General features: G+C 74.8%; 49 protein-coding genes and 1 pseudogene. 21 read left to right on the top strand and 29 right to left on the bottom strand.

Annotation, left to right across the window (positions count from 1 at the left end; genetic code table 11):
* Positions 1 to 42 precede the first annotated feature (42 nt).
* The 6 genes from ACLBXO_RS23775 to urtA all read right to left on the bottom strand — a co-directional run bounded on the left by ACLBXO_RS23775 (position 43) and on the right by urtA (position 6,203).
* The gene (locus ACLBXO_RS23775) at positions 43 to 180 is read right to left on the bottom strand and encodes a hypothetical protein (RefSeq protein WP_447686910.1); all 138 of its coding nucleotides are present in this window, start codon (positions 178 to 180) and stop codon (positions 43 to 45) included.
* 363 nt (positions 181 to 543) lie between these two features.
* On the bottom strand, positions 544 to 1,239 hold the full coding sequence (gene urtE / locus ACLBXO_RS23770) for an urea ABC transporter ATP-binding subunit UrtE (protein WP_447686924.1): 696 nt from the start codon (positions 1,237 to 1,239) through the stop codon (positions 544 to 546).
* A gap of 2 nt (positions 1,240 to 1,241) precedes the next feature.
* The gene (gene urtD, locus ACLBXO_RS23765) at positions 1,242 to 2,039 is read right to left on the bottom strand and encodes an urea ABC transporter ATP-binding protein UrtD (RefSeq protein WP_447686909.1); all 798 of its coding nucleotides are present in this window, start codon (positions 2,037 to 2,039) and stop codon (positions 1,242 to 1,244) included.
* The gene (gene urtC / locus ACLBXO_RS23760) at positions 2,036 to 3,190 is read right to left on the bottom strand and encodes an urea ABC transporter permease subunit UrtC (RefSeq protein WP_447686923.1); all 1,155 of its coding nucleotides are present in this window, start codon (positions 3,188 to 3,190) and stop codon (positions 2,036 to 2,038) included. The genes urtD and urtC overlap by 4 nt, the downstream gene beginning before the upstream one ends.
* A gap of 5 nt (positions 3,191 to 3,195) precedes the next feature.
* Positions 3,196 to 4,767: an urea ABC transporter permease subunit UrtB gene (urtB, locus tag ACLBXO_RS23755; protein WP_447686908.1), complete on the bottom strand. Its 1,572-nt coding sequence runs from the start codon at positions 4,765 to 4,767 to the stop codon at positions 3,196 to 3,198.
* 140 nt (positions 4,768 to 4,907) lie between these two features.
* Entirely contained in the window at positions 4,908 to 6,203 is a 1,296-nt protein-coding gene (gene urtA, locus ACLBXO_RS23750) for an urea ABC transporter substrate-binding protein (protein WP_447686907.1), read from the bottom strand.
* Between the two features lie 345 nt (positions 6,204 to 6,548).
* Here urtA and ACLBXO_RS23745 point away from each other — a divergent pair, with 345 nt between their 5' ends.
* Together ACLBXO_RS23745 and ACLBXO_RS23740 are read left to right on the top strand one after the other, a co-directional pair.
* Positions 6,549 to 6,767 (top strand): DUF6894 family protein, encoded by a 219-nt coding sequence (locus tag ACLBXO_RS23745; RefSeq protein WP_331313600.1) that lies wholly within the window; start codon positions 6,549 to 6,551, stop codon positions 6,765 to 6,767.
* 284 nt (positions 6,768 to 7,051) lie between these two features.
* Positions 7,052 to 7,831 (top strand): Crp/Fnr family transcriptional regulator, encoded by a 780-nt coding sequence (locus tag ACLBXO_RS23740; protein ID WP_331313601.1) that lies wholly within the window; start codon positions 7,052 to 7,054, stop codon positions 7,829 to 7,831.
* Positions 7,832 to 7,834: 3 nt separating this feature from the next.
* Here ACLBXO_RS23740 and ACLBXO_RS23735 read toward each other — a convergent pair whose 3' ends face one another.
* Positions 7,835 to 8,554: an HWE histidine kinase domain-containing protein gene (locus ACLBXO_RS23735; protein WP_331313602.1), complete on the bottom strand. Its 720-nt coding sequence runs from the start codon at positions 8,552 to 8,554 to the stop codon at positions 7,835 to 7,837.
* A gap of 57 nt (positions 8,555 to 8,611) precedes the next feature.
* Positions 8,612 to 9,343: a Crp/Fnr family transcriptional regulator gene (locus tag ACLBXO_RS23730; RefSeq protein WP_331313603.1), complete on the bottom strand. Its 732-nt coding sequence runs from the start codon at positions 9,341 to 9,343 to the stop codon at positions 8,612 to 8,614.
* Between the two features lie 422 nt (positions 9,344 to 9,765).
* Between ACLBXO_RS23730 and ACLBXO_RS23725 the strand changes: the two are divergent.
* Positions 9,766 to 10,041 (top strand): annotated as a pseudogene (locus ACLBXO_RS23725) (ABC transporter ATP-binding protein); the annotation flags it as partial.
* A 17-nt stretch (positions 10,042 to 10,058) separates the two neighbouring features.
* On the opposite strand, the gene ACLBXO_RS23720 reads toward ACLBXO_RS23725, so the two are convergent.
* From ACLBXO_RS23720 to serA, 4 genes are all read right to left on the bottom strand, one after another.
* Positions 10,059 to 10,280, bottom strand: a complete 222-nt coding sequence (locus ACLBXO_RS23720) for a hypothetical protein (protein ID WP_331313604.1) — start codon at positions 10,278 to 10,280, stop codon at positions 10,059 to 10,061.
* 98 nt (positions 10,281 to 10,378) lie between these two features.
* Positions 10,379 to 11,536, bottom strand: a complete 1,158-nt coding sequence (locus ACLBXO_RS23715) for a hypothetical protein (RefSeq protein ID WP_447686906.1) — start codon at positions 11,534 to 11,536, stop codon at positions 10,379 to 10,381.
* 56 nt (positions 11,537 to 11,592) lie between these two features.
* The gene (locus tag ACLBXO_RS23710) at positions 11,593 to 11,871 is read right to left on the bottom strand and encodes a hypothetical protein (RefSeq protein WP_331313605.1); all 279 of its coding nucleotides are present in this window, start codon (positions 11,869 to 11,871) and stop codon (positions 11,593 to 11,595) included.
* A gap of 686 nt (positions 11,872 to 12,557) precedes the next feature.
* Positions 12,558 to 13,799: a phosphoglycerate dehydrogenase gene (serA, locus tag ACLBXO_RS23705; protein ID WP_447686905.1), complete on the bottom strand. Its 1,242-nt coding sequence runs from the start codon at positions 13,797 to 13,799 to the stop codon at positions 12,558 to 12,560.
* Positions 13,800 to 14,010: 211 nt separating this feature from the next.
* Between serA and ACLBXO_RS23700 the strand changes: the two genes are divergently transcribed.
* Positions 14,011 to 15,030, top strand: a complete 1,020-nt coding sequence (locus ACLBXO_RS23700) for a zinc-dependent alcohol dehydrogenase family protein (protein ID WP_331313609.1) — start codon at positions 14,011 to 14,013, stop codon at positions 15,028 to 15,030.
* Between the two features lie 54 nt (positions 15,031 to 15,084).
* Here ACLBXO_RS23700 and ACLBXO_RS23695 read toward each other — a convergent pair whose 3' ends face one another.
* The 8 genes from ACLBXO_RS23695 to ACLBXO_RS23660 all read right to left on the bottom strand — a co-directional run bounded on the left by ACLBXO_RS23695 (position 15,085) and on the right by ACLBXO_RS23660 (position 19,961).
* Complete coding sequence (locus ACLBXO_RS23695) at positions 15,085 to 15,309, bottom strand: DUF1127 domain-containing protein (RefSeq protein WP_331313610.1); 225 nt, start codon at positions 15,307 to 15,309, stop codon at positions 15,085 to 15,087.
* A gap of 137 nt (positions 15,310 to 15,446) precedes the next feature.
* On the bottom strand, positions 15,447 to 16,073 hold the full coding sequence (locus ACLBXO_RS23690; protein WP_447686904.1) for a helix-turn-helix transcriptional regulator: 627 nt from the start codon (positions 16,071 to 16,073) through the stop codon (positions 15,447 to 15,449).
* 136 nt (positions 16,074 to 16,209) lie between these two features.
* A complete protein-coding gene (locus tag ACLBXO_RS23685) occupies positions 16,210 to 17,052 on the bottom strand; it encodes an anti-sigma factor family protein (RefSeq protein WP_447686903.1) in 843 nt (280 codons plus the stop codon).
* On the bottom strand, positions 17,049 to 17,591 hold the full coding sequence (locus tag ACLBXO_RS23680) for a sigma-70 family RNA polymerase sigma factor (RefSeq protein WP_447686902.1): 543 nt from the start codon (positions 17,589 to 17,591) through the stop codon (positions 17,049 to 17,051). The genes ACLBXO_RS23685 and ACLBXO_RS23680 overlap by 4 nt, the downstream gene beginning before the upstream one ends.
* Before the next feature lie 197 nt (positions 17,592 to 17,788).
* A complete protein-coding gene (locus tag ACLBXO_RS23675; RefSeq protein ID WP_447686901.1) occupies positions 17,789 to 17,989 on the bottom strand; it encodes a hypothetical protein in 201 nt (66 codons plus the stop codon).
* 250 nt (positions 17,990 to 18,239) lie between these two features.
* Entirely contained in the window at positions 18,240 to 18,506 is a 267-nt protein-coding gene (locus ACLBXO_RS23670; RefSeq protein WP_447686922.1) for a GCG_CRPN prefix-to-repeats domain-containing protein, read from the bottom strand.
* Between the two features lie 196 nt (positions 18,507 to 18,702).
* On the bottom strand, positions 18,703 to 19,707 hold the full coding sequence (locus ACLBXO_RS23665; protein WP_447686900.1) for an SDR family oxidoreductase: 1,005 nt from the start codon (positions 19,705 to 19,707) through the stop codon (positions 18,703 to 18,705).
* 41 nt (positions 19,708 to 19,748) lie between these two features.
* Complete coding sequence (locus ACLBXO_RS23660; protein ID WP_447686899.1) at positions 19,749 to 19,961, bottom strand: hypothetical protein; 213 nt, start codon at positions 19,959 to 19,961, stop codon at positions 19,749 to 19,751.
* A 285-nt stretch (positions 19,962 to 20,246) separates the two neighbouring features.
* On the opposite strand from ACLBXO_RS23660, the gene ACLBXO_RS23655 reads away from it, so the two are divergent.
* Complete coding sequence (locus ACLBXO_RS23655; protein ID WP_447686898.1) at positions 20,247 to 20,840, top strand: hypothetical protein; 594 nt, start codon at positions 20,247 to 20,249, stop codon at positions 20,838 to 20,840.
* A 168-nt stretch (positions 20,841 to 21,008) separates the two neighbouring features.
* Here ACLBXO_RS23655 and ACLBXO_RS23650 read toward each other — a convergent pair whose 3' ends face one another.
* Positions 21,009 to 21,839: an outer membrane protein gene (locus ACLBXO_RS23650; RefSeq protein WP_447686897.1), complete on the bottom strand. Its 831-nt coding sequence runs from the start codon at positions 21,837 to 21,839 to the stop codon at positions 21,009 to 21,011.
* Between the two features lie 1,031 nt (positions 21,840 to 22,870).
* Between ACLBXO_RS23650 and ACLBXO_RS23645 the strand changes: the two genes are divergently transcribed.
* Together ACLBXO_RS23645 and ACLBXO_RS23640 are read left to right on the top strand one after the other, a co-directional pair.
* Positions 22,871 to 23,353: a DUF2721 domain-containing protein gene (locus tag ACLBXO_RS23645; protein WP_020095112.1), complete on the top strand. Its 483-nt coding sequence runs from the start codon at positions 22,871 to 22,873 to the stop codon at positions 23,351 to 23,353.
* Positions 23,354 to 23,582: 229 nt separating this feature from the next.
* Positions 23,583 to 23,762, top strand: a complete 180-nt coding sequence (locus ACLBXO_RS23640; protein ID WP_447686896.1) for a hypothetical protein — start codon at positions 23,583 to 23,585, stop codon at positions 23,760 to 23,762.
* Between the two features lie 18 nt (positions 23,763 to 23,780).
* On the opposite strand, the gene ACLBXO_RS23635 is transcribed toward ACLBXO_RS23640, so the two are convergent.
* The 5 genes from ACLBXO_RS23635 to ACLBXO_RS23615 form a co-directional block, all read right to left on the bottom strand.
* The gene (locus ACLBXO_RS23635) at positions 23,781 to 24,041 is read right to left on the bottom strand and encodes a hypothetical protein (protein WP_447686895.1); all 261 of its coding nucleotides are present in this window, start codon (positions 24,039 to 24,041) and stop codon (positions 23,781 to 23,783) included.
* Between the two features lie 256 nt (positions 24,042 to 24,297).
* A complete protein-coding gene (locus ACLBXO_RS23630) occupies positions 24,298 to 24,510 on the bottom strand; it encodes a hypothetical protein (protein WP_331313619.1) in 213 nt (70 codons plus the stop codon).
* Positions 24,511 to 24,636: 126 nt separating this feature from the next.
* A complete protein-coding gene (locus ACLBXO_RS23625) occupies positions 24,637 to 25,002 on the bottom strand; it encodes an energy transducer TonB (RefSeq protein WP_331313620.1) in 366 nt (121 codons plus the stop codon).
* 153 nt (positions 25,003 to 25,155) lie between these two features.
* Positions 25,156 to 25,398 (bottom strand): hypothetical protein, encoded by a 243-nt coding sequence (locus ACLBXO_RS23620; protein ID WP_331313621.1) that lies wholly within the window; start codon positions 25,396 to 25,398, stop codon positions 25,156 to 25,158.
* Between the two features lie 36 nt (positions 25,399 to 25,434).
* Entirely contained in the window at positions 25,435 to 25,611 is a 177-nt protein-coding gene (locus ACLBXO_RS23615) for a hypothetical protein (RefSeq protein WP_331313622.1), read from the bottom strand.
* A gap of 207 nt (positions 25,612 to 25,818) precedes the next feature.
* Here ACLBXO_RS23615 and ACLBXO_RS23610 point away from each other — a divergent pair, with 207 nt between their 5' ends.
* The 5 genes from ACLBXO_RS23610 to ACLBXO_RS23590 all read left to right on the top strand — a co-directional run bounded on the left by ACLBXO_RS23610 (position 25,819) and on the right by ACLBXO_RS23590 (position 32,477).
* Positions 25,819 to 25,998: a hypothetical protein gene (locus ACLBXO_RS23610; protein WP_331313623.1), complete on the top strand. Its 180-nt coding sequence runs from the start codon at positions 25,819 to 25,821 to the stop codon at positions 25,996 to 25,998.
* Positions 25,999 to 26,262: 264 nt separating this feature from the next.
* Positions 26,263 to 27,303, top strand: coding sequence for an AraC family transcriptional regulator (locus ACLBXO_RS23605; protein ID WP_447686894.1), 1,041 nt, complete (start codon positions 26,263 to 26,265; stop codon positions 27,301 to 27,303).
* Positions 27,304 to 27,366: 63 nt separating this feature from the next.
* Positions 27,367 to 27,738 carry a hypothetical protein gene (locus tag ACLBXO_RS23600; protein ID WP_447686893.1) on the top strand — a complete coding sequence of 124 codons (372 nt, stop codon included), beginning with the start codon at positions 27,367 to 27,369 and terminating at the stop codon, positions 27,736 to 27,738.
* A 135-nt stretch (positions 27,739 to 27,873) separates the two neighbouring features.
* Complete coding sequence (locus ACLBXO_RS23595) at positions 27,874 to 29,226, top strand: efflux RND transporter periplasmic adaptor subunit (protein ID WP_447686892.1); 1,353 nt, start codon at positions 27,874 to 27,876, stop codon at positions 29,224 to 29,226.
* A gap of 11 nt (positions 29,227 to 29,237) precedes the next feature.
* A complete protein-coding gene (locus ACLBXO_RS23590; protein WP_447686891.1) occupies positions 29,238 to 32,477 on the top strand; it encodes an efflux RND transporter permease subunit in 3,240 nt (1,079 codons plus the stop codon).
* A gap of 45 nt (positions 32,478 to 32,522) precedes the next feature.
* On the opposite strand, the gene ACLBXO_RS23585 is transcribed toward ACLBXO_RS23590, so the two are convergent.
* From ACLBXO_RS23585 to ACLBXO_RS23575, 3 genes are all read right to left on the bottom strand, one after another.
* Positions 32,523 to 32,666 (bottom strand): hypothetical protein, encoded by a 144-nt coding sequence (locus ACLBXO_RS23585; protein ID WP_331314392.1) that lies wholly within the window; start codon positions 32,664 to 32,666, stop codon positions 32,523 to 32,525.
* 105 nt (positions 32,667 to 32,771) lie between these two features.
* Positions 32,772 to 32,984, bottom strand: coding sequence for a TOBE domain-containing protein (locus ACLBXO_RS23580; protein ID WP_354456007.1), 213 nt, complete (start codon positions 32,982 to 32,984; stop codon positions 32,772 to 32,774).
* 95 nt (positions 32,985 to 33,079) lie between these two features.
* Positions 33,080 to 33,376, bottom strand: a complete 297-nt coding sequence (locus ACLBXO_RS23575) for a hypothetical protein (protein WP_447686890.1) — start codon at positions 33,374 to 33,376, stop codon at positions 33,080 to 33,082.
* Positions 33,377 to 34,017: 641 nt separating this feature from the next.
* Here ACLBXO_RS23575 and ACLBXO_RS23570 point away from each other — a divergent pair.
* The 9 genes from ACLBXO_RS23570 to ACLBXO_RS23530 all read left to right on the top strand — a co-directional run.
* The gene (locus ACLBXO_RS23570) at positions 34,018 to 35,127 is read left to right on the top strand and encodes an ATP-binding protein (protein ID WP_447686889.1); all 1,110 of its coding nucleotides are present in this window, start codon (positions 34,018 to 34,020) and stop codon (positions 35,125 to 35,127) included.
* Positions 35,124 to 37,424, top strand: coding sequence for a DUF5682 family protein (locus ACLBXO_RS23565; protein WP_447686888.1), 2,301 nt, complete (start codon positions 35,124 to 35,126; stop codon positions 37,422 to 37,424). The genes ACLBXO_RS23570 and ACLBXO_RS23565 overlap by 4 nt, the downstream gene beginning before the upstream one ends.
* A gap of 48 nt (positions 37,425 to 37,472) precedes the next feature.
* Entirely contained in the window at positions 37,473 to 41,387 is a 3,915-nt protein-coding gene (locus ACLBXO_RS23560; RefSeq protein ID WP_447686887.1) for a DUF4132 domain-containing protein, read from the top strand.
* Between the two features lie 14 nt (positions 41,388 to 41,401).
* Positions 41,402 to 45,325 carry a DUF4132 domain-containing protein gene (locus ACLBXO_RS23555; protein ID WP_447686886.1) on the top strand — a complete coding sequence of 1,308 codons (3,924 nt, stop codon included), beginning with the start codon at positions 41,402 to 41,404 and terminating at the stop codon, positions 45,323 to 45,325.
* The gene (locus ACLBXO_RS23550) at positions 45,322 to 46,452 is read left to right on the top strand and encodes a VWA domain-containing protein (protein WP_447686885.1); all 1,131 of its coding nucleotides are present in this window, start codon (positions 45,322 to 45,324) and stop codon (positions 46,450 to 46,452) included. Before ACLBXO_RS23555 ends, ACLBXO_RS23550 begins: the two co-directional genes overlap by 4 nt.
* Before the next feature lie 9 nt (positions 46,453 to 46,461).
* On the top strand, positions 46,462 to 48,420 hold the full coding sequence (locus ACLBXO_RS23545) for a hypothetical protein (protein ID WP_447686884.1): 1,959 nt from the start codon (positions 46,462 to 46,464) through the stop codon (positions 48,418 to 48,420).
* A 186-nt stretch (positions 48,421 to 48,606) separates the two neighbouring features.
* The gene (locus ACLBXO_RS23540) at positions 48,607 to 51,729 is read left to right on the top strand and encodes a hypothetical protein (protein WP_447686883.1); all 3,123 of its coding nucleotides are present in this window, start codon (positions 48,607 to 48,609) and stop codon (positions 51,727 to 51,729) included.
* On the top strand, positions 51,726 to 53,390 hold the full coding sequence (locus ACLBXO_RS23535) for an SWIM zinc finger family protein (RefSeq protein ID WP_447686882.1): 1,665 nt from the start codon (positions 51,726 to 51,728) through the stop codon (positions 53,388 to 53,390). Before ACLBXO_RS23540 ends, ACLBXO_RS23535 begins: the two co-directional genes overlap by 4 nt.
* 328 nt (positions 53,391 to 53,718) lie before the next feature.
* A partial coding sequence (locus ACLBXO_RS23530; RefSeq protein WP_447686881.1) for a reverse transcriptase family protein occupies positions 53,719 to 55,362 on the top strand: 1,644 nt, incomplete at its 3' end.

Raw genomic sequence — 55,362 nt, 5'->3', positions numbered from 1 at the left:
TCAAGGGGCGGACGGCCGGTCCGGCGGCCTCCGGTCGCCGCGTCAGCCCTGCTCCGCCCGGTCCGCGCCGTCGCGGGCCTCGGCCTCCCGCCGGGCCGCGCGGGCCTGGGCGATCAGGTCGACGGCGGTCAGCGGCGCGTTCGCCCCGACGCCGCCGGCCAGCAGCAGGCCCGGCGGCACGGTCCGGACCTGGGGACGGCCGCCGCGAACGCCGCGGCGTCCGCCTCTTCGATCGGTCGCGTTCGTCATGACAGCGCGCCGCCCGTCAGCGCGGACCGGCCTGCGGACGCGGCCGCGGTACGGTGATGGTGACCAGCTCGCCGGTGACCGGATCCAGGATCGTCATGGGCGCCTCCGTGGTTGAGCCCCATGGCGGACCCGAATTGTGTTTTAACATTGGCCGATCTGGGCCGTATGCACAGTTTTGGCGGCCCAATTCGCCGCCGGCCGCGCTGCGATTGTTGATTATCCGCCCGATCTTCGGATCGAGGCGCCGTATTCAGCGGCATGCCGGCGGGGCATGCGGCGGGCGCGGCGGCTGCCCTAGACGGACATCCACCGCAGCACGTCGGCCTCGACCATCCCGGCCCGGGGCCCGGCCAGCACCACCTGCCCGCGATCCATCACCGCGTAGGAATCGCAGAGGTCGCGGGCCCACTCGAAATACTGCTCGACCAGCACGATTCCCATCTCGCCCTTGCCGCGCAGGTAGGTGATCGCCCGGCCGATATCCTTAATGATCGAGGGCTGGATCCCCTCGGTCGGCTCGTCGAGCACGAGGAGCTTCGGCCGGGTCACCAGCGCCCGGCCGATGGCGAGCTGCTGCTGCTGGCCGCCCGAGAGGTCGCCGCCGCGCCGGTGCAGCATGTCCTTGAGCACCGGGAACAGGTCGTAGATCTCCCCGGGGATGTGGCGGTCCCGGCGCTTCAGCGGCGCGAAGCCGGTCTCGAGGTTCTCCTTGACGGTGAGCAGCGGGAAGATCTCCCGGCCCTGGGGCACGAAGGCGATCCCGGCCCGGGCCCGGTCGTAGGGCGCGAGGCCCTGGATCGGGCGGCCGTCGAGGCGGATCGCGCCGGCGCGCACCGGCTGCTGGCCGACGATCGCCCGCAGCAGCGAGGTCTTGCCGACGCCGTTGCGGCCGAGAACCGTCGTGACCTGCCCGGCCTCGGCCGTCAGCGAGACGCCGCGGAGCGCCTGCGCGGCGCCGTAATAGAGGTCGATGCCGTCGACGGAGAGCATGGTCATCGTCCCAGATACACCTCGACGACCCGCGGGTCGGCCGAGACCGCGTCGATCGAGCCCTCGGCCAGCACCGCGCCCTCGTGCAGGCAGGTGACCCGGCAGCCGAGGTCGCGGACGAAGTGCATGTCGTGCTCCACCACCAGCACGGCGTGCTCGCCGGCGATCCGCCGGAGCAGGCGGGCGGTCTCGGCGGTCTCGGCGTCGGTCATGCCGGCGACCGGCTCGTCGACGAGCAGGAGCTTGGGGTCCTGCGCGAGCAGCATGCCGATCTCCAGCCACTGCTTCTGGCCGTGGCTGAGATCCGCCGCCGGCCGGACGCGATGGGCCAGCAGGCCGACGGTTTCGAGCAGGGCGTCGATCCGCTCGGCCTCCACCCGGTTGCGCCAGCCGAACAGGGACGCGAAGGCCGCGCGCGGACCTTTGAGCGCCAGCAGGATGTTGTCGGCGACCGTGTGGCTCTCGAACACGGTCGGCTTCTGGAACTTGCGGCCGATGCCGAGGTCGGCGATCGCCGGCTCGTCGCTCTTGAGCAGGTCGTGGGTGCCGTCGAACACGGCGATGCCGCTGTCCGGCCGGGTCTTGCCGGTGATGCAGTCCATCATGGTGGTCTTGCCGGCGCCGTTCGGGCCGATGATCGCCCGCAGCTCGCCGCGGGCCAGCGTCAGCGACAGGCCGCGCAGGGCCTTGTAGCCGTCGAAGGTCACCCGCAGGTCGTCGAGGTAGAGGAGCGCGTCCGTCTCGCGCTTCCGATTGGCGGGGCCGCGGGTGTCCGGGCGTTCGAGGAGGTCGGTGCTCACGAGCCCTGCCCTTCTTCCGCGAGTTTCGGGGCGATCTCGGGCTCCGGCGGCAGCTTGGCGGCGGCGCGCCGGCCGCCGAACCGCTCGATGGCGGTGCCGACGAGGCCGCGCGGCAGGAGCAGCGTCACGAACACGAACAGGCCGCCGAGCGCGAACAGCCACGCGTCCGGCATCGCGCCGGTGAGCACGGTCTTGGCGTAGTTGACCAGCACGGCGCCGAGCGCCGCGCCGACCAGCGTGCCGCGGCCGCCCACTGCCACCCAGATCACCGTCTCGATGGAGTTGGTGGGGGCGAACTCCCCCGGGTTGATGATGCCGACCTGCGGCACGTAGAGGGCGCCGGCGACGCCCGCCATCATGGCCGAGACCGTGAAGGCCAGCGTCTTGAAGTGCTCCGGCCGGTAGCCGAGGAAGCGCGTGCGGCTCTCGGCATCGCGCACGGCGATCAGAATCTTGCCGTAGGCCGAGACCGTCATGACCCGGGCGATCAGGTAGCCGAGCGCCAGCGCGAGGCCCGTCGCCACGAAGATACCCACGCGAAAATTCTGGGACTGGACGGAAAATCCTAGGAGATCCTTGAAGTCGGTCAGCCCGTTGTTGCCGCCGAGCCCCATGTCGTTGCGGAAGAAGGCGAGCATCAGCGCGTAGGTCAGCGCCTGGGTGATGATCGACAGGTAGACGCCCGTGACCCGCGACCGGAAGGCGAGCCAGCCGAACACGAAGGCCAGGAGCCCCGGCACCAGCAGCACCATCAGGGCCGCGAAGGCGAAGTGGTCGAACCCGTACCAGTACCAGGGCAGGGCCTTGTAATTCAGGAACACCATGAAGTCGGGCAGGACCGGATTGCCGTAGACGCCCCGGGATCCGATCTGGCGCATCAGGTACATGCCCATCGCGTAGCCGCCGAGCGCGAAGAACGCGCCGTGGCCGAGCGAGAGGATGCCGCAATAGCCCCAGACGAGGTCGAGGCTGACCGCGAGCAGCGCGTAGGCGAGGTATTTTCCGAAGAGCGAGACGAGGTAGGTCGGCAGGTGCAGGCCGGAGCCCTCGGGCACGGCGAGGTTCAGCACCGGCACCGCGAGGCAGAAGGCGGCCAGGACGGCGAGGAAGATCCAGCCCTTCCGGTCGATGAGGGGGGTGCGGGACGGCAAGGAGCTCACGATTCCACCGCCCGGCCCTTGAGCGCGAACAGGCCGCGCGGGCGCTTCTGGATGAACAGGATGATGAAGATCAGGAGGCCGATCTTGGCCAGCACCGCGCCGATATACGGCTCGGCGAGCTTGTTCACGACGCCGAGCGTCAGCGCTGCCACCAGCGTCCCCCAGAGGTTGCCGACGCCGCCGAACACCACCACGAGGAACGAGTCGATGATGTAGCCCTGGCCGAGATTGGGCGAGACGTTGTCGATCTGCGAGAGGGCGACGCCCGCCATCCCGGCGATGCCGGAGCCGAGGCCGAAGGTCAGGGCGTCGACGTAGGGCGTGCGGATGCCCATGGCGGCGGCCATGCGGCGGTTCTGGGTGACCGCCCGGGTCTTCAGGCCGAAGGAGGTCTTCCGCAGCACGAACAGGAGGCCCAGGAACACGGCCAGCGCGAACACGATGATCCACATCCGGCCCCAGGTGATCGACAGGCCGTAGACATCGACGGCGCCGCTCATGAAGCCGGGGGCGCCGACCTCGCGGTTGGTCGGGCCGAAGATCGAGCGGACGCCCTGCTGCAGGGCGAGGCTGACGCCGAAGGTGGCGAGCAGCGTCTCCAGCGGGCGCCCGTACAGGAAGCGGATGATGAACCGCTCGATCAGCACGCCGACGAGGCCGGCGACCAGGAACGCGCAGGGGATGCTGATCGCGAGCGACCAGCCGAACAGGGCCGGCACCTTGGTGCGGATCAGCTCCTGCACGAGGTAGGTCGTGTAGGCGCCGAGCATCACCATCTCGCCGTGGGCCATGTTGATCACGCCCATCACCCCGAAGGTGATGGCGAGCCCGATGGCGGCGAGCAGCAGGACCGAGCCCAGCGAGATGCCGTACCAGACGTTCTGGAGGGCGCCGAGGATCGCGAGCCGCGTCTCGATCGCCGCGATGCCGCGGGCGGCGGCTCCCCGCACCGCCTCGCTCGGATCCGCCGCGAGACCGCGCAGGATGCCCATCGCGTCGCCATCGCCCCGGGCCTGGATGGCGGGAATTGCGGCAATCCGGTCGGGTTCCGCGGTGCCGGGCCTGGCGAGCAGCACGGCGGCGCGCGCCTCGGTCAGCGCCTGGCGGACGCCCGGGTTGGTCTCGCGGGCGAGCGCCGCGTCGAGGGCCGGCAGTGCCGCCGCATCCCTTGCCTTGAACACCGCGTCGGCGGCGGCGCGGCGCTTGGCCGGGTCGGGGCTCGCGAGCTCGAGCTGCCCGCGGGCGGCCTCGATCGCCCGGCGGACCCGGTTGTTGGCGCGCACCGGCTTGAGGTCGGGGCTGTCGGCGGCCGGGGCGCCGGTCCTCGCATCGACGACCGCGTTGCCCTGCCGGATCAGCAGCGTCTTGTCCGGGCTCACCAGCAGGCGGCCGTCCGACAGCGCCGAGAGGATCGCGTCGGCGCGCGGGTCGCCGCTCGCCGCGAGGCCGGAGACGCCGGCCTCGATCTCCGCGTAGCCGTCGCCGGCGAGCTGGGCGTAGGGGTCGGGCGCCTGGGCGAGGGCCGGGGCGGCCAGCAGCAGGAACAGGAGGGTGAGGAGACGGAGCATGGCACTTCTGGCGCGACCGGACTCTCCTCCCCCTTGCGGGGAGGAGCCGGAGTTGGGGGTGGTGCAGGATCGAGCGTGGCGGTGCCTCCTGCACCACCCCCACCCCTGCCCCTCCCCGCAAGGGGGAGGGGAGACGCGGGTTACGCGCCGCCGCAGGTCTTGGTCTTGGTGTTGTAGTTGCCGCACTTGAGCTTGACCCAGTCGGCCTCGAGGTCCTTCGAGCCCTCGAGCTGCTTCGACCACGCCTCGCCGGGGATCAGGCCCTCGGTCTTCCACACCACGTCGAACTGGCCGTTCGCCTCGATCTCGCCGATGAAGACCGGCTTGGTGATGTGGTGGTTCGGGAGCATCGTGGCGGTGCCGCCGGTGAGGTTCTTCTGCTCGATGCCCGGCAGCGCGTCGATCACCTTGTCGGGGTCGGTGGTGCCGGCCTTCTCGACCGCCTTCACCCACATGTTGAAGCCGATGTAGCTGGCCTCCATCGGGTCGTTGGTGACGGCCTTGGGGTTCTTCTTGAACGCCTGCCACTTCTTGATGAAGGCCTCGTTCTCCGGCGTCTTGATCGACTCGAAGTAGTTCCAGGCGGCGAGGTGCCCGACCAGCGGCTTGGCGTCGATGCCGGCGAGCTCCTCCTCGCCCACCGAGAAGGCGACGACCGGGATGTCGGTCGCCTTGATGCCCTGGTTGCCGAGCTCCTTGTAGAACGGCACGTTGGCGTCGCCGTTGATGGTCGAGACCACGGCGGTCTTCTTCCCGGCCGAGCCGAACGCCTTGATCTTCGACACCTCGGTCTGCCAGTCCGAGAAGCCGAACGGCGTGTAGTTGATCAGGATGTCCTCGTCCTTGACGCCCTTGGACTTCAGGTAGGCTTCGAGGATCTTGTTGGTGGTGCGCGGGTAGACGTAGTCGGTCCCCTCCAGCACCCAGCGCTTGGCGCCGCCGCCATCCTCCGACATCAGGTAATCGACCGCCGGGATCGCCTGCTGGTTCGGGGCGGCGCCGGTGTAGAACACGTTGCGCTCGCTCTCCTCGCCCTCGTACTGGACGGGGTAGAACAGGATGTTGTCGAGCTCCTTGAACACCGGCAGCACCGACTTGCGCGACACGCTGGTCCAGCAGCCGAACACGGCCGCGACCTTGTCCTTGCTGATCAGCTCGCGGGCCTTCTCGGCGAAGAGCGGCCAGTTCGAGGCCGGATCGACCACCACCGGCTCCAGCTTCTTGCCGAGCACGCCGCCCTTGGCGTTCTGCTCGGCGATGAGCATCAGCATCACGTCCTTGAGGGTGGTCTCCGAGATCGCCATCGTGCCCGAGAGCGAGTGCAGGATGCCGACCTTGATGGTCTCCTGCGCCCGCGCGGCGCCCGCCCCCAGCGTGCCCATCGCCAGCCCGGCGGCCAGCGCGGCGGCCGAGGCCCAAGTTCCAAATGCCTTCATGGCGGTCCCCTGCGTCGTCGTCCTCGCGACGGGGCGGGCTTCGCAAATCGTGTGCCAAATAATTAGGCATGGCGCCGCGGGAGGCTGTTCCGGGTCCGCCGGCGCCCAGAACGGCGCCGTTTCGCCCGCCAGACCGGCAGCGCGGTGCCGCGCCGTGCCGCGTCTTGGAGCGGGCGGACCAAGCGATAGGCATCCGCGACCGGAATCTCGCCCGTCCGTTGATCGGACGCGGATCGGGGCCACTTACCTCAGCCCGCGGCGCGGGCCGCGGCGTGCGCGGGCGCATCACCGGGCGGGCGGGGCCCGGCCGCCGGGGCGGATCCGGATCCTGGGCTGAAGGCTATCATGGCAGAGCGCTACTATTTCCGCCTGCGGAGCGACGGCGAGACGATCGAGGACGAGACGGGCGTCCTCGCCGCGTCGCCCGCGCACGCGGAGGCGGAAGCGCTGGCGCTGATCGAGGAGTTCCGGATGGCCGGCGAGCTGCCGGACGCCGCGGCGGGCTGGCGGATGGAGATCCGTGACGGGAGCGGCACCGTCCTGCGCACGCTGCGGGTCTCCTGATACGCCGCTCCGGCCCGCGCAACCCGGCCGGCACGATCGGCCCGCACGACCGGCCCGCACGATCCGGCGCGGCCGATCCCGGGCGGCGTCCCAGCTCCGATCGCGGGACGAGACGCATTCGGGCGTCGGCGTGCCCGGGCGCCGAAGGTTTCGACGGATCGGCGCCGGCGGAATCCGGATCCCGGGCGTGGCGATCATTTGATGCATTCGCGGAGTAAGGATAAGCCGTCACGCGTTTACGCAGATACGGCTCCGCGCACGGGGCAGGTTGTCCGGGAGATCCCTTGAACCCCTTCCTTCGCAAGCTGGCGCTGCGCGCGAACCTGGACGACGGCGACGTGGCCGCGCTGGGCGCGGCGACCAGCGACGTCGCGCAGGTCGAGGCAGGCCGCGACCTGGTCTCGGAAGGCGTGCGGCCCGACGCCGCCTACGTGATCCTCGACGGGTTCGCCTGCCGCTACAAGCTGGTGCCCGACGGGGGACGCTCGATCCTCGCCTACCTCGTTCCCGGCGACGGCTGCGACCTGCACGCGTCCCTGCTCAACCGGGCGATCCACTCCGTGGCGACGCTGACGCCCTGCACCGTGGCCTCGATCCCCTACCGGACGATCAAGGGACTCGCCGCTCTCCGACCCAACATCTACCGCGCCCTGTGGTGGTCGGTGCTGGTCGACGAGGCCGTCCTGCAGGAATGGCTCGTCGGGGTGGGGCGCCGGTCCGCCGACAAGCAGGTCGCCCACATCATCTGCGAGCTCTTCGCGCGCCTGAACGCCGTCGGCCTGGGCCTGGAGCCCGAGTACCGCCTGCCTCTGGCGCAGTCCGAGCTGGCCGATACGGCGGGGCTCTCGAACGTCCACCTCTCGCGCGTCCTCGCCGACCTGCGCAGGGCCGGGCTGATCGAGAGCGGGCGCAAGAGCGTGCGCGTGCCGAATCTCGCGCGTCTGCAGGAGTTTTCCGGCTTCACCCCCGACTACCTGCTCCTGCCCGGCCGCGATCCGGCCGTGGAGGCCCTCGGCGCGCTGCCGCAGATGACCGGGCAGGTGCGGGCGGCCTCGGGGCCGTGAGCCTCACCGGCCGTCGCCGTCCCAGCCCGCCCCGGGATCCTCGGCCACGCGGCGCCCGATCTGGGCCGTGAGCGGCACGCGGATCGTGCAGCGCAGCCCGTCCGGCTCGTAGCGCAGGTCGACCGCCGCGCCGAGATCGTAGGCCAGCATCTCCGTCAGCACGTCCGTGCCGAAGCCGCGCCGGCCGGAGGGCGCGACGCCGCTGCCGCCGGTCTCCGCCCAGTCGAGGCTGAGGACGGGCGGTCCGGTCTCCGACTCCGCCACCCGCCACGCCGCGCGGACCCGGCCCTGCGGGAGCGCCAGGGACCCGTGCTCCACCGCGTTGCTCGTCAGCTCGTGGAGGGCCAGCGCGACGACCTGCGCGGCCTTGGGCCGGAGGCGCACCCGCGGGCCGGCGAGGATGGCCTGCTCGCCCTCGCGGGCGAGGTGGAACATCAGCTCGTCCGAGATCAGCGTGTGCAGGTCGGCGTCGCCGAACGCGTCCGTGGCGGCCTGCACGCGCATGATCGCCCCGAACCGGCCGTCGAGATGCGCCACGTAGTTCTCGACATCCGCGGCGCTCTCGGCGGACCGGTGCATGACGGTGCGCATCATCGCCATCGTGTTGCGCATCCCGTGGCGCAGGCTGTCCGGGAGCCCCGCCGCGTCGAGCAGCCGGCGCAGGCGCGCGTTGTCGGCCTCGAGGGCCGCGAGTCGCTCCGCCGGATCGCGAGGGTCTGTCATGCCGGGCCACTCCGGATGTCGTTCAACCTGGCTCAATCGCCGCGGGACCGGCAGGGTTCAGCGCGCGGCGGCGTGGCCGGCCTCGGTGAGATGGAGATAGGCGGTATCGAAATGCGCGAGCCGGGCGAGCGCGGCCGGATCGTGGATCGTCAGGCGCCGGCTGCGCAGGGTGATCAGCCCCATGCCGCGCAGTTCCTGGAGCGTGCGGTTGATGTGCACGCTGGTCTGCCCCATCGCGTCGCCGAGATCGTTCTGCGTCATCGGCATCGCGCAGGTATTCCCGTCGGTCAGGCCGATGGCCGCCAGGCGCGCGTGCAACTCGCAGAACAGGTGGGCGAGGCGCTCGATCCCGGTGCGGCTGCCGAGGCTGACCGTCCACTCGCGCTGGATCGCCGCGGTGGCCAGGGCCTCGCGGTGGAAGGCCATGGCGAGCTGCGGGCTGCGGGCGGTCAGGTCCCGCATCGCGGGGCCGGTGATCTGGCCGAGGAGCACGGGGGTGATCGCGCCGATCGCGTGATCCATCTCGTCGAGGAGGAAGATGTGCGGGTCGCACGGGTCGCCCGGGAGCAGGAGCGAGACGACCTGTCGGCGCCCGTTGGCGAACTGCCGGTACCGGCAGGCCCAGCCCTCGAGGATCACGTTGATCGCCCGCGGATCGTCGCCCTCGTGGATGATGTCGGTGCGTGCGGCGACCATGCGGCTCGGGCTCATGGCGTCGGCCAAGCACATCCGGTCGTCTTCGGAGAGCCCGACATAGCAATTTAGCTTGTGCGCGAGCGGGTTTGGCATGGGGCGTCTCCACGGCGGCGTGGGGGCGCGAACCTACATTTTGTTTCACGCTATGAATACTTACGCAGATTAGTTTGTGCTACCGTAAGGTGTCTTTCCGCCCGCCGCGCCGGGTCGATCCGGCCGGATTCGGGCCCCGCGCGGTCCCATCGCGGTCCCGCGGCGGCAAGGTCTCGGCGGGCCGGGCGGCCCAATGTGCGATCAGGGCAGTGATCCGGCGCCGGCGCGTCCCGGAGGGGGAATGGACGCGCGCCGTATCGAACTTGAAGAGACGGTGCTTCTGACGTGGCGCGCGCCGCACAGAGGATTCGACGGAAGGAAACAGCGGAATGTCTGCCCCGGACAGGTCGCCGTCCTGTCTCCCTGCTTCTCGCAACGGGTGCCGCCGGTCCGCGCCGCAGCGGACGGCCTCCCCTTCGGGCTCCATCGGCGGGGCGCTGATGGGCCGACCCCGGCTGCTCGTCCTCGACGAGCCGTCCACGGGGCTTCCCCCCGCGTGGTCGAGGAGATCCGCCGGGTGCTCGCCGGCCTGAACCGTGCCGAGGGTCTGACCCTGCGTGGCCGAGCAGAATGTCCGCCGCGCCCTGCGCCGCGCCCACCACGCCGTCGTGCTGGAGAGCGGGCGCAGCGCGCTGGCCGGCACCGCCGCGTCCCTGCGGGCGCGGGACGACGTCCGGTCCCTGCATCTCGGGGGCGCCGCGCGCCGGGACGCGCGTCAGGATTCCCGGTCGGCCCGGCGCAGGGACCACAGCAGGGTGCCGTGGGCGTCGACCAGCCACAGGGCGTTCACCGCGTCGTCCTCGATCGTCAGCGAGCGGCGGTTGGCGAGTTGGATCGCCTCCTTCGCGTCCGCGGCCGTGAGCATCTCGTCGACGCGCGGCGCGCCGATCTCCCCGTCCTCGCCACGAACCGCCCCGCGCAGGCGATAATCCGGCATCCGTCGAACCTCCGTCTCCCCGCGGCCGGCGCCCGTCCGGGGCGTGCCGCGGGTGCGAAGATAGGCGCCGGCGCGGCGTGTCGAGGGTCGGCGGGCCGCTACGGCCCGGCGCGGCTCGCCAGGACCTGCCGCGGCCCGGCGAGGAACAGCGCCCGCAGCCCGGCGGCCGCTTCGGCGGGCGGCAGGTCGATGGCCGCCCCGTCCACCCCGTCCGGCCGCGCGGCCGGCGTCCGGGCGAGGAGCGGGGCGAGCCCGTGGGACGCGGGCCGCTCGGCCCGCAGCCGCGCGTCGAGTGCCAGGAGGTCGCCGGCCGCCAGGAGGCCGCAGGCCGCCGCGTCCCCCGCGCCGGCCCGCTCCAGCGTCGCCAGGATCCGCCGGCCCAGCGCCCGGACCACGGCGTCGTCGGCCGCCCGGAAGCGCCGCTGCAGGTAGCCGGCGGCCATCCGCCTCAGGCCCGCGGCGGCCTCCGCCTCCGGCCGGCCGGCGGCGTAGCCGTCCCGGTACCACCGGGCGATCGGGTCGAGCCCCGCCGCCTCGGCCTGCCGCAGGATCGGCAGGCTCCGCAGGATCGCGGCCCGCGCCCCGGCCGCGCTCGGATCCGCGTCCAGGGTCGAGTCGGGGAAGCGGTCCGTCCCGACCACCTCGGTGACGATGCCGGCCGCGCGCAGCGCCCCGCCCGTCGGGATCCAGATCCCGGCCGGGGGCACCGCCAGGGCCCGCGTCACGAAGGCCGCCGGCAGGCCGGCGGCCCGGTAGGCCGCCCGCTCCGGTGCGGGATCCACCGGGCTCATCCGGCCGCGCGGCCCGATCTCGTAGGGAGCGTGGAAGCCGAGCCGGCCGCCGGTGGCGAGGTAGCGCGCCCGGCCGCGGACGAAGATCAGCGTGCAGGCCGAGGCGCAGGCGTCGGGGACGTAGGTGGCGAGCCCGCGGGCCGCCACGAGCGCCCCGATCGCCGCCCCCTCCGCCACGAGGCCGCCGTCGCTCGTGAGGTGGATGCGCGCGATCCGCGGGTGCGCGGCCAGGATGGCGGCGACCCGCGCGGCGACGCCCGCCGCGAGATCGCCCGCGAGCCGCAGGTCCCGGCCGCCCGGCCCGACCGTGAGGCGGGCCGGGACGTCCGGCCCGTCTGCCGCGGTCGCGGCGCCGCCCTTCGGCAGGTGTCCGGCCGCGGCCGGGCCAGCGGCACCGAGCGCCACGGCGAGCGCGCAGGCAGCCGTCCCCGACCGGCGCCTCCACCCGCGGGGGAGAACCGACATGGCAGGGTTCCATCGTTTCGTGGTCGGAGAAGCCGGCGCGGCCGGCCGCGGCGCGCCTACTGGAGGTAGGCGACGAACATCTCGGACACGGCCCGGGACGCGTAGGCTTCCGGGCTCTCGCCCCAGCGGATCGGGAAGGCCTCGGCCACCCGGCGGCCGGCGAGGATCCGGGCGACCTCGTCGGGCATCAGGCCGTCGTCGAGGGCGCTCGCGAGGGCGGCGCGTTCGTGGGAGGGATGGGAGCGGACGCTCCGGGGCAGGGCCCGGCCGAGGGCGGCGGCCGGTTCGGGGCTCAGGTCGGGACCGGTGTTCCGGGTCGTGTCATAGGTCAGCATCGGTAATCGCCTCGCGTGTCTGATGTCGTGCGCGCGCCTCCTCCTGGATGCGGCAACACGGCAGACACGGCGCAGTCATCCGGGCGATCCGTTCCTTGCTGGCGATCACGGCAAACCTCCGTTCGGCCCTGCATCGACTGTATGTCGACGCCGTCACTGTAGAGGCCGGGCGCGAGAATGTGCTGCCAAATTGGCGAGGACTTGCAGCGCAGGTTGTTCGTCGAAGCCGCGGCGCGGAGCAGAACGGCCGGCACGACGATGTCCTGAACCTCGGCTCGGCCCGCGACCCGGGCCCGGCGCCGCGCCTGGCCGCGCGGGGATCGAGGCCGGTGGCAGCGCCCTTCGCCGTGGCGCATGTCCGCCGGGACTCGCCGGCCCTGCCCCGGCCCTGCCCCGGCCCTGCCCCGGCCCAGCGCCGGCCCTGCGCCGGCTCGGGGTCGACCTGTCGGTGCGGGCCTCGCTCGCCTTCCACAACACCCGCGCGGAGGTCGACGCCGTCCTGCGGGCGCCGCACACCCTGCCGCGACCGTGACCGGCGGGGCGCCGACCGCGCGCCGGCGCGCCGTCGCGGGATCCCCGAGGGCATGCCCTCGGGCGGGGCATCGGGGCGGAGCCCTGATGCTGTGTCACGGCGGGGCTCCCGCCCGCATCCGCGACAGGCCTCTGGCCTTTCGAATCGGGGCTCCTTACCCCGCCTTCGGCCGGAGGTGCCGCGTCCGCACCGTGCCGTCGATGGCCCGCAGCGCGCGGAGCACCGCGTCCGCCTCGCCCGGCGGCACCGACGCGTCGACCACGACGTAGCCGAACTCGCCGTCCGTCTGCAGGTACTGCGCGTCGATGTTGAGCGATCGGCCCGAGAAGATCGTGTTGATCTGCCCGAGCACGCCGGGCACGTTCCGGTGCACGTGCAGGAAGCGCGCGCCGGACAGGCGCGGCGGCAGCTGGACCTGCGGGAAGTTCACGGCGCCGAGCGTCGAGCCGGTCTGGACGTAGTCGACCAGCTTGCGGGCCACCTCCGCGCCGATGCGGTCCTGGGCCTCCTCGGTCGAGCCGCCGACATGCGGGGTGAGGATCACGTTCGGCAGGCCCTGCAGGGGCGAGACGAAGCGCTCCGCGTTGGAGGTCGGCTCCACGGGGAAGACGTCGATCGCGGCCCCGGCGAGATGCCCGTCGCGCAGGGCCGCTGCCAGGGCGTCCAGGTCCACGACCGTGCCGCGGCTGTTGTTGATCAGGTAGGCGCCCGGCTTCATCGCGCGGATCCGCTCCGCGCCCATCAGCCCGTGGGTCAGCGGCGTCTCCGGGACGTGCAGGCTGACCACGTCGCTCGCGGCGAGCAGGGCCTCGAAGCTCTCGGCCGGCTCGGTGTTGCCGTGCCGGAGCTTGTCGGTGAGATCGTAGAAGATGACGCGCATGCCCATCGCCTCGGCGAGGTTCGAGAGCTGCGCGCCGATATTGCCGTAGCCGACGATGCCCAGGGTCTTGCCGCGCACCTCGAATGCGCCGGTGGCCGACTTGTCCCAGCCGCCCTCGTGCGCGGCGACCGAGCGCGGCACGATGCGCCGGAGGAGCATCACGATCTCGCCGATCGTGAGTTCGGCGACGCTGCGCGTGTTCGAGAACGGCGCGTTGAAGACGGGCAGGCCGCGGGCGCGGGCCGTCTCGAGGTCGACCTGGTTGGTCCCGACGCTGAAGCAGCCGATGGCGGCGAGATCGGGCAGGGCGTCGAGGAGCGCGGCGGTGACCTGCGTGCGCGAGCGGATGCCGAGGACGGTGACGTCGGCCAGATCGCGGGCGTCCCCGGGGCTGACCGCGCGCGACAGCTGCCGGACGGCGCCGATCCCGGCCTGCGTGAAGATCCTGGACGCCGTCGGCGCTATGCTTTCGGTCAGAACGACGCGCTCGGTCGACACGGTCTGCCCTCCTTCCATGGACGGGATGCGATCCGCGACCTTGGCGCCGGCGCGGCGCAGCGGCAAGGGCGGCGCCGGCGGGACGGGGTCGCGGGCGGGGTCCCGGGCCGCCCTCCCCGCCCCGCGGCGGGCGGCCCGGCCCGGCGCGGCACCCTCGTCTCGACGCGGCGCTCAGGGCCTGCCAGTGTCCGCCTCCCGGCGGCCGAGGCCGCGGAGCGACAGGTGCGTCATGACCGGATCGACAGCCCGGGCCGTCATCGTGCAGCCCGGCGGCGGCTTCGACAAGGTGACCTTCGGCGAGCGGCCCGTGCCGGAGCCCGGGCCCGGGGCGATCACCGTCCGCCTGCGGGCGAGTTCCCTCAACTACCACGACTACGCGGTGGTCAGCGGGATGTGGGGGCCGAGCGAGCCGCGCGTCCCGATGTCCGACGGGGCCGGCGAGGTCGAGGCCGTCGGGCCGGGCGTGACCGAATTCGCCCCGGGCGACCGGGTGGTCAGCACTTTCTTCCCGACATGGCTGGAGGGCACGCCGCTGGTCGAGGGCTTCGCCACCGTGCCGGGCGACGGGGTCGACGGCTACGCCCGCGGGCGCGTCACCGCGCCCGTCACCGCCTTCACCCGCGCCCCGGTGGGCTGGGACCACGCCGAGGCGGCGACGCTCACCACCGCCGCGCTGACCGCGTGGCGGGCGCTGCACGCCGATGCCGGCCTGAAGAGCGGCGACGTGGTGCTGGTGCAGGGCACCGGCGGCGTGTCGCTGTTCGGCCTGCAATTCGCCAAGGCGGCGGGGGCCACGGTGATTGCCACCTCCTCCAGCGACGACAAGCTGGAGCGCCTGCGCGGGCTCGGCGCCGACCACGTCATCAACTACCGGGCCGACCCGGCCTGGGGCGAGACCGCCCGGCGCCTGACCGGCGGGCGCGGCGTCGACCACGTCCTCGACGTCGGCGGCCCGGCGACGCTGGAGCAGTCTATGGCGGCCGCGCGGGTCGCCGGCCACATCTCGGTGATCGGCATTCTCTCGGGTGTCGCGGGCGAGCTGCCGCTGGTGCCGGCGCTCCTGAAGCAGATCCGGCTGCAGGGCGTGCTGGTCGGCAGCCGGCGCCACCAGATCGAGATGATCCGCGGCATCGACGCCTGCGGGCTGCGGCCGGTCATCGACCGGCGCTTCCCCCTCGACGACCTCGTCGCGGCGTTCCGCCACCAGGAGAGCAACCGCCACTTCGGCAAGATCTGTGTCGAGATCTGAGCGTCCCGGCCGGGGTGGCGCGGGGGGCGGCGCGACGGGCGATCCGGCGGGCGTTCAGCGGAAGGCGATCCCGAGCGCGCCGGGCATCACGACGGAACGGGGCGCCTCGGCCTGGCTCGGCGGCGGCACGTGCGAGCAGCCGTTCTCGCAGAAGCTGCGGAGCGTGCGCCGGTCGAGGCCGATGTCCCGCAGCATCTCGTCGTCCAGGGCCGACAGAATGCGAAGATTTCGCGCCGCGATCCGGTTCTTCCGGACAGACTTCAGGACCGAGAGGATCATGATCCAGCCTCCGTTGCGCCGAAAGATCCGTGGTTCGTCCACGATCGGCCGGATCAGCGTCGCTTTATTTTGGAATGTCCGCATCCCCCGTTCGGACTAAGCGCGGCTCGCGGTGCGAATATTTTTCGCTGAGAGCGCTAAGCGTCCGCGATCGGCTGCGGGCAGAGCAGGAGCAGGCGCACCAGCTCGGCTTGGCGGCGCGTCCCCGTCTTCTCGAAGAGGTGCCGCAGGTGCACGCGCGCGGTGTTCCGGGTGATCCGCCGCCGCGTCGCGCTCGCCGCGAGGTCGTTCCCGGCCAGGATGTCGACGGCCAGGGCCGCCTCCGCGGGCGTGAAGCCGAACTGGTCCTGCAGGACGCCGGGATCCGGCAGGCGCGGGGTCCCGGGGTCGGTGAGGCGCAGCAGAACGGCGCCCTCGCCGATCGGGCCGAGCGTTCCGGGAATCGCCGAGGCGGCGACCAGGAGGGTCCCGCCCGCGCCCTCCAGGCGCACCGAGCCGCCGCGATGGCCGGCGGCGCAGCGCGCGATGACCCGGCGCAGCGCCGCGCTGTCCTCGGGCGCCGCGCCGCGCAGGCTGCCGTGCTCGAGGCACAGGAGGCCGCGCGCGACGCAGGCCTGCGCGACGCGGTTCAGGAAGTGGACCCGCCCGTACCGGTCGGTCACCGCCAGTCCCTGCTCGAGATGCTCGGCCAGGAGATGGAGCGCCGCCTCCACGAGGGACGGGTCCGGGAAGGCCGGGGCGCCGCCGGACTGGGACCGCCGCACCTGCGCGGGGCCGATCTCGGATACTGTTTCGGCTCTGCGAATTTTCAGATACGACTGACTGATCACGCTGGGATCCCCGCCGGATCGACATCACGATATCAGTAATAACCCGGCATTGACGACCGTTATTCCCGCCTCAGCCGGGCGGGCCGCCGGTGCGGGACTGGAACAGGTCGGCGAAGGCGCGCAGGTCGCGCCGGTTGAGGTCCGACACCGCCCAGTAGGTGAGGTCGCCGAGGCGCCAGCGCTCGATCGTGGACCCGTCGCGCCGCTCCTCGCCGGCCCCGGGGCCGTCGGCGGCGGGGACCACCGTGACGCTGATGACGTGCCGGTCGCGGCGATAGACCAGGGTCGGAACGGGGGTGCCGCCGACGATGTCGACCCGGCCGCCGACCAGCGGGAAGCCCTGGTCGGACAGGTCGGGGGCCTCGGGCGCGAGGGTGGTCCGGCCGTTGAACCAGGGCTTCACCACGTGCCGGTCCGAGGAGGCGACGTCGAAGGGCTGGGGCGCCGCGAGGCCGCGGAGATGGCCGGCGAGCACGGCCGCGCCGGTATCCGGGGTGCCGTCGGGGCGGTCGCCGTAGACGACCCCGCCGCCGAGCGCGGCCCCGCCGACCAGGCCGACGAGCAGCGTCGCGGCCAGCGCCTGCCGGGATTCCCGCCAGGACTTGAGCCAGGACTCGAGCCAGGCCTCGAGCCGGGATCCGGGCCGGGTCCCGAACAGGCCGCCGAGACGGCCGCGGGACGGGGGCGGGTCGGAGAAGCCGATCTGCTCGACCACGCGCGCGCGCAGGGATGCCGGGGCGGGCGGGCCCGCGAGGGGCTCGCGCAGGCTGGCCGACAGGTCGCGGAGGTGCTCCGCCAGGGCCCGCGCGTCGGGGTCCGCCGCGAGCCGGCGCTCCATGGCCAGGACCTCGCCGGGCGACAGCTCGCCGTCCGCGTAGGCGCTGAGGAGCAGGAGGGTCTCGTCGTCGGTCATCGCCCGTCCCTCGCGAGCCGTGCAAGCAGGTGCTGCCGCGCGCGGCCGAGGCGCGACATCACGGTCCCGATCGGGACCCCCGTCACCGCGGCGATCTCCCGGTAGCTGAGGCCGTGGTACTCGCGCAGGACCAGCGCCTCGCGGAAGGCCACCGGCAGGGCCTCGACCGCCCGGGCGAGCTGCCCCGCATCGTCGCGGGCGATGAGGGTCGCCTCGGGCGTCTCCGGAGCCTCGGTCAGGGCGCCCCCGATCTCCAGTTCGGCGCGGGCCGCGGGGGCGAGGTCGTCGGCGAAGACCACCGCCCGCGGCCGGTGCCGCTGCAGCCAGGAATAGCCGGTGTTGCGGACGATGGTCAGGAACCACGCCCGGGCATTGCCCTCGGCGAACCCCTCGATCGCCCGGTAGGCGCGCAGACACGCCTCCTGCATCACGTCCTCGGCGTCGGTGGCGTTGCCGGTGAGCCAGTGCGCGAGCCGGTAGCCCTCGTCCAGGCGCGGGAGAACGAGCTGGCTGAAGCGCGCCCGCGCCAGGGTCGTCATGTCGGCGGCCGGGCCGAGCCCGTCCCGTCGAGAGCCTGCGAAGCCATGGGTCCCCGCCCTGGTGCTCCAGCCTGCAGCCTTGTGCCACACAATCGGAACCGGGCGGCAGCGGGCTTTATTCCCGGGCCCGACCCGGGAATTCTGGGGCCGCCGTCCGGGGAGCCGCCCGGCACAGGCACCGGGGCCGGTGATGGGCCCTACCGGCCGCCCCGGGCACGTCCGGCGGCGCGGCGGTCCGGCGCCGCGGCGTCCGTCCCGGGGGCCTGTCCGGATGCCGATCGCCTGTCGGGCGCCGGCTCCGGGCAGCCGTCCGGGCCGAGGCGCTTGCGGGCGACGCGCTCGGCCGCCGCCCGTTCCGCCGCCGAGGGGGTCGCGCCGCCGCTCTGATCCTGGGCCATGGCCATGTCCAAACGGAGCGGAACCGTGCGCGGTCCCGGTCGAGGCACCCCCGACACCGCCGGAGAGCGGAGCGGACGGGGACCGGATGCGACGTCCCCCCGTCCGATCCGCCCGCGTCGCCGCCAACGGGAAAGGGCAGGCCACCACCTCCTCGGAGACGGGACCTGCCCCTGGATCAACCCGCGGGTCGTGTCACGGTTCGGCGCCGGGATCGGCGCCGGACCGTCGCGTCGGGACGCGTGCGCGTCGCTAGCGGCAGACGCGCCGCGGTCCCCACGGGGTCGGACGGAAGAGGCAGCGCGGGCCGTAGAAGCGCGGCCGCCGGTACATCGGCCGGCAGCGCCCGTACGGGCCGGGCGCCCAGCCCGGGCCGCAGCCGAACGCGACGGTGCTGACCGCGGCGGGGCCGGTGATCGTGTCGGCGCCGGCGGGCGTCAGGGGCGCCGCGCCGGCGGAGGCCAGGCCGAGGCCGCCGACGACAGCCGCGGCGGCCGCGATCATCTTCACGTGCATCATCATCAGACCTTCTGTGCGATTCCGCGCCGGTTCGGCCCGGCGCAAGACCAGGCTAGAATGGTCATCGGGCCTGAATGTGGGCTGACCTCCGCCATAACCGTCTAGAAACAAACACTCCGCCCGGCGCCCGCGCGGGAGCGGGCGCCGCATCGGCGTCCTGCCGCGGCGTCCGACATCGGCGTCCGACATCGGCGTCCTAGCGGCGGTCGGCGCGGCCCAGGAGCGAGGCCGCGGCCGCCGTGGCCCCAGCCAGCAGGATCCCGGTCAGGATCGGGTTGATCGAGGCCCGCGTGTAGGCGCTGCGCATGACGTGGTGGGGCGAGCCGCCCCGCACGGCCCCGTCGCGGCCGGCCGCGTGGAGGGCGCCGTCCCGCTGCTTGCCGGCCACGCCGGCCGTCTGGCTCCGCGCCATCACCTGGGCGCCCATCCAGTCGGTCACCGCGGGCACCCGCTCGCGCATCGCGCTCATCAGCCTGCCGCCGCCGCCGACATAGAGGTCGCGGGGCCCGCGCTCCGCGGCGTACAGGATCGCGTCGGCGACGTCCGCGGGGTCGTAGACCGGCGGCGGCAGCTTCGGAGCCTGCGCCATGTAGTTCCGGGCATGCTCCGGGAACGGCGTGTCGATCGAGGCCGGCTTGATGAGCGTCACCGAGACCGGGGCCCCCTCCTCCTGGAGCTCCATCCGGAGCGCGTCCGTGAAGCCTTTGATCGCGTGCTTGGAGGCGGAGTACATGCCCTGGATCGGCAGGGCGAGGTCGGAGGCGACGGAGCCCAGGTTGACCAGCGCGCCGCCGGCCTTCTTCAGGTGCTGCAGCGCCACCGTCGAGCCGTAGACGATCCCCCAGAAATTGACGTCGAACAGCCGGCGATGGTCCTCGTCCGGGACCGCCTCGAGGCGGCCGAAGATCGAGAGGCCGGCATTGTTGACCCAGGTGTCGAAGCCGCCATAGGCGCGCACGGTCTCGGCGGCCAGAGCCTCGACATCCGCGCGGCGGGACACGTCGGTCACCACGGCCCGGGCCTCGCCGCCGCGCTCCTGGATGTCGCGGACGATGGCGTCGAGGGCGTCGCCGTTCCGGGCTGCCAGCACGACGCGGGCGCCGCGGCGGGCGGCCGCCCGGGCGGTGGCGAGGCCGATCCCGCTGGACGCGCCGGTGATGACGATCACCTGCTCGCGCAAGGGCTTGTGCCGGATCTGCATGCTGTGTCCTCCTCTCTCGTGAGCCGTCTCGACGGCGTCGCTCAGTCCCGGCCGCCCGGCCGGTCGCGCTCCGCGCCCAGGCTGGTCCCGCCCCGGCGCGCCTCCTCCTTCTCGGTGCCGGCCCGCTCCATCGGGCCGTCCTGCGGCCTGACCGTGCCGGTGGCGGTGTCGCGCGGGCTGTCGGCCAGGCCCGCGCGCTCCGGTTCGCCGTGCGGCATCCGCTCGGCCTGGGTGTCGTCCGGCGCGTCGGCCATGCCGCATCCCTCGCGATCGACCTGAGTTCCGGGCGCCGGCGCGCGGCGCGGCGGGGGTCCCGGGCGGATCGGGCCATATCGGACCATGCGGCCGATCCCCTGAGGGCCAACCCGTCAGGCCGCCGGCGTATCCGGCGGCCCCGGTCGGGGCGGCGGGCGCCGCGCGCGCGGAGTTGTGGAGGAGGTGGGAGGGTGCCTGCGGGAGGGCGTAGGCCGGGCGAACGCGCCGCAGGAACACGGTCGCGGGGCCCGTGTTGTCTGCCAAATCTTTTTCACGAGGCGCCGATGTCAGGAACCGCCAAGAAGACCGACCCGAAACTCTGGGACAAAGTCAAGACGCAGGTCACGAAATCCGAGAAGGGCGGGAAGCCCGGCCAGTGGTCGGCGCGCAAGGCGCAGATCGCCACCGCCGAATATAAGAAGGAAGGCGGCGGCTACGCCGGCAAGAAGTCGGCCGACAACCATCTCCAGCAATGGACCGACGAGGAATGGGGCACGAAGTCGGGCCAGGAGAGCGGCAAGACCGGCGAGCGCTACCTGCCCAAGAAGGCCCGCGAGAGCCTGACCGACAAGGAATACGCCGCCAGCACGGCCAAGAAGCGGGCCGATACCCGGAAGGGCAAGCAGTTCTCGAAGCAGCCGAAGGCCGCCGCCGAGAAGGCCGCCGCGGCGCGCGAGGACGGCAAGGCCGCCAAGGCGTCCGGCAAGGGCAAGGTGTCCGGCAAATCTGCCGCAAAGTCTGCCGCCAAGACGTCCGGCAAGACGTCCGGCAAGTCGGAGACGACGAAGGCGGACCTCATGCGCAAGGCCCGCGCGCAGAACGTGCCCGGCCGGTCGCGGATGTCGAAGGCGCAGCTGGAGCACGCGGTCCACGCCTGACGCGCGCCCTCGTCCCCGACGCAAGACGTCCCGGGAAGGGCTCCCGGGACGCTCCTCGGCTCAAGCGGCCAGTCTGATCGGGCTGGGGATGCTCAGGTCGAGAGGGGATGCGGCCTGTCCAGAGGCCCGCGCGCCGTCCCGGCGACCGGGACGGCGCGCGGGTGGATCTCAGTACGAGCCGAACTTGTAGTTCAGGCCGGCGCGGATGACGGCGAACTCGTCGTCGCGGCGGCCGATGTTGTTGTACACCACCGGGAAGTTGTTGGCGGCGTTGATGACGAACGCACCCTGGTTGCGGGTGTTGCGGTCGAGGTTGACGTACAGGCCTTCGACCTTGAGCGTCACGGCGTTCGAACGGAAGAAGTTCAGGAACGAGTCGGTGGGCAGGGCGTACTCGATGCCGCCGCCGACCGCGTAGCCGGTGCGGAAGCTGTCGTTGCCGGCGAAGCCGCCGAAGGAGCGGTCGGCGCTGCCCGAGCCGTAGGCGAAGCCGCCGGTGCCGTACACGAGGACGCGGTCGAAGGCGTAGCCGACGCGGCCGCGGACGGTGCCGAAGAAGTCGAGGCTGGAGAGGCCGCGCGGGTCGGTGACGTAGTAGCCGGGGGCCAGCGGACCGACGAGGAAGGCGTTGTTCCGGCTGCGGCCGAAGTCGAGGTACTGGGCGTCGGCCTCGATACCGACGACGATGCCCGAGCCCGGGGTGAACTGGAAGTTGTAGCCGACCTGGCCACCGCCGGTGAAGCCTTCCTGGTTGCGCTGGCTGAAGAAGGCGGTGGTGCCGTTGCCGTAGGGGGCGGGCACGCCGAAGCTGTTGGTGTTGTTGCTGCTGGCGTCGAAGGCGTAGCCGGCGTTGATACCGAAGTAGGCGCCGGTCCAGGTGAAGACCGGGACGGGGGTGAACACCGGCGGCGGGGCGGCGCGGCGCGGCAGGTCGGCGGCCGAGGCGGCGCCGGTCAGGAGAGCCGTGGCGGCGCTCGCGAGCAGAAGCTTCTTGATCATCTGGTCCTCTGTCTCCCGTTGGGCGGGATGTGTGCGGGCCGGACAGAACGCCAGGACGCGCCGGGCCGATAGTGCATCGCTGCAACAGCTCGGAATCGGGTCTCCGACGCCGAAACAGCCGGGTGCGCTGGAGCACATCGCGAGAGCGACTGGTCGAACCCAAGAAGAATATTTGTAATCGAGTGTTTCCAGAAACAAAATGCCCCGTCGCGCGGGAGCGGACGGGGCTTCAGTTCGTCGATGAACGTTCCCAGGACCAACCAGGAAGCTTCGAGGCTTAATAAATCCTACCGGCCGGCCGGCCGCAAGCCCGATCGCGATCCCGCGAGCGGTTAACATTAATTGACGGCCCCTTCCCGCCGGCCCCCGGCCCGCGGCCGCGGTTCCCGCCGCAGATCTCGCGCGATCCGGGCCTGTATCGCGGGAGTTCCGGGCGGCTTCGGGCGCCTGCGTCGCGCATGCACCGCGTCGACGCGCGCTCGCCGCCGCGGATCGGCGCCCATGAATCCAGTGTCCCCGCCGCCCCGAACCTTGATCCGGCGCCGCCGTGTCTTGGCGCGGGCCCCGGGCCGGATCGATCTCCTTGGGGGCGTCAGATCTCGCGGGGCAGCGGCGCCGCCGCGCCGGCGCGGCGCCGGATCACCCGGCCTGTGGAGAAGGCGCCGCCACGGCCGGGCCGTGCGGCCGTGGCGGCTTTTCCGGCGCGCCGCAGGCCCTATGTGCCGGCGTCGTCGTCGGTGGAGAGTTCAGGAGACGCGCATGCACCCCGTCGCGCTGCCTTCGATGCCGGCCCTCCGGGTCCGGATCGGGATCGAAGATGCCGGCCCCGCGTCGGCCGGGAGGGCCCGATGACCGACACGCCGGCCCCGTATCTCGCGGTGGCGTTCCTCTCGGCGCTGTTCCTGCTGGTGGCCGGGCTGCAGGCGGAGGGTCTCCTGTGGTGATCCGCCCGGCCCGCTCTCGTCGCGCGGCCGCGCGACCCGGTCGCTGGCGGGGGCGGGGCGTGACGCGCCCGCGCGCGTAGCCCGCCGATGTTCGGCTTCTCCCTCAGCGCGACCGAGCCCGACAGCATCGCCCACATCATCCAGGTGGCGCTCGCGCCCGCCTTCCTGCTCTCGGCGCTGGCGACGCTGCTCAACGTGTTCTCGACCCGCCTCGGCCGGATCTCCGACAAGGTCGACAGCCTCTCGGCGGAGGCCGCCCGGGCGACGGAGGCCGAGGCCGGCCGCCTCGCCCGCCGCCTGACCTTCCTGCGGCGGCGCTCCTTCGTGCTGGACGTGGCGGTGGTCCTGGCCTCGCTGGCGGGCGGCCTGATCGGTCTGGCGGTGCTCACCCTGTTCGTCGGCGCGCTGCGCGATGCGGCGACCGCGTCCGTCCTGTTCGCCTGTTTCGGGGCGGCGCTGGTCTGCACCGTGGCGGCGATCGCGGCGTTCATGACCGAGATCCTGATGGCCGGCCGCGGCGTCCGCGACGCGGTCGACCGCCAGCAGGATCAGGTGTCGACGCCGCGGTGAATCCGCGCCGGATCGCCCGGGCGCCCTTCGCGCCCCTGGGGCGGCCGCCCGCTCTGCACGGCGACCGCGGGAGCGATCCCGTCGGGTGATCCCGCGGAACGCTCCAGATGCGCGCGGTGCCGGCCGGGCGATCCGGGCCGGGTGGCGATTTCGGTTGCGGCGTGCGGGAGCCGGGCCTTAGTCTCCCGGTCGCCCGATTCCGCCGCGGGCCGCGCCCGAGTGTTCCGTCATGAGCATCGCGATCCTGATTGCCTTCGTCGCCGGCGCGCTCTGCCTCGGGATCCTGTCCGCGGTCATCCCGTTCGGGCGGCGCGAGGTCGAGGAGCTGGACGAGGTGCTCCCGTACGAGGACGAGTTCTTCGACGTGGGCGGTCCGGTGATCGATCTGGAGCCGCGCCACCTCACCTGACCCCGCGCCGGGCCGAACCTACCGGGATGCGGATCCCGCGGTCCCGGGCGTCGCGGCGTCCTGCCGGGCCGACCAGACGACCCGGCCGGCGGGATCCCGCAGGGCCGCCGAGCCGGCGCGGCCGGCGCGCAGCTCGGCGAAGCGGGCCTTCGCGGCGGCGACCGCCTCCTCCTCCAGGGGGGCGGCGACCTGCTCGTCGTGGATGATGATGCCGCCGGCGCGCTCGCGGTGGATCATGCATTGCAGCCGGTAGGGCGCCGGGGTCTCGGGCAGGGCCATGGCGATCTCCCGTCCGGTCACCGGGCCGGCGCGGCGCCGGAGCGGCGCGGCAGGATCCCGGGCGCCGGCAATGTGCCGGTGCGGATGGCGGGGACGCCGCGGCACATACGGCCCTCCTGGGTTCGACGCGTCGAGCGCGATCCATAGCAGATCCACCCGGCCCGCGCAGGGGTGCCCGCGGAGCACGCGCGGGGGCCGCCCGCGCGGAGTGCGCGAGCGGCCAACGTCCGGAGGGCAGAGACCGCCCGCGCTTCGCTCAGGCCGCCTCGCCCTCCGCGTCGTCGGCGTCCAGGATCGTCTCCAGGTCGCCCACGAGGGCGTCGAGCTGGTCGGCGGTCGCGACGAGCTTGAGCTTCGTGCCGTCCTGCGCCTCGACCGCGATCTCGATGTGGTCGGCCACCTTGGCGGCCAGCGCCTGCTTCACCGTGTAGGTCGTCACGTTTGCCCCGTCGGCGGACTTGTCGGCCATGCTGATCTCCTGAGTGGCTGCGGGCAACGCGGGGAGACCGGGATCGACGGTGCGGCAGAAGCTCGCGACGCCGGCCGCGACCGGGGCGTGTCGGGTTCGACCGCGTCCCGCTGCGCTCAGCCGCGCTCAGCCGCGCCTGCGGGTGGAGCGCTCGACCACGCGCTGCCGGTGGGTCGGCACATCCGGCAGACCGGAGGATCCGGGTGGGGTGCGGTCCCGGGCCGCTGCGGGCCGGGGTGCGGGCAGCAGCTCCATCGGGGCCCGGGGCGTCTCGACGACGACCGCTTCCAGCACGAGGGGCCGCCGCGCCGGCGCGGGCCGGACCGGGCGTTCGGGCCGTGCCGCGAGGGTCCCGAGGGCCCAGAGCCCGAGGCAGAACAGGCCGATCAGGATCCCGTCCCAGGACGGCTCGGTCCGGCACATCAGGATCCCGGTGCCGGTGAGGGCGGCCGCGGCCGCGAACAGGCGCGGTGTCGGATCGGCGGATCGCATGCGGCACCTTCGGTGCGGAGACCTAGGGTCGCGTGAACGCGATCGCTACAAGTGTCGGCATCAGCCGGTTCTCCCCGGTTCTCCCCGCAACACACCGGTTCCGGCGGCCGGGACCCGCGCTTCGGCCCGGCACTGCGGACCGGGCGGCGCGCCTCAGCCCGCCAGGCTGGAGGGGGCCTGCCACGCGACGCCGGGATGCTCACGGACGTCCCCGGGCCGGGATCCGGTGTCGGCGTCGCTCATCCAGTCGCCGGGCTCGGCGACGTCGGCGATCTCGGCCTCCGGATAGGCGGCCGACAGGAACAGGCGCGCCTCGCCCTCGGCCTCGGCGCGGACCGTCACGAGCGGCCGCTCGCCGCCCGCGTCGCGCACCTGCGCGATGAACAGCTTGGTCATGGTCTCCCTCCGGTCTCGTCCGCCGGCGCGGCGGGATCAGGCCAGCAGTTCCTCGACGTGGAGGCCGCCGGCCCGCAGGTAGTTCGGGATCCGGGTGCGGTCACGGAAGCCGGCGGCGCGCGCCATCGCGTCGAGGGCCGCCAGGGGGTCGAGCGCCGCGCCGCTCCAGAGAATCGCGCCCGTGGCCGCCTGCATGATCCGGAACACCTTCACGCCACGCTCCCGGTCTCGACCCTCGGACAAGCTCGCGGGATTCGCGGGTGTTCCCGACGCGCGGCCGCGGGCGGCTGCGGCCGATTCGCGCCGCCCCCGCCCCGGCGGGAACGGGGGCCGCAGAGGCGCGGTTCTCCAGCCAGCGCCGGCACGGGCCGGCACGGCGGGACCCCACGTCGAGAACCCGATCGGGATTCAAGGAGAGTCATGACCAGCCGCACCGTTCAGTCCGCCCTGCTCGCCCTCGCCCTCGTCGCCGGCACCGCCGGGATGGCCGCCGCGCAGAGCACGCCCAACGGGAACACCTCGTCCCCCGGCGCCCCCGCGGGCGACAGCAGCACCGGCAACGGCGCCACCGGCAGCGGCGCGGCCCCGAGCGGCCGGTAACCGTCGGTTAACCATAAAGATCGAAGCCCTCGATCCTCACAACCGTGCAACTCCCCGTCCCGCGGCCACCCGGCCTGCGGGACGTTCTGTTTCCGGCCTCTTGTCGGCCTCTTGTCGGCCTCTTGCCGGGCTTTCGCCGGCCGCACCGGGACGGGGCGGGGCCCGGAGTCCGGTGATTGGAACGGAGTGCCACTTTTCTGGGCAGGCAGAATCACCATACTGTCGGTGTGACCGGGCCGCGCCCGGTCAGGACCGACACGGGCGATGCGACCGAAACCGATCCTGCAGCTCACGGGCGAGAGCCCGGGCCCTCGTCAGGCCGACGACTGGCGCGACGCCGTCGCGCCGTTCTGGGATTTCACGATCCGCCGGGAGGACCTGTCCGACTTCCGCGGGCAGTCCCGGGTCCGGCACCTCGGCACCGCGATCGTCTGCAGCGCCCGCGCCTCCGGGCTCCGGTTCATGCGCGCGCGGGCCCTGACCGCCCGGATGGGCGTCGATCACATCGTCGCCCACATGCGCGTCTCCGGGCAGTCCAGGGTCGCGATCGGCGGCCGGGAGCGGGACTGCGCCCCCGGCGACATCTGCCTGTTCGACCTGTCGCAGCCGCTCTCCGCCGCCTCCACGGATTACGAGGCCATCACGGTGGTTCTGCCGCGCCCGCTCTTCGGATCCCGGCAGAGCGGACTCGACGCCCTGCACGGGTCGGTGATCCGGGGCGCGACCCCGTTCGGCCGGATGCTCAACGACCACCTGCGCTCCCTGAGTGCGCACGCGACCGGGTTCTCGGAGCCGGAGGCCGCGGCCGCGGCCGAGGCCACGGCCGCGCTGCTCGGGGCGGCGACCCTGGGCCTGCCGCGGGACGCGGGCGGCGCCGAGCCGGCCGAGCGGGCGCCGCTGCTCGTCGCGATCCGGCGCTTCATCGAGGCCGAGCTGGCCTCCGCGGACCTGTCCGCCGAGACGATCGGGCGGCAGTTCGGCGTCTCGCGCAGCGCCCTCTACCGGCTGTTCGTCCCCCTCGGGGGCGTGTCCGGCTACGTCCGGCAGCGCCGGCTCGCCCGCGCCTACCGCGAGCTCGCCGCCGGCGACGGGCGCTTCGCCCGCATCTCCGAGGTGGCCTATCGCTGGCGCTTCGAGAGCCCCGCGCACTTCACCCAGGCCTTCCGCGCCGAGTTCGGCTGCGCCCCCCGGGACGTCCGCGCCCAGGCGGCGGCCGAGTCCGCCCGGTCCCCGGCCGCGGAGCCGCCGGCCCAGGCCGAGACTTGGACCGACTTCTACCAGTGGGTGCTCAAGCTGGCGGCCTGAGCGGGTCCGGGGCCGGATCCCGGACCTTGTGCCCCCGCCCTCGGATGGACCATAAGGGCCAGGATGACCTTCGGGGTTCGGCATAGGCGCCCGGCCGGGGCGCGGGGCTGGTGGGCGCTCGTCGCCCGCGCGCTCGCGCTCGTGCTGGCGCTGACCGTCGCCGCCCCGGGCGTCGGCCTCGCGGCGGATCTCGCCTTCCACGCCGGTGGCCATCACGACCGGAGCCAGGGCCCGGCCCTCGACGCGCCTGCGGCGCCCGCGACCGTCGATCCCGGCCTCTCGGAGCACCTCCATTGCGGCTGCCATCAGGCGGCCCGCCTGGAGGCGACCGAGATCGCGCCCCCGGCTGCCCCGGGCCGGGTGCTGCCGGGCGCCCTCGCCCAGGACCGCCCGTCCGTCAGTCCCGACCGGCTGCCGCGGCCTCCGCGCGCGTGAGCTGACGCCGCCCGCGGGCGGCGCTCCGCCCGGATGCCGAACCGGCTCCGGGTTCGCCCTCACGTGACACCTGAACGGGACCTCCCGGGACCGCCGCGCGCGGCACCCCGCTGTCCCGGCCCGAGCACCTGTCCCATGCGCATCGTCCCGTCCGTGGCCGCCGCCGCGGCGCTCCTGGCCGCCGGCTTCGCCCTCGGCACCGCCATCCCCGCCCCCACCCTGCCCGACCGCCTCCGGGAGACCCTCGCGGCCGCCGGGCTCGCCCGCGCCCCGGCCGCCGACCCCGATCATCGCTACGCGGCCGCCGCGCCGGACCGGCCGGAGGCCGCGCCCGCCCCGCGCGCGGGCGAGGACCGCGCCGACCACGACCACGCGCACGGCGCCGACGAGGCCCACGAGGCGGGCACGGTCCGGATGCGGCCCGACCAAGTCGCCGATCAGGACATCGTCACGCGGACGGTCGCGGGCGGCACGCTGGCGCGCCACCTCCTCGTCCCCGGCACGATCACGCCGGACACCGACCGGATCGCCCGAGTCCCGGCCCGGGTAGTCGGGACCGTGGCCGAGATGCGCAAGCGCCTCGGCGACGCCGTGCAGGCGAACGAGGTCGTCGCCATCCTCGACAGCCGGGAGGTCGCCGACGCCAAGAGCGAGTACCTCACCGCCCAGGTCCAGGCCGAGCTGCAGACGATCAACTTCGAGCGCCAGCAGAAGCTGCTCGCCTCGCGCAGCGCCTCGGAGGCCGCCTTCGAGACCGCCCGCGCCGCCTATCTGGAGAACCGGCTCCGGGTCGACCTCGCCCGCCAGAAGCTTTCGGCGCTGGGCCTCGACGCCGCCGAGGTGGCGGCCGCCCAGAAGCGCGACGAGGCCACGCCGAACCAGTCGACCCTGCGCCGCTATCCGCTGCGGGCGCCGCTCGCCGGCCGCATCGTCGAGCGCAAGGTCGATGTCGGCACGGCGGTCGGCAAGGAGGGCGACCCGGCCGACCTCTACACGGTGGCGGACCTCTCCACGGTCTGGATCGAGCTGTCGGTGCCGACCGTCGATCTCGCCCAGGTGCGGGAAGGCGCCCGCGTGACGGTCACGCCCGGCCGGACGGGCGAGACGGAGCGCCGGGCGGAGGGTCGTGTGATCTTCGTCAGCCCGTTCCTCAACCCCGACACGCGCTCGGCCCGGGTGGTCGTCGCCCTGCCGAACCCGGACCTCGCGTGGCGGCCCGGCACCTTCGTCACCGCCGAGGTCGAGATCGCGCGGGACGCGGTCCCGGTCCGGATCCCCAAGGCGGCCGTCCAGACGATCGAGGGCAAAAGCGCCGTCTTCGTGCGCACGGCCGACGGGTTCGAGAAGCGGCCGGTCACCCTCGGCCGGTCCGACGACGAGGCCTACGAGGTCACCGCCGGGCTCGAGTCCGGCGCCGAGATCGCGGTCGGCAACGCGTTCCTGCTGAAGGCCGAGCTCGGCAAGGCCGACGCCGGCCACGACCACTGAGGAGACGGACGATGATCAGCCGCATCCTCGCCGTCTCGGTCCGCCAGCGCTGGCTGGTGCTGCTCCTCGTGCTGCTCGCCTCGGGCTTCGGCGCCGCCGCGCTCACGAAGCTGCCCATCGACGCGGTGCCCGACATCACCAACAACCAGGTCCAGATCAACACCCTGGCCCCGTCCCTGTCGCCGGCGGACGTCGAGCGGCAGGTCACCTACCCGGTCGAGACGGCGCTCGCCGGCATCAAGGGCCTCGAGTACACCCGCTCGCTCTCGCGCAACGGCTTCTCGCAGATCACCGCGGTGTTCGCCGAGTCCCTCGACATCTACTTCGCCCGCCAGCAGGTCGCCGAGCGCATCGCCCAGGTGCGGGAGGACCTGCCCTCCGGGGTCGAGCCGCGGATGGGCCCGATCTCCACGGGGCTCGGCGAGATCTACATGTGGTCGGTCCAGTACGCGCCGCCGCCTGAGCGCGCGGCCGTGCCGGCGGGCCGGCCGGGCTGGCAGCCGGACGGGAGCTACCGGACCCCGGAGGGCCAGGTGCTCCGGACGGAGCTGGAGCAGGTCGCCTACCTGCGCACGGTGCAGGACTGGATCGTGCGGCCGCAGATCAAGTCCGTCCCGGGCGTCGCCGGCGTCGACGGGATCGGCGGCTTCGAGAAGCAGTACCACGTCCAGCCGGACCCGACGAAGCTGACCGCCCTCGACCTGTCCTTCGCGGACGTCGCCCGGGCGCTCCAGGCCAACAACGCCAACCAGGGCGCCCGCTACCTGGAGGACAACGGCGAGAGTTACGTGGTCCGCGCCGCCGGCCGCCTGGAGAGCCCGGAGGCGATCGCCGACGTCGTGGTGGCGAGCCGCGGCGGCGTGCCGGTGCGGATCCGCGACGTCGCCACGGTGCGGATCGGGCGCGACCTGCGCACCGGCTCGGCGAGCGAGAACGGGCAGGAGACCGTGATCGGCACCGCCCTGATGCGGATCGGCGAGAACAGCCGCACGGTGGCGGCCGCCGTCGACGCCCGCATGGACCAGATCCGGCGCGCCCTGCCCCCCGGCATCGTCGTCCAGACCGTCCTCGACCGGACGCAGCTCGTCGAGGCCACGATCCGCACGGTGGGCAGGAACCTCGCGGAGGGCGCCGCCCTCGTGATCGTCGTGCTGTTCCTGCTGCTCGGCAACATCCGGGCGGCGCTGATCGCCGCCTTGGTCATCCCGGTCGCCATGCTGATGACCGTGACCGGCATGGTCGAGGGGAAGATCTCGGCCAACCTGATGAGCCTGGGCGCGCTCGATTTCGGGCTCATCGTCGACGGGGCGGTGATCATCACCGAGAACGCGCTCCGCCACCTCGCCGAGCGGCAGCACGCGATCGGGCGGCCGCTCGCGCTGGAGGAGCGCCTGGAGACGGTGCGGGACTCGGCCGAGGAGATGATCAAGCCGTCCCTCTACGGGCAGGCGATCATCATCCTGGTCTACGTCCCGCTCCTGACCTTCACGGGGGTCGAGGGCAAGATGTTCCAGCCGATGGCGCTGACCGTCATCCTCGCCCTGGCGGCGGCCTTCGTGCTGTCGCTGACCTTCGTGCCGGCCCTGATCGCCATCGCCCTCACCGGCCGTGTCACCGAGGCGGAGAACCCCCTCGTCCGGGGCCTGAAGGCGCTCTACCGGCCCGTCCTCGCCGCGGCGATCCGGGCGCCCGCCCCGTTCGTCGGGGCGGCGCTGCTCCTCCTCGCGGGCGCCGGCCTGCTCGCCACCCGGCTCGGGACCGAGTTCATCCCGCAGCTCGACGAGAAGAGCATCGCGCTGAACGCCACCCGGATCCCGTCCACCTCCCTCACCCAGTCGCAGGCGATGCAGCTCAAGGTGGAGCGGGCGATCGCCAAGTTCCCGCAGGTCGCCTACGTGTTCTCGAAGACCGGTACCGCCGAGGTCGCCACCGACCCGATGCCGCCGAACGCGTCCGACACGTTCGTGATGCTCAAGCCGCAGGCGGAGTGGCCAAACCCGGACCTGTCGAAGGCCGCGCTTCAGGAGCAGATCGAGGCGTCCTTGGGCGCGCTCGCCGGCAACGTCTACGAGTTCTCCCAGCCGATCCAGCTGCGCTTCAACGAGCTGCTCGCCGGGACGCGGGGCGACCTCGCCGTGAAGGTGTTCGGCGACGCCTTCGAGCCGATGCTGGAGACCGCCAACAGGATCGCCGCGATCCTGCGCGGGATCCCGGGCGCCGACGACGTGAAGGTCGAGCAGATCACCGGCCTGCCGGTCTTCGAGATCCGGATCGACCGGACCGAGGCGGCCCGGCTCGGCCTCAGCACCGGGGCGATCCAGGACGTGATCGGCGCCGCCATGGGCGGCCGGGACGCCGGCGTCGTGTTCGAGGGCGACCGGCGCGTGCCGATCGTCGTGCGCCTGACCGACCAGGTCCGCGAGGACCGGGAGGCCCTGGAGAACCTGCCCGTCCCCCTCCCCCCGGGTCCGAACGGGCGGGCCGCCTCCGTGCTCCTGCGGCAGGTGGCGCAGTTCTCGGTGAGCGAGGGGCCGAACCAGATCAGCCGCGAGAACGGCCGGCGCCGGGTCGTGGTCACCGCCAACGTCCGCGGGCGCGACATCGGCTCGCTGGTGGCGGAGGCGCGCGGGAAGGTCGCCGCGCAGGTGACCCTGCCGGCGGGCTCCTGGGTGACCTGGGGCGGCCAGTTCGAGAATCTCGCCTCGGCCCAGGCGCGGCTCGCCGTGGTGGTGCCGGTGTGCTTCTTCCTGATCTTCCTGCTGCTCATCTCGGCGCTGGGCAGCGCGCGGGACGCGCTCCTGGTGTTCAGCGCGGTGCCGCTGGCCCTCACCGGCGGCATCGCGGCCCTGTGGCTGCGGGGGATGCCGCTCTCGGTGCCGGCCGCGGTCGGGTTCATCGCGCTCTCGGGGGTGGCGGTGCTCAACGGCCTCGTGATGCTGACCTTCATCAAGCAGCTCGTCGCCGCGGGCCGGCCGCTGCGGGCGGCGATCCGCGAGGGCGCCCTCACCCGGCTGCGGCCGGTGGCGATGACCGCGCTGGTCGCTTCCCTTGGCTTCGTGCCGATGGCGCTCGCCACCGGCACCGGCGCCGAGGTGCAGCGGCCGCTCGCCACCGTGGTGATCGGCGGCCTGATCAGCGCGACCCTGCTGACCCTGGTGGTGCTGCCGGCGCTCTACGCGCGGTTCGGGCGTGCCGGACCGGCCGGCCGCGCCGCGCGCGCGGCCGAACCGGTGGCGGACCGCGCGGCCTGACGGCGCCCGCGCCGCGGCCGCGCCCGTCGCCGGGCGGGCCGGTCGTCAGGCGGGGAGGATGTGCAGCATCCCGCCGACCATGCCGAGGGCGCCGATGCCGATCAGCCCCACGGCGATGTAGAGCCGCATCCGGCTCTCGTCGGCGCCCGTCGGGGGCGGGGTGTCTTCGGGCAGGTCGAACCAATCCATCAGGTCAGGGCAGCCGGTCGGGTGGGCGGGAGGCGCCGCCCTAGGCCGGCCCGATGACGACGGGATGACGGTGCGATGGCGGGGCCCCCGCGGCGGCCCCGGCCGCTACGGCTTCACCAGCAGCACGTTCACCGCCTTGGCGAGCACGTGGACGGTGTCGCCCTCCCGGAGGCCCAGCTCCTCCAGCGAGTCGACGGTCATGACCGAGGCCATGCGGTAGGCGGTGCCGACCAGCTCCACCTCGACCTGGGCCATCACGTCCCCGCGCTTGATCGCCGTCACCGTGGCGGGGATGTCGTTGCGCGCGCCGTGCTTCATGGGGGCCTCCCGCGTTGCGCAGCCGGTTCGGCCGCCGTCGAGGCCTATCGCGACCGTGGCCCCGGCATCAATCGCGACGCCGGGGCAGGGCCGGCTCAGCGCCGACCCGGGGCTCCGGCCGAGCCGGCCTCGCTGCCGCCCGGCTGGAAGCCCGCCGCGTTCGGCGGACCCTTCATCCGGCCGTCCTGCTTCGGCATCTCCGAGCCCGGAGATCCGGTCGTCGTGCCGGTCGTCTCGCCCTTGCCCATCTCGCCCCGGCCCATCTCGCTCTTGCCCGTATAGCCGGCCGCGTTGGGTGAGCCCTGCATGCGGGGGCCGGTATTCTCCGCGGCCGTGGCGGCCGCGCCCGTCGCCAGGAGGCCGGCGATGGTCAGGCTGATCAACGTCTTCATGTGCGAACCCTCGAACGCTTCCCCAGGCCGCCTCTCCGGGCTTACCGGGGGCAACGCGGCCGGACGGATCCCGTTCACGCCCCCGGGCCGGCGGGGGGCGGGGTTGCGGGACAATACCTGCTGCGATGCAATAAATTCCGCATTCAGGGTGGCATGGATACGCATTTCCATGGCGCTGTATTGATTTATGTTCGGGCCGGCACGGGATCGAACAATTGCCATCCGCGACAGAATCTGTTTGTATATTGATACGCGTTGCATTCCATCGTGGTGACTGAATTCGCTCGCGGCCTGTCCGGCCCGGCGAGGAGGTCGAGCATGTACGCTTTTGCCAAGACCAGAGAGAGAACCGATTGGGAGCTGGTCGTCGTCTTCGGCGGCTGGATCGTCTTCGAGATCGCGATCCTGACGCTGTGCTTGGTGTCGGTGTAGGCCTTCTTCTCGACGATGCCCGTTCTGGTTGCGCGATCCTGATCGCCCGGGGCCGCGCGGACCGGTCGATGCCCGCACCGGGCCGCCAGTGCTTGGCGACGGGCTCGCGGACGCGCGGAAAAGCTTGAGGGACCCGCACGTGCCGGGGCATGTTCTGCCGATCGCGGAACCGGGCCGACAGAGTCGGCCCGACGGCAGGGGACGGGTGCATGGCGAAGGCGGTGCGGGCGGGCGGCGATCGCGAGGCGCGTCAGAGACCCCCGGCCGAGGCCGTCCACGCCGCGGAACTCGCGCGCCTGCGTGCCGAGGATTCGGCGCCGCGGCCGCCCGGCTGGCAGCTCTCGCTCCAGGCCGTCCGGCGGTTCATCTGCGGCGATGGCGCGGCGCCCGCCAAGGTCGTCTGCGCCCCGGCGCTGGTCGAGCGGGCCATGGTCACCCTCGCCACCTCCCGCGCCCTCCTGCTGATCGGCGAGCCCGGGACCGCCAAGAGCCTGCTCTCGGAGCTCCTCGCGGCGGCGATCAGCGGGTGCTCGACCCTGACGATCCAGGGCGGCGCGTCGCTGACCGAGGACCAGATCCGCTACGGCTGGAACTACGCGCTGCTCGTCGCCGAGGGGCCGAGCCCGCGCGCCCTGGTGCCGGGCGCCCTCCACACCGGCCTCAGCGAGGGGCGGATCGTCCGCTTCGAGGAGCTGACGCGCTGCCCGCTGGAGGTGCAGGACAGCCTGCTCTCGGTCCTGTCCGACCGGGTGCTCGCGGTGCCCGAACTCACCGGCGCGGACGGGTTGGTCTACGCCCGGGAGGGCTTCAACCTGATCGCCACGGCCAACACCCGCGACCGGGGCGTCAACGAGATGTCGGCGGCCCTCAAGCGCCGCTTCGGCTTCGAGACGGTGTTCCCGATCGCCGATCTCGAAGCCGAGCTCGCCCTGGTGCAGCGCGAGGCCACCGCGCTGCTGGTCCGCTCCGGCGTGCCCCGCGGCCCGGATCCCGAGGTGCTCGAACTGCTCGTGACCTGCTTCCGGGAGCTGCGCGAGGCCGTGGACACGGAGGGCACCGGCATGGAGCGGCTCTCGTCCGTGATGAGCACCGCGGAGGCGGTCAGCGTCGCCCACGCCATCGGGGTGAAGGGCCATTTCCTGCGGGGCGATACCGGTCGGCCGGAGGACATCGTCGCCTGCCTCGCCGGCACCGCCGCCAAGGACGACGCCGAGGATCTCGCCCGCCTGCGCCGCTACCTCGACCAGCGCGTCAGCCGCCGCTCCGGCGCGGCGTGGCGTGAATTCTACGCGGCGCGGCACCTCCTCACCCCGCAATGAGCGGTCCCGCGCCGGATCCCGGCCGCCTGACCGTCATCGGCGTGCGCCACCATTCCCCGGCCTGCGCCGGGCTCGTCCGGCGCACGATCGCGGCGCTGCGGCCGGCCTGCGTGCTGATCGAGGGTCCGGTCGACTTCAACCCGCACCTGCCCGACCTCGCCCTCGGCCACGACCTGCCGGTGGCGATCTTCTCGTTCCGCGCGGACGCGGCGGGCAGCGCCGCCTCCTACACGCCGTTCTGTGCCTTCTCGCCGGAATGGCAGGCGCTGGAGGCGGGCCGGGCGGTCGGTGCCGAGACGCTGTTCTGCGACCTGCCGGCCTGGGACCCGGCCTTCGGGCGTCGCGCCAACCGCTACGCCGACCCGCACGGGGCCCGCGCCGAGGCGGCCGAGCGGGCGCTCGCCGCCGCCCTCGGCGTCGCCGACCAAGACGCGCTCTGGGACGTCCTCGCCGAGGCGGCGCCCGAGGCGGAGCTGCCGGCCCGGCTCGACCGCTACTTCGCCCTGCTGCGCCCGCCGGGCACGGACGATCCCGCCGAGGAGGCCCGCGAGCGCTTCATGGGCGCGTGCGCGGCCCACGCCCTGCGGACGGCCGGCGACCGGCCGGTCGTCCTCGTCTGCGGCGGCTGGCACGCGGACGCCGTCCGGCGCCACGCCGCGCGGGCGGACGGGACCCGGCCCGAGCCGGCGCCGCCGGATCCGGACCTGCGCACCGGCAGCTACGTGGTGCCCTACGCCTATCCCCGCCTCGACCGGTTCTCGGGCTACGCGGCCGGCATGCCGGCCCCGGGCTACTACGAACGCGTGGCCGAGGCGGGGCTCGCGCCGGCGGCCGACTGGGCGATGACGGCGATCACCGCGGCCCTGCGCGAGGCCGGGCAGGTCGTCTCCACCGCCGACCGCGTCGCCTGGCGGGTCCACGCCGAGGCCCTCGCCCGGCTGCGCGCCCATCCGGCGATCCTGCGCGCCGACCTGATCGACGCGGCCCTCGCGGCCCTGGTGAAGGACGCCCTCGACCGACCGCCCGCCTGGGCGGCCGGCGGCGCCGCGCCCGGCCACCCCGCCCTCGCCGCGATGCTGCGGGCGCTCACCGGCCGGCGCGAGGGACGCCTCGCCCCCGGCACCCGTCAGCCGCCCCTCGTGGCCGACGTCGCCGAGCGCCTGCGCGCCGCCGACCTGGAGCCGGGGCCGGCGCGCCGCCGGATCGATCTCGACTGGGCCGAGCCGGGCGACCGGGCGCGGGCGCACCTGCTGCACCGGCTGGTGCTGCTCGGGCTGCCGGGGATCGCCCGCGACGGGCCGGACCGGGCCGAGCCCGGCCTGCCGCGGGAGCGCTTCACGCTGGTGCGTCACCCGCACTGGCTCGGCGCGCTGATCGAGGCCTCGCTCTGGGGCGGGACCCTGGAGATGGCCGCCGCCGCCCGGATCACCGCGCGGGTCGAGGCGGCGCCCGACGCCCTCGACGTCCTCACCCGGGCCCTGTCCGACGCGCTGTTCGCCGGCCTCACCCTGGAGGGGGAGCTGCTGGCCCGCCTGAGCGCGGGCATCGCGGCGGCGCACGACGCCGCCGCCCTGGGCGCCGCCGGGGCCGGGATCGTGCGGCTGTACCGGTTCGGCGACGCCTTCGCGCCGGCCCGGCCGGCCCTCGGCCGCCTCTGCGCCGCCCTGGCCGCCCGGGCGCTGTTCGTCGTCGAGGGCATCCGGGAGCCCCGCGCGGGGCTCGGCGCCATCCCGCTGGTCCTCGCCTGCCGCGACCTGTTCCGCGAGGCCGGCGCGGACGTGCCGGGCCTCGACGACCTGCGCGCGCCCTTCGCCGCCATGCTCGGCCGCCGCCTGGCCGATCCGGAGACGCCGCCGGCCCTCGCGGGGGCGGCGCTCGGCTTCCGGGTCGCCTGCGGCGCGGCCGGTACGGACCCGGAGGCCGCCCTCGCCCGGCTGCGCCGCTTCGGCCTGCCCGCGACGCTGGGCGACTTCCTCGCCGGCCTGTTCGCCCTCGCCCGCGAGGAGATCGCCGCCGACGCGACCCTCGCCTCCGTCGAGGGACTGGTGGCCGCCTGGGGCGACGACGACTTCCTGCGGGCGCTGCCGTCCCTGCGGATGGCCTTCGCGTGGTTCCCGCCCCGGGAGCGCGAGCGCATCGCCGTCGCGATCCTGCGCCGGAGCGGCCGCGGCGAGGCCGGGGCCGAGGTCGAGGCCCTGGCCTGGATGCGCCAGCGCGCCCGCCCGGCCGACCAGGCCGAGGCCCTGGCCCGCGAGGCGCGGGTCGCCGAGCGGCTCGCCCGCTACGGGTTGACCTGAGACCCGACAAGGAAAATTTTTCCGCCGCGCCACGAGGGAGAGGACTGCATGCAGCGTTACGAGCTGACGGCGGGGACATCGGCGAAGTTCTGGGAGGTCGGAGCCGAGGACAGCGTTCTCATCGTGAGATTCGGGCGGATCGGTACGCAGGGGCAGTCCAAGACCAAGCGTTTCCCGAGCGCGCGGGCGGCGCAGGCCGAGCGCGACCGGCTGGTGCGGGAGAAGACCGGCAAGGGCTATCGCCCGGCGGGTGAGGCCGTGCCGGCCGGACCGGATCCGGCCTCCGGATCGGCCGCCGGGGAGGCGGCGACGGGCAACGCCGCCGCCTCCCCGGCGGCCGAAGCGCAGGTCGCCGAGGCCCGGTCCGCCGAGGCCCGGTCCGCTGAGATCGGCGCCGCCGCGACGTCGCCCGCCCCCGCCGCCGGTGCGGAGGCGCGCCGCGTCCCGATCTTCACCGGCACGCCGCTGCCCACGCGCAGCCGTCCCGGCGCGCCCCTCGACGCCGCGGCCGACTGGGCCGCCTTCGCGGCGCGGATCCGCCCGCTGCTGGCGTCCGCTCCGGCCGAGGCGCGCGCGTCGGCCGAGGCCCTCGCGGCGCGGCTCGACGGCGCGCCGCCTGCCCTCGACCCGGACGAGGTCCGCGCTTGGCTGGAGCAGCTCGAGGCGGCCTGCCCGGCGCTGAGCCAGCGCCTCTGGGGTGACAAGCCCGGACCGCACGGGCCGGCGGCCCGGGCGGCGTTCACCCACTTCGCCCGCTGGCTCGTGGCCCGCTCCGGCACCGGGGGGACGCTGCTCGTGGCCCTGCTCGACCGGCTGCGGCCCCGCCCCTCCGGCCGCTACGGCTCGCTCCCGGTCTCGGCCTGGGACATCCCCACCACCGTGGGTCTCCGCGCGGCCCTGACCGCCGCACCCGAGGCGGCGTACGCGGAGGCCCTGGAAGCGGCCCTCCGGCTCGCCGCTTCGGAGCCGGAGCCCACCCTCGTCCGCTGGCTCGCGGTCATCTTCGCGGACGACCGGCCCGGCGCCGACCACGCCCTGTGCGCCCGCGCGGTGCTGGCGCGCTGCGACCCGCCGGATCCCAAGGCCTACGGCACGTCCCACGCGGCCCTGCCGCTGATCGTCGACCTGCCGCCCGCGCAGGCCGCGCCCTGGCACGCCGCGCCGTATCACCGGGCGACGCTGGCGACCTGCGACGTGGCGGCCGACGAGGCCGCGGCCATGGCGATCGCCGCCGCCGCCGCGGCCGGCGAGGCGGCCACCCCCGCCCTCGTCTGGCTCCTGGAGGGGGCGGTCGGCCCCGAGCGCACGATCGTCGCCCGCGCGCTGCTGGAGACCCGCGCCGCCGACGCCCTCGACGCGCTCCTGCCCTTCGTGGGCACCAAGCTGGTCCGCGACGCCCTCGACGCCGCCGACGCGGCCTTCCCCGACTGGATGCTGCGGGCCTATCTGGGCGCGCTTCACGGCAAGGGGGAGCCCGCCTACGGCCCGCGGGCCGTGACGCTCGCCGAGCGCCACGGGCACGAGACCGCCCGCGCCTGGGCGGCGGCCGAGGGCGGCCGGGGCGCGGGGCGCCTGGACCGGCTGCTCGCCGCCGGCAGCGCGCCGCAGGCGGCCCCCGAGGCCCTGCCGTCCGTGCTCCGGGACCCGCCCTGGCGGCGGCGCGGGGCGGCGCGCACGCGGCCGGAACGGGCGGTGGCGCCGATCCCGACGCCCTTCGCGCACGGATTCGACCCCGACGAGGCCCTCGACCGCAGCACCTTCTACTTCGAGGCCGGGACGCTGGTGGCGTCGATGTCAGACCTCGCGGCGCGGATCCGCGCCACCGAGGCGGAGGCGCTCTACGACATGCCGATCCCGCCGCCGGCCGAGCCCGTCCCCGCCGCCGACGCCGAGCCCGGGGCGGCCCTGGCCTGGCTCGACCGCCGGCTCGACCTCACCCGCGAGCAGTTCACCGGCTTCTTCTACTTCAACTACGGGCCCTGGTTCCGGATGGTCGGGTGGCAGCCCGAGCCCCTGGCGATGATGCTGTGGGAGAAGACCGGGCCGCAGCGCGCCCACTACGTCGCGTGGCGGCGCACCATCGCGGTGATGCTGTCGCGCTTCGGCGCGCGGGCCGTGCCCGGCCTCGTCCGCCTCGTCGCGGCGGATCCGGCGCAGCTCCTGCCGGAGGTCGAGCCGGTGGACGCCGCCGACCTCGCCCCGGTCGCCGCCCGGGCCTTCCACCGCACCCGCAAGCTCCGGCCGGCCGCGGCCGCGTGGCTGCGCGCCCATCCCCGCACCGCCGCGCTGCGGCTCCTGCCCGAGACCCTCGGGCCTGCCGGCCCGGACCGCGACGCCGCCGACGCGGCCCTGCGCTTCCTCGCCGCCGAGCCCGCGGGGCGCGCCGCCCTCGACGCCGCCGTCGCGGCCTACGCGGAGCGGGATCCCGGCGTGCCCGAGGCGGTGGCCGCCGGCGTCGACAGCGACCCGCTGGAGCAGGCGCCGTCCAAGCCGCCGAAGCTCCCGGACTGGGTGGTTCCCGCCGCCCTGCCCCGCCCGGTCCTGCGGAGCGGGGGCGCCCTGCCCGACGCCGCCGTCACCGCCCTGTGCGAGATGCTCGCCTTCTCGGACCCGCTGACGCCCTACGCGGGCGTCGCCCAGGTTCGCGCCGCCTGCACGCCGGAGAGCCTCGACGCCTTCGCGGTCGCGCTGTTCCAGGCGTGGATCGCGGCCGGCGCCAAGGCGACGGGGGATTGGGCGATGCTGGCGCTGGCCCTGATCGGCGGCGACCATGCCGCCCGCGACCTCACCCGGCAGATCCGCGCCTGGGGGCAGGCCGGCCTCAAGCCGCGCGGCAAGGCCGGCATCGCCGTGCTCGCCGGGATCGGCACAGACGTGGCGCTGATGAACCTCAGCGCCATCGCCGAGAAGAGCCCGCTGCAGCAGCTGCGCGAGGCCGCCCGCGCCGCCATCGTCGAGGCCGCCGAGGCCCGCGGCCTCGACGAGGTCGACCTCGCAGACCGGCTCTCCCCCGATCTCGGCCTCGACGCGCGCGGCGGGCTCGACCTGTCCTTCGGGGAGCGCCGGTTCCGGGTCGGCTTCGACGAGACCCTGAAGCCCGTCCTGCGCGACGCCGAGGGCCGGCGGCTCGCCGCCCTGCCCCGCCCGACCAAGGCGGACGATCCCGAAGCCGCCAAGGCGGCGTCCCGGCACTGGGCGGCCCTGCGCAAGGACGCGGAGGCGGCGGCCGGCCTGCAGGTCACCCGGCTCGAGGCGATGCTGGCGTCCCAGCGCCGCGTCGCCCCCGGGGTGTTCTGGCCGTTCTTCGCCGCCCACCCGCTGATCCGCCACCTCGCCGCGCGGCTCGTCTGGGGCCTCTACCCGGACGCCGCGCCCGCGACGCCGCCGGGGCACGTCTTCCGCCTCGCGGAGGATCTCGCGCCGACCGACGCCGCGGACGACGCCCTCGCCCTCGACGTCGCGGCGGCGGAGGGCGTGGTCGGCCTCGTCCATCCCCTGCACCTCGACCCGGAGGAACGGACCGCCTGGAGCGGCCTGTTCGCCGATTACGAGATCGCCCAGCCCTTCCCGCAGCTCGCCCGCGAGACCTTCGCGTTCACCGAGGCCGAGCGGGGCGCCGCCGAGAGCTGCCGCTTCGACGGGGTCCGGGTGGGCGGCCGCCGCCTGCGGGGGCTGCGGCCCCAGGGCTGGTCGACCGACGCGGGGGGCGAGCACGTCCAGGCGGTGCAGCGCCCGGTCGCGCTGCCCGACGGCACCCGCCTCGTCGCGGTCCTCCGATTCGAGGACGGGTTCTGGCACCGGCCCGGCCCGGAGGGCGACGGGACCCAGACGCTGCGGACCCTGACCCTGTCCGAGACCGGCTGGCGCGCCGCGGCGACCCACCGGTTCGGCGACCTCGACCCGGTGACCGCGAGCGAGGTCCTGCGGACGCCCAGCCTGCTCGCCGCCGCCGGCGACGCGTGAGAGGGAGACAGCCCATGGAACGCTACGAGCTGGTCGAGGGCAGCGCGGCCAAGTTCTGGGAAGTCGGCGTCTCCGGCCCGACGCTCACCGTCCGCTTCGGGCGCCTCGGCACCCAGGGCCAGAGCAAGGACAAGACCTGCGCCGACGCGGCCGCGGCCGTGAAGGAGAAGGACAAGCTCGTCCGCGAGAAGACCGCCAAGGGCTACGTCCGTGCCGAGGGATCGGCTCCCGCCGGGGCTGCGGCCACAGCCCCGGTCGCAGCCCCGGTCGCAGCCGCAGCCGCGGCCCGGAAGCCCGAACCGGCGCAGGCGTCCGGGCCGGTCGGTGAGACGGTTGTCGAGCCAGCCGCCGAGCCGCCCGCGGCACCGCCGCCCGCCGCACCGCCGCCCGCCACGCCCCCGCCGGCCGTCCCGGCGGAGCCCGTCTCGCACTTCGTCCCGCCCCCCGCCCCGGCCGCCGTCTTCGCGGCGGAGCCGCTCCCGACCCGCCTGCGCCCCGGTCCGCGCCCGGACGCGGCGGAGGCTTGGCAGGCGATCGCTGCCCCGCTGGCGGCCGCGATCGGCGACGCCGAGGCCGCGCGCCTCGCCGGAACGCCCCCGGACCGGGACGGCCTCGCCGCCTGGCTGGACGCGATCGTCGACGCCGCGGAGGCGCGCCGACAGGGGATCCCGGCCCGGGTCGCCACCGGCGACGCCGCCCTGCGCCGGGCGCTGGAAGCGGTCCTGCGCCACGCGGTGGCCGAGGGCGGCACGGAGGCCGTCGCCCGGCTGGCCGACCGGCGCCGCCCGACCCCGAAGACGCCGCGCGCCTACCAGCGCCTGTCCTGGGCCGAGCCGCTCCACCTCGCCCTGCGGGCCGCCCTCGTGCACGCCCCGGAGGCCGATTACGACGCCGCCGTCGCGTTCCTGAACGCGCGGATCGCCGAGGACCACGACTGGCCGGCGGCCTGTGCCTTCGCGTTCATCCTGGCCGACGACCGGGCCGCCCCGCACCCGCTCCAGCCCCTCGCCGTGCTCGAGGCCACCGCCTCTGCCGGGGTCGACGTCGCGGCCGACACGGTCTACCTGCCGCTCATCGCCGACGCGCCGCCGGAGGCGGTCGCGGCCTGGCGCGCCAAGCGCAGCTACCACCTCTACTTCGTTTACTGCGCCCTCGACGCGGCCGAGGCGGCCGCGACCCTGCTGGCGGTGGCCCGCGCCGCCGGGCAGCCGGCCCTGCCGGCCCTCGACTGGCTGCTGCACTACGCCCTCGACGCGCAGCGCCGCACGGTGGCCCTGGCGATCCTGTCGACCGGGGAGGCCGGGGCGCTCCCGGCCCTGCTGCCCCATCTCCACGAGAAGCCCGTCGCGGCCGCCCTCGACGCGGCGCTGGAGGCGGACCCCGCCGCGATCCTGCCCCGCTGCCTCGCGGCCCTCGCGGGCGGCCGGTCCGAGCCCGCCCTGCGCGCCCGGGTGAACCGGGCGCTCGACGCCCACGGGATCGACCGGGTCCGCGGCTGGCTCGCGGCGTCGGGCGGGCGCGGGGCCGGCATCCTCGATGCCCTGGCCGAGGCCCGCGCGGAGCCCCTCGCGGAGCCCGTCGCTTGGCCGCGGGTGCTGCGCGACCCGCCCTGGCGGGCCAAGGCCAGGACCCGGGACGACCTCGTCCTCGCCCTCGCGCCGCTGCCGACGCCGTTCGCGCACGCGGTGCCGGAGGTCGCCCCGAGCTACTGGCGCGCGCGGAACGCCGTGACCCTCGACGGCCCGGAGGCGCTGTCGGCCTTCGTGGCGGCCACCGAGCTTTCCCATCCGACGCAGGGCTGGAGCCGGATCCCGCCCCCGCTCACCGAGCCGCCGCGCGACGATCCGCCGGCCCTGATCGCCTGGGTCGCCGCGCGCGTCGCCCAGATCGACGAGGCCTGCCACTACTGGGCGAATTCGCCCTATCGCCAGCTGGTCGGCAGCCTGGAGCGGCAGCCCGAGCCCCTGGCGCTCGCCCTCTGGGCTCAGTCGCGCGTCGTGTCGGGATGCTTCCACGTCTCGCAGTGGCCGGAGATCGTGTGGGCGATGCTGGCGCGGTTCGGCGAGCGGGCGGTGCCGGGCCTCGTGGGGCTGGTCGAGGCCGATCCGGTCGGGCTCCTGCCGGCCGTCCTGGCGGTGGACGATGCCCGCCTCGCCGTGCCCGCCGCCCGCGCCCTCACCAGGCTCAAGAAGGCCCGCGAGCCGGCCCTGGCCTGGCTGCGCCGCCATCCCGAGACCGCCCTCACCCGCCTGCTGCCCGACGCCGTCGGCCGGCCCGGGGCGCTGCGCGACGCCGCCGAGCACGCCCTGCGCGTGCTGGCGCGGGACCGGGCGGACGGCCGCGCCATCATCGCTTCCGTGGCGGCGCGCTACGCGGACCAGGCACCGGACGTGACCGAGGCGGTCGCGCAGGTGCTCGACCGCGATCCCCTCGCCCGCGTCCCCGCCAAGGTCGGCAAGCCGCCCGCCTGGGTCGTGCCGGCGATGCTGACCCGCCCGCGCCTGCGGGACGGGACCGCCCTGCCGGACGCCGCGATCCTGACCCTCTGCGAGATGCTGTCCTTCACCAACCCGGACGCCGTCTACGCCGGCGTGCCGATCGTGCGCGAGGCCTGCACCGAGGCGAGTCTCGCGGCCTTCGCGTGGGACCTGTTCTCCGCCTGGATCGCCGCCGGGACGCCCTCCAAGGACGGCTGGGCCCTGCGCGCGCTGGGCTGGTTCGGCACCGACGCCACGGCCCGCGACCTGACCCGGCTGATCCGCCGCTGGCCCGGCGAGGCCGCCCATGCCCGCGCGGTCACTGGTCTCGACGTGCTGGTCGATATCGGCACCGACGTGGCGCTGATGAACCTCAACGGCATCGCCGAGAAGCTGAAGTTCAAGGGGCTCCAGGAGAAGGCCCGGCAGAAGATCGCCCAGCTCGCCGAGGCCCGCGGCCTCACCCCCGAGGAGCTCGCCGACCGGCTCGCCCCCGACCTCGACCTCGACGAGCGCGGCGGCCTCGACCTCGATTTCGGCCCCCGCGGGTTCCGGGTCGGGTTCGACGAGACCCTGAAGCCCTGGGTCCGGGACGCCGCCGGCCAGAGGCTCAAGGACCTGCCCAAGCCGGCCAAGGCCGACGACGCCGGCAAGGCCGCGGCGGCGGTGGCCCGCTGGGGTGCCCTGAAGAAGGACGCGCGGGCCGTGGCGAGCCTGCAGGTGGCCCGCCTGGAGGCGATGCTCGCCGGCGCCCGCCGGGTCCAGCCGACGGTGTTCGGCCCCTGCTTCGCCGCGCACCCGCTCGTGCGCCACCTCGCCCAGCGCCTCGTCTGGGCCACCTTCGCGGATGCCGACCCGCGGACCGGCCCGGGCCTGACCTTCCGGGTGGCCGAGGACCTGACCTTCACGGATGCCGACGACGCGCCGCTCGACCTCGACCTGACCGGAGCGGCCCCGGGCCTGATCGGCCTCGTCCATCCCCTGCAGCTCGAATCCGGGGCGCTGGCCGCCTGGGGGGCGCTGTTCGGCGACTACGAGATCGTCCAGCCCTTCCCGCAGCTCGCCCGCGAGACCTACGCCTTCACGGAGGCCGAGGCGGCCGCATCGACCACGAGCCGCTTCGCCGGGACCGTGGTGGAGGCCAACCGCCTGCGCGGCATGGCCGCGAAGGGCTGGCCCCTCGGGGCGCCGCAGGATGGCGGTGTGGTCTGGTGGATCGAGCGCGCCGTGACCTTCCCGGGCGGCGCCGCCGGCCAGGCGTCGCTGACCTTCTCGGAGGGCCTGTTCACCGGCGCGGTCGAGTTCGAGGACCGCGAGCAGACCCTCGGCGACCTGACCCTCGGCTCGCCCTGGAGCAACCGGACGGAGCCGGGCCAGCGGACCTTCGGGGAGCTCGCGCCGGTCACGGCGAGCGAGCTCCTGCGCGGGCCGAGCCTCCTCGCCGGGACGCGGCTGCGGTGAGCCTCGACCCGGTCACGCGCTGGCGGCTCATCCTGGGCGAGGCGGCGGATTCCGCCTGCGCGGGGGCCGGCTGCGCCCTGTCGGGGGACGCGGCGGCCATGGATCAGGCGCTCGACTGGCTCTACGGCCGCGACGCCGATGGCGCGGCGCGGGGGGAGCGCCGCCAGGGCGGCCGCGAGGGCTCGACCCTGACGGTGCCGGGCTGGATCAACGCGGTCCACACGCTCTTCCCCCGCGAGACGATCGAGCGGCTGGAGCGCGACGCGATCGAGCTCTACGCCATCGACGACGTGGTCACGAACCCCGAGGTGCTGGCCCGGGTCGAGCCGAACGAGACCCTGCTGAAGGCGGTCCTGCGCACCAAGCACCTGATGGCGCCCGACGTGCTGGTGATCGCCCGCAGGCTCGTGCAGGAGGTGGTGCGGCAGCTGATGGAGCGGCTGGCCCGGGACCTCGCGGTGGCGTTCTCGGGGGTGCTCGACCGGCGGCGGCACACGCGCCTGTCCGGCGCCCGCGACCTCGACCTGAACCGGACGATCCGCGACAACCTGCGCCACTACGATCCCGAGAGCCGGCGGGTCACCGTCGAGCGGCTGCACTTCTTCGCTCGGAACCGGCGGCAGATGCGGCCCTGGCAGGTGATCCTGCTCGTCGACCAGAGCGGGTCGATGCTCGATTCGGTGATCCACGCCTCGGTGATGGCCGCCTGCCTGTGGAAGCTCCCCGGCATCCGCACCCACTTGGTCGCCTTCGACACGGCGGTGGTGGACCTGACCCGCGACTGCGACGACGCCTGCGAGCTGCTCATGAAGGTCCAGCTCGGCGGCGGCACCGATATCGGCGGCGCCCTGCGCTACGCGGCCGGGCTTATCACCGCGCCGGAGCAGGCGATCGTGGTCCTGGTCTCCGACTTCTACGAGGGCGCGAGCGAGGCCGCCCTGGTCGAGCAGGTGCGGGCGCTCTCCGGCCAGCGGACCCGCGTGCTCGGCCTCGCGGCCCTCGATTCGGAGGCGCGGCCGGCCTACGACCGGGCGATGGCGCAGCGGCTCGTGGCGGCCGGCGCCGAGATCGGCGCGATGACGCCCGGCGAGCTCGCCGGCTGGCTCGCCGCCGCGATCCGGGCCTGAGCGGCGCCGATGGCCCGTCCCGACCTGCGCGCCCTCACGGATGACGGCCTCGTCCAGCTCGCCAATGCCGGGCTGGTGAAGCGCGCGCTGCGCGAGGTCGCCGCCGGCCAGGGGCCGGACCTCGCGGAGGCCGAGGACGGGACCGTCGAGGCGCGCTTCGCCGACGGCACGGTCACGCGGCTCGGCCCCGGCCGGCCCCCCGACGCGGCCACCTGCACTTGCCCGGCGAGCGGGATGTGCCGCCACCGGGTCGCCCTCGTCGTCGCCTACCGGGCCGCGCCCGTCGCGGACGGGCCGGCCGACGGGGTTGTCGAGGGGGCCGTCGAGGGGTCGGCCGCCCCGGCCGCGGAGGCGGTCGCCTGGGATCCCGGCACCCTCGACGGCGCCGCCCTCGAGGCGGGGCTCGGCGGCGCGGCGGCGGCGGAGCTGCGGCGCCTCCTGGCGGCCGGGATCACGGTCGGTCTGGAGCGGGGCGCCGTGCCGGCCGCGCGGCTCCCGACCGCGACCGTGCGCTTCCTCGTGCCCGACGCCGTCGGCTACGCCCGCTGCGACTGCGCGGCCGGGGGCGGCTGCGCCCACGTCGCCCTGGCGATCCGCGCCTTCCGGGAGGCCGCGGGCGCATCCGAGATCCGCCTGGGCGGCGCGGCGCCGGCCGGAGCGGAGGCAGGGCCGGCGGAGGCGGACCTCGCGGAGGCCGCCGACCGGGTGGTCGCCGGCCTGCTGGGGGCCGGCGTCGTGTCCGGGCCGGAGGCCCACGACGCGGCCCTCGTCCGGCTCCGGCGGGCGGCCGAGCGGCGGGGCGCCACGCAGGTCCTGCTGGCGGAGGCGGACCTCGCCGGGCAGGTCGCGGCCTATGCCGGGCGCCACGCCGCCTACGACGCCGCCGTGATCCTGGCGCTCGCCACGGAACTCCTCGGCCGCGTCCGGGGCGGGGCGGCCGCCCTCGGCCTCGGCCAGCCCTACGAGACCGCCATGGGCAAGACCCGCCTCGTCTCGCTGGGCGCCCGGCTCCTCGCCCGCGGGCGCGGCGCCACCGCCCGGGTGGCCCTGGCCGACACCGATACCGGCGCGCTCCTGGCGCTGGAGCGCGATTTCGTGCCGGGCGAGGCCGAGGCGGATAGCGCGGCCGGCCTGCCCGGGCGCCTCCTGAGCCCGGGCCTGTCCGTCTCGGGCACCGGCCAGGGCCAGATCCTGACCAGCGTCGCCCGGCGCCGGGCCGACGGGCTCCTCGCCCTCGGCCAGGGCGCGCGGGGCCGCACCGCGCTGCTGCCGCGGGACGCCCGCGTAGACCTCCCGGCCCCCCTGGCGGCGCGGGACGTCCCGTCGGTCCTGCGCCGCCTCGCCGACCGGCCGCCCGCCTTCCTGCGCCCGCGCGACCGGCTGGAGGCCTTCCACGTCTTCCCCGTCGAGGCGGTCCTCGGACAGGCCTGGGCGCCGGGCGCCCAGACGTGGCAGGCCGCCGTCGACCTGCCGGAGGCGGGCGGCACGCTGCATCTCGCCCGCGCCTACGACCCCGCCGCGCCGCACGCCCTGGACGCCCTCGCGGGCGCCTGCGCGGGGCGCTGGGGAGCCGTGCGGCAGGTCGCCGGCCCGGTGCGGATCGAGGGCGGCGCCCTGGTCTGCGATCCCTGGTCGGTGTCGGTCGACCGGCTCGTCGTGCCCGACCTCGCCGCCCCGGACGGCGCCGGTCACCCGGTCCCGCCGGCGCCGGATCTGGGGCCGGCCACGCTCCTCGACGAGGCGGCCGCGCTCCTGGCGAACGCGCTCCATGCCGGGCGGCGGGGCTTCGCGGCCAGCGCCCGCGCCGGCGGTGCCGAGCTGGTCGCCCGCCTCGCCGCGGCGGGGCATCCGGCCACCGCCGCGCGGCTCTCGGCCTTCCTCGCTTCCGGCGCGCAGACCGAGCCCTTCGCTCGGGCCGCCCTCTGGGTCGCCGCGATGCGCGACGATCCCGGGCCGGCGGCGGGCTGATCACGGAACCGTGTGGATGCGGTTGCCCCTACGGCCCCGCTGGGGCAGGTTGCCGCGGCTTCGGGCGCCGCGATTCGCCGGCCCGCCCGTCCCGGTCGTTTCGCGAGGAGCCCGGATGCGAGGACCCGTCGATCGTCGTGCCCCTGCGACGCAGCCCTGCCCGGCCGCGCGCGCCGGCGCGGCGGCATGAGGGTCGTCCGCGCGGCGCGCCTTCACCTGCGGGACGCCACCTCCGACAAGGTCTACGACGTCGACCTGATCGAGAACGAGGCCCTCGGCACCCCCGAGCGCTTCTTCGTCAACATGCGGTACGGCCGGCGCGGCGCGACCCTGCGCGAGGGCTCCAAGACGCCCCAGCCCGTGACCGCCGAGGCGGCGGCCCGGGTGTTCGACAGCGTGGTCGTCTCGAAGATCAACGGCGGCTACCGGCGCCTTGACGGCCCGGAGATGTCCGCCTCCGCGCCGACGGCCGACGGCCGCGCCGCTCTGCTGCTGGCGCGGCTCTCCGCCTGCCTGCGCGAGAGCTGGGCCGAGCGCGACCGCGACCGCCTGCTCTGGCGCGTCGGCGAGCTGCGGCTGACCGCGGCCGCCCCGGACCTGATCGCCCTGGCGCGGGCCCTCGGCCCGGCGCGGGCGAGCTACGCCCTGGTCTGGGCGCTCGCCCGGGCGGCGGGCGCACCGGCCGGTCCGGTGCTCGCGGCGATCGCCGCCGACGCGCCCGGAAGCGTGGTCCGCGACCTCGCCCGCTTCGCGCTCGCCGCCCCGCTCACCGGGCCCTACCGCCCGCCGGAGGCCGAGCCGGACCTGCCCGGCATGGTCGCCAGGCCGGCCGAGGCGGGCGACGTCGACGGGCTGTGCGGGGCGCTGGACGGCCTCGCCCGGCACGATCCGGGCCGGGTCGGGCCGGCCCTGGTGGCGCTCGGCCGGCTGGCTCAGGCGGCGCCCGGCCTGCACGCGACGCTCTGCGCCGCCCTCCTCCGCCTGCCGGCGCGGCCACCCTACCTGATCGGCCTGCGGCGCCTGTTCAAGCACGCCGAGATGGCCGACGCCGCCGCCCTGTTCGGCGCCACCGCCCAGCGCTTCGAGACCGCGCAGGCGATGTACCAGTCCGGCCGGAGCCACGCCTACGTCCCGGACCTCCGGCGCTACGTCGCGGTGGACGCGGCGCGCCAGGGACCGGAGGCGCGGCTCGGCCTGTCCACCGCCACCCGCGCCTACATGAAGCGGCGGATCTGGCGCGCCCTGCGCAAGCGCGGCGCCGTCGGGGACCCGGCCTTCGCGGCGCTGGCGGCGGCCTTCCTGCTGGCCCTCGGGCCGGAGGACCTCGACCCGCCGGCGCGCTGGACCGCCTGGGGGCGGCAGCCGGACGGGACCTGGGGCCGGCAGGCCCGGGCGCGGGGGCCGCTCGCCCGCAACTGGACCGCGAGCCAGCTCCTGTACCGCCACGCCCCGGAGGCCCGGCAGCGGGCGGGATCGCTGACCTTCCTGGAGACCGGCGCCGTCGATCCCGACCGGCGCGACGAGGCCTTCCCGGATCTCTGGAGCGCCCGGCCGGACCTGGCGCTCCGCCTCGCCGCGGAGGGGCGGGTCGAGCCCGTGGCGCGGCTGGGCCTGCGGGTGCTGCGCGCGGACCCGCGGGCCTGCGCGGAACTGGACGCCGCCGCGATCGGGCGCCTCCTGGCGGCGCCGCACGACGCCGTGCGGACCTTCGCGTTCCAGATCGCCCAGGCGCGCCTCGCCGCCGGGATCGCCGAGCCCGCCGAACTCGCCGCCCTGGTGGCGGCGCTGCTCACGAGCCCGGAGCCGGAGGCGCGGGCGCTGGCCCTGCGGCGCCTCGAGGCCGGCGCGCCCGTCGTCTGGTCGGATCCCGATCTCGCCGCCGCGCTGCTCACGAGCCCGGAGCCGGGCGTCCAGGCGGCCGTCCCCGGCCTCGCCGGAGCGCGGGCGCTGCCCCCCGGGCTCGCAACACCGCTGGTGGCGCGGCTGGTGGCGTGGCTGCGGGCGATGCCGCCGGAGCCCGACGCGGCCGCGACGGCCGCGATCCGGGGCCTGCGCGCCGCCCTGCCCCTCCTGTGGCCGGACCGCGACCTGCCGGTCGCGTCCGAGACCGCCGCCGCCCTGATCGCCCACCCGTCCGCCGCGGTCAGGTCCGCCGGCCTCGCCTTCCTGGCGCAGTCCGAGGCCGGGGCCGCCGGCCTGCCGCCGGAGAGCTGGGACGCGCTGATCGGCGCGGACTCCGAGGACATCCGGATCGCCGCCCTTCTGCTGCTGGCGCGCCTCGACGACGCGCGGCTCGGGCCCTACGCGGACCGGATCGTCGCCTTCGCCGGCGGGCCCGGCAGCGCCGTCCGGCAGGCCGCCCGGCCCCTGGTGGCGCGCCTCGTCGCGGCGGATCCGGGCGCAGCCCCCCGCCTCGCCCGGGAGCTGATCGGCAGCCTGTTCCGCGCGGCGCCCGACGACGCCTACGCGGCCGACACCGTGGCCCTGCTGCGCGAGGCCCTGCCGGGGGAATGCGCCGCCCTCGACGACGGCACCCTGTGGCGCCTGCTGCAGGCGCGGGCCGACGGCGCCCGCCGCCTCGGCGCCGCCCTCCTGCCGGACCGGCGCCCCGAGGCCCTCAGCGTCCGTCAGATCGCCCGGCTCGGCGGCCACCCGTACCGGGCGGTGCGGGACTGGGCGATGGCGGCCATCGCGGCCGACCCGGCCCGGTTCCAGGCCGCGGCGGCCGAGGCCGTGCTCCTCGTGGAGAGCGACTGGCCCGACACCCTCGCCTTCGCCCGCGGCCTCTTTGATTCCTGGCCGGAGGCCGCCTGGACGCCCGAGGCGCTCGCCGTCGTCACCGACAGCGTCAAGCCGGAGGTCCAGGCCCTCGCCCGCCACCTCCTGCGCGGCCGGCTCCGGCCCGAGGACGCGGAGGCGCAGGTCCTGCGCCTCCTGGAGCACCCCGCCCCGTCGATGCACCTCCTGCTCACCGAGCTCCTGACCGAGCAGGCCGTGGCGAGCGAAGCGGCCTTCGCGCGGCTGATCCCCCTCGCCCGCATCGTGATGCTGCAGGTGCTGCGCGGCCGGGTCGCCAAGGACCGGATGGCCGCCTTCCTCCGGGCCGAGGCCCTGCGCAGCCGCGCCCGCGCCGAGGCGCTGCTGCCCCTCTTCGCCGACCTGACCCTGAGCGGCACGGCCCGGGACCGCAGCGCCGCGATCCTGACCCTGCGCGACGTCGCCGACGCGCATCCCGATCTCGCCGTGCCCCTCCTCCGGTGCCCGCCGGAGGCGCGGGGACCCGTCTCCGTCTCGGAAGAGGCCCGATGAACTTCGTCCATCGCTACCTCGGCGAGAGCCGGGCCGTCTCGGACGCGGACGCGACCCGGCTCGGCTTCGTCCCCGACACCCTGCGCGAGCCGACCTACTTCGCCGGGACGGTGGCGCGGCACCTGCCGTTCCGGGAGGCGATCTCCGCCCTGCACCACGTCGTCGTGTCGGACCTGCGCTTTAAGCCGAAGGACCGCACCGCCTACTTCGCGTGGCTCCAGGCCCACGAGCAGGAGCTGCTGGCCGAGGCCCTCGCCGAGAAGGACGGCCTGCGCGCCGAGATCGAGGCCCTGCGCGCCGAGAGCCGGGACATCGCGGCCCGCTCCGACGCGGTGATGCGGTCGTTCTACGACGCGCGGAAGCGGTACTTCGACTACCTCTACCGGGAGAACCTCGACGCCTGGATCGTGCTCGACCCGGTCATCACCGTCCACCCGGACGAGATCTTCTTCGAGGCGTTCAGCCTCGACGAGTCGAGCTACGGGCGCCTGTCCTGCGACCACGACACGTTCGCGCGCATCGGCGACATGGCCTGCGGCACGACCAACATCGACTACAGCCACGCCCTCTACGACGAGTTCCAGAAGATCCGCAGCTACCGCGACACCGAGCTGGCGATCGACCCGACCGGCTTCGCGGTCCAGACCTCCGGCGAGGCCGCCTACCGCGAGGACAAGATCGACCTGCCCGATTCCTGGATGCGGGGCTTCCTGCAGGTGTCGAGCGCCATGGCGCAGCCCGCCCACGCGGTGGACCTGCACCCGGTCGACATGCACGCGATCCTGACCCGCCTCGCCGCGCGCCGGGAGCGCCACGGCCCGCGCTCCCTGCGGTTCCTGCTCGAGCCCGGCCGGCCGGTCAGCGTGCTGATCGAGCCCTGGAACGAGCGGCTGACCTTCCGGCGCTCGATCTACCGCGGGAGCGAGGCCGCGGAGATCCGCCTGTGGGGCCGGCGCCGCCTCGCGATCCTGGCCCGGACCCTCCCGCTCGCCCGGTCGGTGCGGCTGCACCTCCTCGGAACCGGGCTGCCCGCCTTCGCGGTGGTGGATTTCGGCGGCCTGCGCTTCACCCTCGGCCTGTCGGGCTGGACCGCCAACGACTGGTCCCGGGCCGGGCAGTTCGACCTGCTCGCGCCCCGGGCCGACGTCGACGCCGACACCGCCGCCCGGGTCTTCGCGGCGCTCCGGCGCCACCACGCCGCCGATACCGGCCAGCTCGCCGCCGAGACCGGCCTCGACCGGTCGACCGTGGAGGCGGCGCTCGGCGGCTACGTGCAGGCGGGCCGCGCCATGTTCGACCTCGACAAGCGGGTCTACCGCCTGCGGGAGCTGACGCGGGAGCCGCTGGCGCCGGGCGCCCTGCGCTTCGCCTCCGAGCAGGAGGCCAGGGCCGACCGGTTCCTGGCGGCCGGACTGGTCACCCTCGGGCCCGTCGAGCCGGCCGGCGACAGGCGGCGCCTGAGCGGGACCGTGCTGGACGACGGCCGGAGCCTGACGCCCGCGGTGGAGCTCGATTCCGACGACCACATGGTCGGCGGCAGCTGCCAGTGCGGCTTCTACACCCACAACCGGCTGACCCGGGGGCCCTGCGAGCACATGCTGGCCGTGCGCCGCCTCGTCCACGCCCAGGTCGAGGGCAAGCCCGCGCGGTGGCAGGCGTGAGGCGGGCCCGATTGATGCGGCCGCGCGCCTGGCCTATCCTGACCGCGACAGGGGGCGTCGGCCGGGGCGGACCTTGCATTTCGGGCGGCGATTCGCCGTCCCTGCACCCTGCCCGGCAAAGCGTCACTGGCCCGCTCTTCACTGGGCCGGCACTGACCACCGGTGCGCGTTCGCGGTTTGGGTTCGCTGAACCCAAACGCGCACCGGTGGTCGTGCCGGCGTCGAGTGGACCGGGCCAGTCCCGAGACTTGACGAAGGCATCCCGGCCGACGTCCCCCGTCACGCCCGCCCGCGTCCCACCTCCCGCCGCCCGCGCCGGAGGCCGCCGATGAGCGAGCAGCCCGGCAGCCTGACCCGCCAGCAGCTCTACGACCGGATCCGCGAGAGCTCGAAGGACGAGGTCATCCTCGAGGAGATGATCCGGCTCGGCTTCTGGCCGGACGGGGCGGCGCAGCCCAACCCGCCGGACGACCTGATCCGCCGCCGCGGCGAGATCGCCCGCGCCCTCGCCGACCTGCACCGGCGGGAAGCGGCTTGGCGCGACCCCGAGGCCGCCCTCAGGGAGATGCATCGCCGGCGCAAGACGGCGGCGCTGGAGCGGCGGCGCGAGACCAAGCTGCGCAACGCCCGCGACCGCCACGCGCGGGCGCAGGCGTGGCACGCGCGCCGGGAGGTGGAGATCCTCCATCTCGGCGACGGCGTCTCGGCCGGCCTCGCGAACGCGGACACGAACGCGGACGCTCCGGGGCGGGGGCCCGCCCCCGGTCTCCCGCCCCTGGCGAGCCCGAAGGCGCTGGCCGAGGCCATGGGGATCGGCCTCGGCGAGCTGCGCTTCCTCGCCTATGACCGGGCGCTCAGCACGGTGAGCCATTACCGGCGCTTCACCATCCCCAAGAAGGCCGGCGGGCTGCGCCGCATCTCGGCGCCGATGCCGCGCCTGAAGCGGGCGCAGTACTGGATCCTCGACGCGCTCCTCGCCCACGTCCCCGTGCACCCGGCGGCCCACGGCTTCGTGCCCGGCCGCTCGATCGTCACCAACGCGGCCGCCCATGTCGGGCGGGACGTCGTGGTCAATCTCGACCTCAAGGACTTCTTCCCGAGCCTCGATTACCGGCGGATCAAGGGGAAGTTCCGGGGCCTGGGCTACGCCGAGCCGGTGGCGACCGTGCTGGCGCTGCTCTGCACCGAGCCGGACGTGGACGCGGTCGAGATCGACGGCGCCCGCCTCTACGCCGCCCGGGGACCCCGCCGATTGCCGCAGGGCGCGCCGACGAGCCCGGCGCTCACCAACCTCGTCTGCACCCGGCTCGACGCCCGGCTCGCCGGCCTCGCCGGCAGCCTCGGCTTCACATACACGCGCTACGCCGACGACCTGACCTTCTCGGCCTCCGGCGAGGGCGCCGGGAAGGTCGGTGCGCTGCTCAAGTACGTCCACGCCATCGTCGCAGGGGAGGGCTTCACCGTCCATCCCGACAAGACCCGGGTGATGCGCCGCGGTCGGCATCAGGAGGTGACCGGGCTCACCGTCAACGAGCGGGTCGGCGTGCCCCGGGAGACCCTGCGCCGCTTCCGCGCCCTCCTGCACGGGCTCGAGCGGCACGGTCCGGCCGGGCGCCGCTGGGGCGCGGCCGGCGAGGCGGGCGTGCTCCGCGCCGCGATCGGCTTCGCGCAGTTCGTCCGGATGGTCTCGCCGGAGACCGGCGCGCCGCTGGTAACGCAGGCCCGCGCCCTCGCGGACCGCCATTCGGCGCCGGCGCCGGCGCCCCGGCAGCCGGACTTCCGCGCCCGGTCCGCGCGCGGCGAGGTGCCCCTCGCCCGCTGGTGGGTGCCGGTTTCCCGCCCCGCGCCCGAGCCGGACCCGATCCTCGTCGAGGCCGAGGCGGCCGCCGCGCGGGAGGCGGAGGCGGCCGAGATCGCGGCCCGCGCGGCCCCGCCGGTGCCGGGCCGCAGCGGCGTGCCGGCCTCGAAGTCG

The sequence above is a fragment of the Methylobacterium sp. C33D genome (genome assembly GCF_053345825.1).
This window is presented reverse-complemented; position numbering and strand designations above follow the sequence as displayed.

Coding starts and splice junctions, on each gene's coding strand:
- urtE (WP_447686924.1), bottom strand. CDS start 1,239: ATGCTCTCCGTCGACGGCATCGACCTCTATTACGGCGCCGCGCAGGCG.
- urtB (WP_447686908.1), bottom strand. CDS start 4,767: ATGCTCCGTCTCCTCACCCTCCTGTTCCTGCTGCTGGCCGCCCCGGCC.
- urtA (WP_447686907.1), bottom strand. CDS start 6,203: ATGAAGGCATTTGGAACTTGGGCCTCGGCCGCCGCGCTGGCCGCCGGG.
- ACLBXO_RS23745 (WP_331313600.1), top strand. CDS start 6,549: ATGGCAGAGCGCTACTATTTCCGCCTGCGGAGCGACGGCGAGACGATC.
- ACLBXO_RS23735 (WP_331313602.1), bottom strand. CDS start 8,554: ATGACAGACCCTCGCGATCCGGCGGAGCGACTCGCGGCCCTCGAGGCC.
- ACLBXO_RS23730 (WP_331313603.1), bottom strand. CDS start 9,343: ATGCCAAACCCGCTCGCGCACAAGCTAAATTGCTATGTCGGGCTCTCC.
- ACLBXO_RS23720 (WP_331313604.1), bottom strand. CDS start 10,280: ATGCCGGATTATCGCCTGCGCGGGGCGGTTCGTGGCGAGGACGGGGAG.
- ACLBXO_RS23715 (WP_447686906.1), bottom strand. CDS start 11,536: ATGTCGGTTCTCCCCCGCGGGTGGAGGCGCCGGTCGGGGACGGCTGCC.
- ACLBXO_RS23710 (WP_331313605.1), bottom strand. CDS start 11,871: ATGCTGACCTATGACACGACCCGGAACACCGGTCCCGACCTGAGCCCC.
- serA (WP_447686905.1), bottom strand. CDS start 13,799: ATGGAAGGAGGGCAGACCGTGTCGACCGAGCGCGTCGTTCTGACCGAA.
- ACLBXO_RS23700 (WP_331313609.1), top strand. CDS start 14,011: ATGACCGGATCGACAGCCCGGGCCGTCATCGTGCAGCCCGGCGGCGGC.
- ACLBXO_RS23695 (WP_331313610.1), bottom strand. CDS start 15,309: ATGATCCTCTCGGTCCTGAAGTCTGTCCGGAAGAACCGGATCGCGGCG.
- ACLBXO_RS23685 (WP_447686903.1), bottom strand. CDS start 17,052: ATGACCGACGACGAGACCCTCCTGCTCCTCAGCGCCTACGCGGACGGC.
- ACLBXO_RS23680 (WP_447686902.1), bottom strand. CDS start 17,591: ATGACGACCCTGGCGCGGGCGCGCTTCAGCCAGCTCGTTCTCCCGCGC.
- ACLBXO_RS23675 (WP_447686901.1), bottom strand. CDS start 17,989: ATGGCCCAGGATCAGAGCGGCGGCGCGACCCCCTCGGCGGCGGAACGG.
- ACLBXO_RS23670 (WP_447686922.1), bottom strand. CDS start 18,506: ATGATGCACGTGAAGATGATCGCGGCCGCCGCGGCTGTCGTCGGCGGC.
- ACLBXO_RS23665 (WP_447686900.1), bottom strand. CDS start 19,707: ATGCAGATCCGGCACAAGCCCTTGCGCGAGCAGGTGATCGTCATCACC.
- ACLBXO_RS23660 (WP_447686899.1), bottom strand. CDS start 19,961: ATGGCCGACGCGCCGGACGACACCCAGGCCGAGCGGATGCCGCACGGC.
- ACLBXO_RS23655 (WP_447686898.1), top strand. CDS start 20,247: ATGTCAGGAACCGCCAAGAAGACCGACCCGAAACTCTGGGACAAAGTC.
- ACLBXO_RS23650 (WP_447686897.1), bottom strand. CDS start 21,839: ATGATCAAGAAGCTTCTGCTCGCGAGCGCCGCCACGGCTCTCCTGACC.
- ACLBXO_RS23645 (WP_020095112.1), top strand. CDS start 22,871: ATGTTCGGCTTCTCCCTCAGCGCGACCGAGCCCGACAGCATCGCCCAC.
- ACLBXO_RS23640 (WP_447686896.1), top strand. CDS start 23,583: ATGAGCATCGCGATCCTGATTGCCTTCGTCGCCGGCGCGCTCTGCCTC.
- ACLBXO_RS23635 (WP_447686895.1), bottom strand. CDS start 24,041: ATGGCCCTGCCCGAGACCCCGGCGCCCTACCGGCTGCAATGCATGATC.
- ACLBXO_RS23630 (WP_331313619.1), bottom strand. CDS start 24,510: ATGGCCGACAAGTCCGCCGACGGGGCAAACGTGACGACCTACACGGTG.
- ACLBXO_RS23625 (WP_331313620.1), bottom strand. CDS start 25,002: ATGCGATCCGCCGATCCGACACCGCGCCTGTTCGCGGCCGCGGCCGCC.
- ACLBXO_RS23620 (WP_331313621.1), bottom strand. CDS start 25,398: ATGACCAAGCTGTTCATCGCGCAGGTGCGCGACGCGGGCGGCGAGCGG.
- ACLBXO_RS23610 (WP_331313623.1), top strand. CDS start 25,819: ATGACCAGCCGCACCGTTCAGTCCGCCCTGCTCGCCCTCGCCCTCGTC.
- ACLBXO_RS23605 (WP_447686894.1), top strand. CDS start 26,263: ATGCGACCGAAACCGATCCTGCAGCTCACGGGCGAGAGCCCGGGCCCT.
- ACLBXO_RS23600 (WP_447686893.1), top strand. CDS start 27,367: ATGACCTTCGGGGTTCGGCATAGGCGCCCGGCCGGGGCGCGGGGCTGG.
- ACLBXO_RS23595 (WP_447686892.1), top strand. CDS start 27,874: ATGCGCATCGTCCCGTCCGTGGCCGCCGCCGCGGCGCTCCTGGCCGCC.
- ACLBXO_RS23590 (WP_447686891.1), top strand. CDS start 29,238: ATGATCAGCCGCATCCTCGCCGTCTCGGTCCGCCAGCGCTGGCTGGTG.
- ACLBXO_RS23585 (WP_331314392.1), bottom strand. CDS start 32,666: ATGGATTGGTTCGACCTGCCCGAAGACACCCCGCCCCCGACGGGCGCC.
- ACLBXO_RS23580 (WP_354456007.1), bottom strand. CDS start 32,984: ATGAAGCACGGCGCGCGCAACGACATCCCCGCCACGGTGACGGCGATC.
- ACLBXO_RS23575 (WP_447686890.1), bottom strand. CDS start 33,376: ATGAAGACGTTGATCAGCCTGACCATCGCCGGCCTCCTGGCGACGGGC.
- ACLBXO_RS23570 (WP_447686889.1), top strand. CDS start 34,018: ATGGCGAAGGCGGTGCGGGCGGGCGGCGATCGCGAGGCGCGTCAGAGA.
- ACLBXO_RS23565 (WP_447686888.1), top strand. CDS start 35,124: ATGAGCGGTCCCGCGCCGGATCCCGGCCGCCTGACCGTCATCGGCGTG.
- ACLBXO_RS23560 (WP_447686887.1), top strand. CDS start 37,473: ATGCAGCGTTACGAGCTGACGGCGGGGACATCGGCGAAGTTCTGGGAG.
- ACLBXO_RS23555 (WP_447686886.1), top strand. CDS start 41,402: ATGGAACGCTACGAGCTGGTCGAGGGCAGCGCGGCCAAGTTCTGGGAA.
- ACLBXO_RS23545 (WP_447686884.1), top strand. CDS start 46,462: ATGGCCCGTCCCGACCTGCGCGCCCTCACGGATGACGGCCTCGTCCAG.
- ACLBXO_RS23540 (WP_447686883.1), top strand. CDS start 48,607: ATGAGGGTCGTCCGCGCGGCGCGCCTTCACCTGCGGGACGCCACCTCC.
- ACLBXO_RS23535 (WP_447686882.1), top strand. CDS start 51,726: ATGAACTTCGTCCATCGCTACCTCGGCGAGAGCCGGGCCGTCTCGGAC.